50 protein-coding genes are annotated in these 57,671 nt (G+C 55.3%); 31 read left to right on the forward strand and 19 right to left on the reverse strand.

Going from position 1 to position 57,671, the window contains the following annotated elements; all coding sequences use genetic code 11:
- The coding region (locus ACR0BI_RS21105) for a heterodisulfide reductase-related iron-sulfur binding cluster (protein WP_480888643.1) at positions 1-585 on the forward strand (585 nt) is incomplete at its 5' end.
- 55 nt (positions 586-640) lie between these two features.
- Here ACR0BI_RS21105 and ACR0BI_RS21110 read toward each other — a convergent pair.
- The 3 genes from ACR0BI_RS21110 to ACR0BI_RS21120 form a co-directional block, all read right to left on the reverse strand.
- Entirely contained in the window at positions 641-1,354 is a 714-nt protein-coding gene (locus ACR0BI_RS21110) for a cytochrome b561 domain-containing protein (protein WP_480562956.1), read from the reverse strand.
- A gap of 20 nt (positions 1,355-1,374) precedes the next feature.
- On the reverse strand, positions 1,375-1,911 hold the full coding sequence (locus ACR0BI_RS21115) for a YbhB/YbcL family Raf kinase inhibitor-like protein (RefSeq protein ID WP_480562957.1): 537 nt from the start codon (positions 1,909-1,911) through the stop codon (positions 1,375-1,377).
- Between the two features lie 315 nt (positions 1,912-2,226).
- On the reverse strand, positions 2,227-3,024 hold the full coding sequence (locus ACR0BI_RS21120; protein WP_480562958.1) for a helix-turn-helix transcriptional regulator: 798 nt from the start codon (positions 3,022-3,024) through the stop codon (positions 2,227-2,229).
- A gap of 185 nt (positions 3,025-3,209) precedes the next feature.
- Here ACR0BI_RS21120 and ACR0BI_RS21125 point away from each other — a divergent pair, with 185 nt between their 5' ends.
- From ACR0BI_RS21125 to ACR0BI_RS21145, 5 genes are all read left to right on the forward strand, one after another.
- Complete coding sequence (locus ACR0BI_RS21125; RefSeq protein ID WP_480562959.1) at positions 3,210-4,751, forward strand: sugar ABC transporter ATP-binding protein; 1,542 nt, start codon at positions 3,210-3,212, stop codon at positions 4,749-4,751.
- Complete coding sequence (locus ACR0BI_RS21130) at positions 4,738-5,811, forward strand: ABC transporter permease (RefSeq protein WP_480562960.1); 1,074 nt, start codon at positions 4,738-4,740, stop codon at positions 5,809-5,811. The genes ACR0BI_RS21125 and ACR0BI_RS21130 overlap by 14 nt, the downstream gene beginning before the upstream one ends.
- A gap of 29 nt (positions 5,812-5,840) precedes the next feature.
- The gene (locus tag ACR0BI_RS21135; RefSeq protein WP_480562961.1) at positions 5,841-6,950 is read left to right on the forward strand and encodes an ABC transporter substrate-binding protein; all 1,110 of its coding nucleotides are present in this window, start codon (positions 5,841-5,843) and stop codon (positions 6,948-6,950) included.
- Between the two features lie 187 nt (positions 6,951-7,137).
- Complete coding sequence (locus ACR0BI_RS21140; RefSeq protein WP_480562962.1) at positions 7,138-7,467, forward strand: NIPSNAP family protein; 330 nt, start codon at positions 7,138-7,140, stop codon at positions 7,465-7,467.
- Complete coding sequence (locus ACR0BI_RS21145; RefSeq protein WP_480562963.1) at positions 7,464-8,024, forward strand: DsbA family protein; 561 nt, start codon at positions 7,464-7,466, stop codon at positions 8,022-8,024. The genes ACR0BI_RS21140 and ACR0BI_RS21145 overlap by 4 nt, the downstream gene beginning before the upstream one ends.
- A 41-nt stretch (positions 8,025-8,065) precedes the next feature.
- Here the strand turns inward: ACR0BI_RS21145 and ACR0BI_RS21150 are convergent, their stop codons facing one another.
- Positions 8,066-9,184, reverse strand: a complete 1,119-nt coding sequence (locus ACR0BI_RS21150) for an alkene reductase (RefSeq protein WP_480562964.1) — start codon at positions 9,182-9,184, stop codon at positions 8,066-8,068.
- A gap of 130 nt (positions 9,185-9,314) precedes the next feature.
- Between ACR0BI_RS21150 and ACR0BI_RS21155 the strand changes: the two genes are divergently transcribed.
- The gene (locus tag ACR0BI_RS21155) at positions 9,315-10,274 is read left to right on the forward strand and encodes a LysR family transcriptional regulator (protein ID WP_480562965.1); all 960 of its coding nucleotides are present in this window, start codon (positions 9,315-9,317) and stop codon (positions 10,272-10,274) included.
- On the opposite strand, the gene ACR0BI_RS21160 is transcribed toward ACR0BI_RS21155, so the two are convergent.
- From ACR0BI_RS21160 to ACR0BI_RS21225, 14 genes are all read right to left on the reverse strand, one after another.
- Positions 10,275-11,354: an ABC transporter ATP-binding protein gene (locus tag ACR0BI_RS21160; RefSeq protein WP_480562966.1), complete on the reverse strand. Its 1,080-nt coding sequence runs from the start codon at positions 11,352-11,354 to the stop codon at positions 10,275-10,277.
- Complete coding sequence (locus ACR0BI_RS21165; RefSeq protein ID WP_480562967.1) at positions 11,351-12,463, reverse strand: ABC transporter ATP-binding protein; 1,113 nt, start codon at positions 12,461-12,463, stop codon at positions 11,351-11,353. Before ACR0BI_RS21165 ends, ACR0BI_RS21160 begins: the two co-directional genes overlap by 4 nt.
- 4 nt (positions 12,464-12,467) lie before the next feature.
- Positions 12,468-13,334 (reverse strand): carbohydrate ABC transporter permease, encoded by an 867-nt coding sequence (locus ACR0BI_RS21170; RefSeq protein WP_480562968.1) that lies wholly within the window; start codon positions 13,332-13,334, stop codon positions 12,468-12,470.
- 2 nt (positions 13,335-13,336) lie between these two features.
- Positions 13,337-14,299: a carbohydrate ABC transporter permease gene (locus ACR0BI_RS21175; protein WP_480562969.1), complete on the reverse strand. Its 963-nt coding sequence runs from the start codon at positions 14,297-14,299 to the stop codon at positions 13,337-13,339.
- A 16-nt stretch (positions 14,300-14,315) separates the two neighbouring features.
- Positions 14,316-15,851: a substrate-binding domain-containing protein gene (locus tag ACR0BI_RS21180; RefSeq protein ID WP_480562970.1), complete on the reverse strand. Its 1,536-nt coding sequence runs from the start codon at positions 15,849-15,851 to the stop codon at positions 14,316-14,318.
- A 105-nt stretch (positions 15,852-15,956) separates the two neighbouring features.
- Positions 15,957-16,757 (reverse strand): glycine betaine ABC transporter substrate-binding protein, encoded by an 801-nt coding sequence (locus ACR0BI_RS21185; protein WP_480562971.1) that lies wholly within the window; start codon positions 16,755-16,757, stop codon positions 15,957-15,959.
- Positions 16,758-16,773: 16 nt separating this feature from the next.
- Positions 16,774-17,274 (reverse strand): RidA family protein, encoded by a 501-nt coding sequence (locus ACR0BI_RS21190; RefSeq protein WP_480879148.1) that lies wholly within the window; start codon positions 17,272-17,274, stop codon positions 16,774-16,776.
- Between the two features lie 136 nt (positions 17,275-17,410).
- Positions 17,411-18,280 carry a polysaccharide deacetylase family protein gene (locus tag ACR0BI_RS21195; protein ID WP_480562973.1) on the reverse strand — a complete coding sequence of 290 codons (870 nt, stop codon included), beginning with the start codon at positions 18,278-18,280 and terminating at the stop codon, positions 17,411-17,413.
- A 337-nt stretch (positions 18,281-18,617) separates the two neighbouring features.
- The gene (locus ACR0BI_RS21200) at positions 18,618-19,979 is read right to left on the reverse strand and encodes an ISNCY family transposase (protein WP_480562974.1); all 1,362 of its coding nucleotides are present in this window, start codon (positions 19,977-19,979) and stop codon (positions 18,618-18,620) included.
- A gap of 194 nt (positions 19,980-20,173) precedes the next feature.
- Positions 20,174-21,016, reverse strand: coding sequence for a hypothetical protein (locus ACR0BI_RS21205; protein ID WP_480562975.1), 843 nt, complete (start codon positions 21,014-21,016; stop codon positions 20,174-20,176).
- A gap of 79 nt (positions 21,017-21,095) precedes the next feature.
- Positions 21,096-22,433: a competence protein CoiA family protein gene (locus ACR0BI_RS21210; protein ID WP_480562976.1), complete on the reverse strand. Its 1,338-nt coding sequence runs from the start codon at positions 22,431-22,433 to the stop codon at positions 21,096-21,098.
- A gap of 159 nt (positions 22,434-22,592) precedes the next feature.
- A complete protein-coding gene (locus tag ACR0BI_RS21215) occupies positions 22,593-23,924 on the reverse strand; it encodes a hypothetical protein (protein ID WP_480562977.1) in 1,332 nt (443 codons plus the stop codon).
- A 386-nt stretch (positions 23,925-24,310) separates the two neighbouring features.
- The gene (locus ACR0BI_RS21220; protein ID WP_480562978.1) at positions 24,311-27,931 is read right to left on the reverse strand and encodes a DEAD/DEAH box helicase; all 3,621 of its coding nucleotides are present in this window, start codon (positions 27,929-27,931) and stop codon (positions 24,311-24,313) included.
- Positions 27,924-28,871, reverse strand: coding sequence for a hypothetical protein (locus ACR0BI_RS21225; protein WP_480562979.1), 948 nt, complete (start codon positions 28,869-28,871; stop codon positions 27,924-27,926). Before ACR0BI_RS21225 ends, ACR0BI_RS21220 begins: the two co-directional genes overlap by 8 nt.
- Positions 28,872-29,262: 391 nt before the next feature.
- Between ACR0BI_RS21225 and ACR0BI_RS21230 the strand changes: the two genes are divergently transcribed.
- From ACR0BI_RS21230 to ACR0BI_RS21255, 6 genes are all read left to right on the forward strand, one after another.
- Positions 29,263-29,859 (forward strand): DUF6088 family protein, encoded by a 597-nt coding sequence (locus tag ACR0BI_RS21230; protein ID WP_480562980.1) that lies wholly within the window; start codon positions 29,263-29,265, stop codon positions 29,857-29,859.
- A gap of 2 nt (positions 29,860-29,861) precedes the next feature.
- A complete protein-coding gene (locus ACR0BI_RS21235; RefSeq protein ID WP_480562981.1) occupies positions 29,862-30,869 on the forward strand; it encodes a nucleotidyl transferase AbiEii/AbiGii toxin family protein in 1,008 nt (335 codons plus the stop codon).
- 83 nt (positions 30,870-30,952) lie between these two features.
- Positions 30,953-31,864, forward strand: a complete 912-nt coding sequence (locus ACR0BI_RS21240; protein ID WP_480562982.1) for a hypothetical protein — start codon at positions 30,953-30,955, stop codon at positions 31,862-31,864.
- A 232-nt stretch (positions 31,865-32,096) separates the two neighbouring features.
- Complete coding sequence (locus ACR0BI_RS21245) at positions 32,097-33,254, forward strand: hypothetical protein (RefSeq protein WP_480562983.1); 1,158 nt, start codon at positions 32,097-32,099, stop codon at positions 33,252-33,254.
- Positions 33,255-33,862: 608 nt separating this feature from the next.
- Positions 33,863-34,231, forward strand: a complete 369-nt coding sequence (locus ACR0BI_RS21250; protein WP_480562984.1) for a hypothetical protein — start codon at positions 33,863-33,865, stop codon at positions 34,229-34,231.
- A gap of 122 nt (positions 34,232-34,353) precedes the next feature.
- Positions 34,354-36,219, forward strand: a complete 1,866-nt coding sequence (locus ACR0BI_RS21255; RefSeq protein WP_480562985.1) for a ParB/RepB/Spo0J family partition protein — start codon at positions 34,354-34,356, stop codon at positions 36,217-36,219.
- A gap of 201 nt (positions 36,220-36,420) precedes the next feature.
- On the opposite strand, the gene ACR0BI_RS21260 is transcribed toward ACR0BI_RS21255, so the two are convergent.
- Entirely contained in the window at positions 36,421-37,056 is a 636-nt protein-coding gene (locus ACR0BI_RS21260) for a hypothetical protein (protein WP_480879179.1), read from the reverse strand.
- 466 nt (positions 37,057-37,522) lie between these two features.
- Between ACR0BI_RS21260 and ACR0BI_RS21265 the strand changes: the two genes are divergently transcribed.
- The 18 genes from ACR0BI_RS21265 to ACR0BI_RS21350 all read left to right on the forward strand — a co-directional run bounded on the left by ACR0BI_RS21265 (position 37,523) and on the right by ACR0BI_RS21350 (position 57,266).
- Positions 37,523-37,861: a DUF736 family protein gene (locus ACR0BI_RS21265; RefSeq protein ID WP_480562987.1), complete on the forward strand. Its 339-nt coding sequence runs from the start codon at positions 37,523-37,525 to the stop codon at positions 37,859-37,861.
- 510 nt (positions 37,862-38,371) lie between these two features.
- Positions 38,372-39,589, forward strand: coding sequence for a plasmid partitioning protein RepA (repA, locus tag ACR0BI_RS21270; RefSeq protein ID WP_480562988.1), 1,218 nt, complete (start codon positions 38,372-38,374; stop codon positions 39,587-39,589).
- A gap of 73 nt (positions 39,590-39,662) precedes the next feature.
- On the forward strand, positions 39,663-40,658 hold the full coding sequence (repB, locus tag ACR0BI_RS21275) for a plasmid partitioning protein RepB (protein WP_480562989.1): 996 nt from the start codon (positions 39,663-39,665) through the stop codon (positions 40,656-40,658).
- Between the two features lie 165 nt (positions 40,659-40,823).
- The gene (gene repC / locus ACR0BI_RS21280) at positions 40,824-42,107 is read left to right on the forward strand and encodes a plasmid replication protein RepC (protein ID WP_480562990.1); all 1,284 of its coding nucleotides are present in this window, start codon (positions 40,824-40,826) and stop codon (positions 42,105-42,107) included.
- 134 nt (positions 42,108-42,241) lie between these two features.
- Positions 42,242-43,333, forward strand: coding sequence for a MarR family transcriptional regulator (locus ACR0BI_RS21285; RefSeq protein ID WP_480562991.1), 1,092 nt, complete (start codon positions 42,242-42,244; stop codon positions 43,331-43,333).
- Positions 43,330-44,217, forward strand: coding sequence for a hypothetical protein (locus tag ACR0BI_RS21290; protein ID WP_480562992.1), 888 nt, complete (start codon positions 43,330-43,332; stop codon positions 44,215-44,217). The genes ACR0BI_RS21285 and ACR0BI_RS21290 overlap by 4 nt, the downstream gene beginning before the upstream one ends.
- A gap of 215 nt (positions 44,218-44,432) precedes the next feature.
- Entirely contained in the window at positions 44,433-45,329 is an 897-nt protein-coding gene (locus tag ACR0BI_RS21295; RefSeq protein ID WP_480562993.1) for an ArdC family protein, read from the forward strand.
- A gap of 74 nt (positions 45,330-45,403) precedes the next feature.
- Complete coding sequence (locus tag ACR0BI_RS21300; RefSeq protein ID WP_480562994.1) at positions 45,404-47,455, forward strand: DnaJ domain-containing protein; 2,052 nt, start codon at positions 45,404-45,406, stop codon at positions 47,453-47,455.
- 344 nt (positions 47,456-47,799) lie between these two features.
- Complete coding sequence (locus ACR0BI_RS21305) at positions 47,800-48,000, forward strand: hypothetical protein (protein ID WP_480562995.1); 201 nt, start codon at positions 47,800-47,802, stop codon at positions 47,998-48,000.
- A 70-nt stretch (positions 48,001-48,070) separates the two neighbouring features.
- Entirely contained in the window at positions 48,071-48,430 is a 360-nt protein-coding gene (locus ACR0BI_RS21310; RefSeq protein ID WP_480562996.1) for a DUF2958 domain-containing protein, read from the forward strand.
- Entirely contained in the window at positions 48,427-48,654 is a 228-nt protein-coding gene (locus ACR0BI_RS21315; RefSeq protein WP_480562997.1) for a hypothetical protein, read from the forward strand. Before ACR0BI_RS21310 ends, ACR0BI_RS21315 begins: the two co-directional genes overlap by 4 nt.
- A gap of 348 nt (positions 48,655-49,002) precedes the next feature.
- On the forward strand, positions 49,003-49,623 hold the full coding sequence (locus tag ACR0BI_RS21320; protein WP_480562998.1) for a helix-turn-helix domain-containing protein: 621 nt from the start codon (positions 49,003-49,005) through the stop codon (positions 49,621-49,623).
- The gene (locus tag ACR0BI_RS21325) at positions 49,616-51,544 is read left to right on the forward strand and encodes a relaxase/mobilization nuclease domain-containing protein (protein WP_480562999.1); all 1,929 of its coding nucleotides are present in this window, start codon (positions 49,616-49,618) and stop codon (positions 51,542-51,544) included. The genes ACR0BI_RS21320 and ACR0BI_RS21325 overlap by 8 nt, the downstream gene beginning before the upstream one ends.
- A 16-nt stretch (positions 51,545-51,560) precedes the next feature.
- Positions 51,561-53,474: a type IV secretory system conjugative DNA transfer family protein gene (locus ACR0BI_RS21330; protein ID WP_480563000.1), complete on the forward strand. Its 1,914-nt coding sequence runs from the start codon at positions 51,561-51,563 to the stop codon at positions 53,472-53,474.
- Positions 53,475-54,176: 702 nt separating this feature from the next.
- Complete coding sequence (locus ACR0BI_RS21335) at positions 54,177-54,704, forward strand: roadblock/LC7 domain-containing protein (protein WP_214652764.1); 528 nt, start codon at positions 54,177-54,179, stop codon at positions 54,702-54,704.
- Positions 54,705-54,815: 111 nt separating this feature from the next.
- The gene (locus ACR0BI_RS21340) at positions 54,816-55,493 is read left to right on the forward strand and encodes a response regulator (protein ID WP_170766201.1); all 678 of its coding nucleotides are present in this window, start codon (positions 54,816-54,818) and stop codon (positions 55,491-55,493) included.
- Positions 55,480-56,850, forward strand: a complete 1,371-nt coding sequence (locus ACR0BI_RS21345) for a sensor histidine kinase (RefSeq protein WP_480563001.1) — start codon at positions 55,480-55,482, stop codon at positions 56,848-56,850. Before ACR0BI_RS21340 ends, ACR0BI_RS21345 begins: the two co-directional genes overlap by 14 nt.
- 92 nt (positions 56,851-56,942) lie before the next feature.
- Complete coding sequence (locus ACR0BI_RS21350) at positions 56,943-57,266, forward strand: hypothetical protein (protein WP_170766197.1); 324 nt, start codon at positions 56,943-56,945, stop codon at positions 57,264-57,266.
- Positions 57,267-57,671: the final 405 nt, after the last annotated feature.

The following is a 57,671-nucleotide window of genomic DNA, read 5'->3' on the forward strand; positions in this document are numbered from 1 at the left end:
GACTATCTTGTGGGTGGCAAGCCTCTGCATGTCCGAGGGATGCTGGAGCGGTTCAGGCAGATGGCGCAACAGGCCGCACACGATCTCGCAGAACTGTCCAAAGCGGGGTTTGCTCTTGTCGGTGTCGATGCTGCAACCACCTTGATGTATCGCCATGAATACCAGGCAACGTTGCCCGATTGCCCCGATCTGGGTGTCAAATTGCTCAGCGAATGGCTGGATGTGCAAGAACTGGCTGAGTTTGATAGCGATATGTCTTACACGATGATCCAGCATTGCACTGAGCGTTCGTTGGAGCCGCAAACCTCTGCGCAATGGCGGCGGATTTTTGAACGTTCAGGTCTTCCCGTCACTATTGTCAAAGCAGGGTGCTGTGGAATGTCAGGTTTGTTTGGTCATGAGGTACGCCATCAGAAGATGTCGCGTGGCCTCTATGATCAGAACTGGCGGACGTTGGTCGAAGCCGAAGCAGAGGGACGCCTTGTTGCGACAGGGTATTCCTGCCGCTCACAGGTGAAACGCTTGTCGGAAGTGCAGGTGCTCCACCCGGCCCAGGTTTTGTTGAGCCACCTAAGAAGTCGGTGATGTTTGTCTGATGAAAAACATCGGGTGCAAAGCTGATGCATCCGATGCCATACATTCAAAGCTCTTCACGTTCCTTGTTGTAAGGATGTGCCGGGTCGTTCCCAAAAACCGAGCGATAGGTGTCATACCGTTTCCCAAAGTGCTCCCGCAAAACTGAAAGTCCAAGCAGCAGGATGCTGACCAGCACAAGAACCCCGGTCAGGATGGGCATCGGGTATTGCATCAAACCAGAGCCTACAGCAGCTGCCGCACAAAGCATGGTAAAGAACCCCGCGGTTTTGTGATAAGATTCCATACGGCGGCGGCGCGACGTCATGCTGAAATGATCCCCTTCCCAAGTTTTGGGGTCCTCTGGGTCAGCGATCTCGTAGTACCGTCCTCCGTGGGACCCGCGAAAAAACGCCGAAACCCCCTGCAAGACCCCAAGTCCGATCGTTGCCAAGCCAAAGATTGAATGCAGTGATCCTGAAAACCCCTGGCTAACCACTAGCGCGACCAACATGCCTGCCAGAGACAGAAGAATTGCAAGGTTCAGCCCCCATTGATGTACGTGAAACCAGATCCATTCCGGGCGCCATATGGTCCGGTATGCGGTAATCCCTGTTTTGGTGGGACGCGGTTTGAAATAGCGCAGAGAGATGATACCGATTGGAACAAGAATGAACCAGATCGTTACCATAAGGATCGCATGGTAGTTCCAGTGAATTTCGATCGTGCGCCCCAAGAATTCAAGGTAAACCTCTTCGGGGATATGGTGCTCGACTTTCATGTTTCCTCCCAGAGAGTGGTTTATTCCTCGCGGGGGCCCGCAAGTACAGTGAAGCTGGCCTTAGCCAAAGTGTGTTGATGGATAAAGAAGCCCGTTAAGGCCGCAGTCGCATTTGGGGGAACGTCCAAGGCCTCGGTATCGAGCGCATGAATAAAGAATGTATATCGATGCTGTCGGCCGACAGGAGGGCAAGGGCCAAAGTAGCCTGGCTCCCCAAAATCCGTATTCGCCTCCTTTGCTCCATCTGGCAGCGGTCCATGCGCAAGCCTGGTTATGTGTCTTGGAATATCGTAGACAACCCAATGCCAAAATCCGCTCCCGGTTGGGGCGTCCTGATCATAAAAAGTGAGAGCGAAGCTCTTTGTATCGGCCGGTACATTTTCCCAGTCCAATCTTGGACGTTCGTTGTCACCACTGCATCCAAAGCCATTTAGATACTGTGCCACAGAAATATTGGTGTTCTCTTCAAGTGTTGTGCTGTTTAGTCGAAATGGGCGATGCTCCGACATAATTCTCTCCCGAATTTGGCTGATGGCTTCCAGCTGTGTCCGCGACATCAGTACAATCTCCACTGTTTCGGCTGACTTTTTGCGGTCTAAGTGGGAGAGTTGGCTGAGTCCTAAAACCACCTATATACAGAGATACTGCCCAAATCGGACAAAGTGGACATGCGGATTTCGGCCAAAGACCGCAGAATTTCGGTCAATAATTGCAAAGAGTTAAGGTGTATTTTGAAGGCAGATTAGTTAGGAGAACCGAGTTTTCGAGTGAGCGTTGGTAATTTGGTAGTGACGCAGCTAGCGGCGTGACTATTTTCATTTCCAGAGCGCTTGCATACAAAACTCTCTACAGCTGCGCGGGCAAAAAGCAGGCTAATGAGCGACAATTCTTTCTGCACTTGGCCGGACAGACTTGGCGAACGCCGAGGGTGTTTTCCCAACGTAGTCCAGAAATGCGTTCGAAAACGCCGAACTGCTCGAGAACCCAACCTCAAAAGCTGTCTCCGTGACAGACTTCTTTTCCTTCCTAAGTAACTCCATGGCCTTGTTCATACGAAGTTCGCGAATGAATTCACGCCAGCTTTGACCAAGTTCAGTCTGCATGTGGCGCCGAAGGGTACGTTCCGACATACCGACATGATCTGCGACTTCTGGCAATGAGATTCCAGGTCCACGCAGGCGCGCAAAATCAATGACGCGCTGAATGGCCGAGTTCTCGGCATATGGCGTCCACATGATCCGTTCATGTCGAAACCAGCCAGGAACCATATCGCCCAATGTGACAAAAAAAGCCTTGCTCTTTCGACGGCTTCGCTCTGCTTCGGAGCTCCATTTTAATGAATACTGTGCCATATGCGCGGCAATCTCAGGTATCTGTCCGACCCAGCAACCATCATGGCTCCAGGACACTTCATTATTGCAGAATTTTATCACCAATCCGGAAGACGGCATGCGGATGCGAATGCGAAACATTCTGCCCGCTGGTATGAATACCATGTAGTCAGCAGGGATCACCCATTCGCCGTTGTGGCCATAGAGTTCCACTTCCCCTGTCGTACAAAGGACCAATTGGCCAGCAGGTTCTTCTTGTGAAGAGAACGACATACGGTCGGCTTTAAACGCAACCGAATGGCTGTTTTTGGCGTCGGATATTGCAAACGGTTCGTCCATTGGTTTTTCACCGGCTCTCTATGTCTCGCTCAGCGTGTGGGGGCGAAGCTTCTGTATGATTTCGGCGTGGCCGATTTGATGTCAATATTGTCCGAATATCGAATGCAGGACAAGTCCGAATTCATCAATAATCGACAGATCGTTGAATTCAGGACATCCTGAGCGACGGTAATGGGAGGAAAATTATGGACAAAGAACGCGCGAAACGCGCGAACGTCCCCGTCTTGTCAATCGAGGGATTGAGCAAGCGTTTTGGAGGAACCAAGGCCGTATCAGACGTGAGCTTTGCCGTTTCGAAGGGGGAAATTGTTGCGCTTTTGGGAGAGAACGGGGCTGGCAAGTCAACGCTCATCAAGATGTTGGCGGGGGTCTATTCTGCGGACAGCGGGCGGTTTTTCTTTGAAGGTCGCGAGTTCGACCCGCGTGAGCCAAATCCTGGCGTGGCATTCATTCACCAAGATCTGGGTCTCATTGAATGGATGACGGTCGCCGAAAACATTGGTCTCATGCAAGGCTCGTTCGCACGGCGGTTTGGTTTGATCAATTGGACAGCGACGCGGGAACAGGCCCGTAAGGCGCTCGCGACGGTGACAGACGCGATCGATCCCGACATGCGCGTTCAAGAGCTGACCCGAACCGAAAAGTCTCTTGTTGCCATAGCCCGTGCGCTGGCCAGAAATGCCAAGCTGCTGGTTTTGGATGAGCCAACCGCCAGTTTGCCTCAGTCGGATGTCGAGATGCTGCACGAAGTTTTGTGCCGTCTTCGGGAGACTGGTGTTGCCATGATTTACGTTTCTCATCGCTTGGATGAGGTGTTTGCGATCGGTGATCGCGCGGTGGTTCTGCGTGATGGCTTTCTTGTGGGTGATGAGCCAATCGGGAAGCTGGATGGAGACAGCCTGATCCAAATGATCATTGGCCGCGCACTTGAGGAAGTATTCATACATCCTCCGGCGTTGGAAAGTCGTCCAGTCGCGCTGCGACTGCAGGAAATGTGTACCGAGGATGTCGGGCCTGTCAGCTTTAGTTTGCGCCGCGGTGAAGTTCTTGGACTCGTGGGGCTTCGGGGGGCAGGCCAGGATGCCGTGGGGCATGCGCTATTCGGGCGCAGTAAAACAACTAGCGGCCATGTTGAGCTTGAAAATGGAACGCCACTCAGGACCCGACATCCCGAGCAGTCGATCCGGCAGGGAATCTGTATGGTCGCCGGAGACCGCAACGCGGAGTCAGTCGCGCAAGGTCTGACCATCCAGGAAAACCTGTTCATCAATCCCGCGTTGACCGGGAGGAAGGCGTTCTCTTTCAGGTCACCCGCCGACGAGGCAAAAGAAGCGCGCGCTATCGGTGATAAGTTCGACATTCGACCCAACGACCCGTCTGCACCGATCGAAACCTTGTCAGGTGGAAACCAGCAAAAGGTTGTGATGGCCAGGTGGATGAATGTCGGTGGTTCAGTGCTGATCCTGGAGGATCCCACCGCGGGTGTGGATGTCGGTTCCAAGGCGGATATCTACGCGCTTCTCGCCAAGGCTCTGGAGGACGGGCTCGCTGTATTGCTCATCTCCACTGACTTCGAAGAAGTCGCTGCACTTAGCCATCGTGCCTGCGTTTTTCACGACGGTCAGATTGTCGCGGAAATTTCGCAGGACCAGCTCTCAATCACATCACTATTGAACGCCGCCTCCCTGGACCCGGCGAGCAAGGAGACCAGCCATGCAATCGCTTGAATCCAACGCACTCGAACCCACAAAGGCGCAATTGAAGGGCCTATCGGCGCCAGCAAAAGTCATGCGGTTCTTGCCAGTCTATGGCCTGCCGATTTTGACACTTGTCTTGATCCTACTGTTCTCAATCCTGCTGCCGCAAACTTTTCCGACATACTTGAATCTTCGCGCGATTCTGGGGGAAAAATCCGTAATCGCACTACTGTCTCTGGCTGCCATGATCCCGATGATGACGGGGCGGATCGACCTTACGGTCGGATACGGCATTGTCATCTGGCACGTGCTCGCGATCAGCTTGCAGACGGTCTACGGCTTGGATTGGACCCTTGCCGTTGTGATTGTCCTGCTGGGAGGTTGCGCTTTGGGTCTTCTTAACGGGCTATTGGTTGAAGTCGCCCGGATTGATAGCTTTATCGCGACACTTGGAACCGGCACAATTATTTACGCTCTCGCGCTTTGGCATACAGGAGGGCGGCAGGTCATTGGCGCGTTGCCTGAGGCCTTTACGGGGATCTACGCCCACACCATTTTTGGCCTCCCGGTCGCAGCATTCTACGTCCTGGCTATCGCGATTGTACTGTGGATAGTGTCCGAATATCTGCCGATCGGGCGTAACCTTTATGCGATCGGAGCAAATTCCCGCGCCGCAGAATTGAACGGGATTCGCACTCGACGCTATGTAATTGGGGCATTTATTGCCTCTGGCCTCATCGGAGCTATTGCCGGCGTTGTTCTCGCAGCGAAGTTGCGTATCGGCCAAGCCAGCGTAGGGCTCGAATTCCTTCTACCCGCACTTGTAGGCGCTTTCTTGGGCTCCACCACGATCAAGCCAGGTCGGGTGAATGTCTGGGGGACGATAGTGGGGGTCATTATCCTGGCTGTCGGCATTTCCGGCATTCAACAACTAGGCGGCGCATTCTTTGTCGAGCCTCTGTTCAACGGAACAACTCTACTGATCGCAATTGGTATCGCTGGCTATGCGCAGAGAAAACGTAGCTCCGTTCGCCATGCGCGCGCCCCGGATAATACATCTGAAGCAAAAAATCAGACACAAGAAACCTGAAATCTGACTGTTCAATGAGGAGGAGAACCATGAACAATACACTGAGGAAGACGGCATTTGCCGCCATGCTGGCCGGCACCGCACTAGGGGGGCAAGTGGCATTGGCCGATGCGGTCAGCGATGCAAAGGCCTACGTCGAGGCGGCGTCTGCACCAAACGCGCCGTGGACCGGGCCAACCACTGGACCCGAGGCTCAGCAAGGAAAGACCGTTGTTTATGTTTCTGCGGATCAGCGGAACGGCGGCGCATTGGGGGTCAGTGAAGGTGTAAAGGAAGCCATCTCAGCAATTGGGTGGGACCTGCGTATCATTGATGGTCAAGGATCGGTTTCGGGGCGGTCCGCTGCAATGCAACAAGCTATCGCGCTACAACCCGACGGCATCATTCTGGGCACCATCGATGCAAATGAACAAGCCGAAGCCATTCGCCAGGCTCATGAAGCTGGCATTGTAATCGTTGGCTGGCATTCGACAGCTTCCACTGGCCCATCGGACAAACACCCGATTTTCACAAATATCACGACGGATCCTCTCGAGATCTCGCGAGCAGCAGCCTCGCTTGCGGTCGCCGACAGCAATGGTACGGCGAGTGTCGTGATATTCACCGACAGCGTTTATGAAATCGCTATTGCTAAATCGGATGCCATTGCGGAGGTGATCAGCGCTTGCGAAGGATGCAAGATCCTGTCGGTCGAGGATACCCCTCTGGCCGAAGCCAGTACGCGGATGCCGCCTCTGACGAATGCGCTCCTGCAACGCTATGGCGATGACTGGACTTATTCTCTGACGATCAATGATCTGCCGTTTGACTTCATGGCACCTGCCTTGATTTCGGCCGGCAAGGAACAAGGTGGTTTCCCCCGCAATATCTCGGCAGGTGATGGGTCAGAGGCTGCGTTTCAGCGGATTCAGCAAGACTTCTACCAATATGCCACGGTTGCTGAACCCCTTAACCTGCATGGGTGGCAAGCAGTTGATGAAATGAACAGGGCGCTTGCGGGAGAGGAACACTCCGGTTTCGTGGTCCCAGTTCACCTATTCACCCCTGAGAACGTCATGGAAGATGGCGGTGCTGATCTGTCCTACGACCCCGGCAATGGTTATCGCGACATCTATCGCGGGATTTGGGGTGTGAATTGAAGCGCTGCCGACAACAGACAAAAGGGCATGCTCGTATGACTTCGGGCCTGCCACTGGATCAACCGCTTTAGGGCGAGATCCAGTTACTGCCGGAAGTGACTACTCCCCTCACTTCCGGCAGATCTCACTTCGAGATGCCAGTTATCGCGGTGCTTCCACCCATGTAATCCTCTGGAAGGTAATAACAATGCTATTTGATCTCAGGACTTATCGAACGCGTCCAGGAACTTTGCGCCAGCAATTGGATCTCTATGCCGAGATTGGATTTAACGCCCAGAAAAAACACTTGGGCAATCCTGTTTTTTATGGCGTGGTGGAAAGCGGAGACGTGAATTCCTACGTTCATCTTTGGCAGTATGAAAATGCAGCTGATCGCGAGGAACGTCGTAAGGCGCTCTACGGGGATACCGATTGGCTGGCCTATCGCGAGGCCGGAGCAAAACTCGGTTACCAGACCGAACAGCACAACACGCTTCTCAAACCTGCTGCATTCTGGATCCCGGAGGGGGAGAGATGACCCGAGTTTCTTCCAAAGCTCAATCATTGAACTGGGGTCAGAGTGGTCCGCTCTTCGAAGTGTTTTTAGAGCCGACTTGCCCTTTTTCAGCAATTGCTTTTGGCAAGCTTCCGGCGCTGCGGAGGGAGCTTGGAGATGACGGCTTTGTTCTAAAAATTTGGCTGCAATCGCAACCATGGCACTTGTTCTCAGGCATTATTTGCCGCGCCATCCTAGCGGCATCATCTGGGCCTGGTGGTAATGCGGCAGCCTGGACCGTCATGGAGTCCATCTATGCGCGGCGCGAGGACTTCGAGTTCCACAACCATTGTTCGGGGCCGAACTTGGAAGTGACGCCCTCTGCTCTTTTAGATCGGATTGAAGCCGAGAGTGGCATTTCAGTGAAAGAACTTTTTGCCCGGCATGATTTGGATCAGGATCTCAAGCAACACGTGAAATATGCACGTCAGAACGGCATTCACGCCTCGCCGACATTTATGGTCAACGGCCTGATTTATCCGGACCTCGGAAGTCGCGACCCACTTGAAGACTGGATAACAGCTATCACCCGGGCATGATCGGATTGGCGGCTACTGTGACCGCCAATCCGGGCGACGTGTTACTCCCCAGCCGTTTCCAGAAGAGCTCCAGAGGCTGGATAGTCCGAATAACCCGCTTCGGTTCCGCCAAAAAGAGTTGCGGGGTCGAAATCCGCCAAGGGCAGGCTTTCAGCAAACCGGCGGGGTAGGTCGGGGTTGGCGATGAACGGGCGGCCATAGGCTACGATGTCGGCCAGCCCATCGCCGATAATCTTGTCTCCGCGATCCTGAGTGTACTTTCCGGCAACAATAATTGCCCCAGAATAGGCTTTGCGCAGGTCGTGGCGGAATTGCTCTGGCACGATGGGGGCATCATCCCAGTCGGCTTCCGACAGGTGAACATAGGCAATCCCGATGTCATTCAGGGCGCTAGCAGCCTTCAGGATTACCTCAATGATCTCATCGTCGGCCATGTTTCGTTGAGTGATATAGGGTGACAGTCGGATACCGGTCTTGTCGGCGCCAACCTCATCGGCGACGGCTTTGGTGACGTCGCGCAGGAAACGGATGCGGTTTTCCTGAGATCCGCCATAGTCATCGGTGCGTTGGTTCGACGACCGCCGCAGAAATTCGTCGATCAGATATCCATTTGCGCCATGGATTTCGACGCCGTCAAAACCGGCGGCAATGGCATTTGCAGCACCCTGTCGGAAATCCTGAACAATGTCCTTGATTTCAGGTTGGGTCAGGGCGCGCGGAACAGGGCAATCAACCATGCCGCCTTCCCCGGTTTCAGCGTCAACGATCCAGACCTGCGCATCGGGGGACAGGGCGGAAGGTGCGACCGGCTTGCCATCTTCGTGGAAGCTTTCATGGCTCATGCGGCCGACATGCCAAAGCTGCAAGAAGATGTGCCCTCCGGCATTGTGAACCGCATTAGTAACTAGCTTCCAGCCCTCGATCTGGTCTTCTGTAAAGATGCCAGGCGTGAAGGAGTAGCCTTGTCCTTGGCTGGAAATCTGTGTGGCTTCGGAAATGATCAACCCGGCGCCGGCACGTTGTGCATAGTACTCCGCCATCATCTCGTTGGGAATATCGCCGGGTTGAGTCGTGCGGGCGCGGGTCATTGGAGCGACGGCGATCCGGTTGGGGATGTTGAGCCTACCGAGGGTCAGTGGTTTGAACAGGTTGTCGCTCATGTTGGGGTCCTTTCGACTTATATACCGTTCAGGCGATCGTTTGTTCGCCTGTTCGATTGGACCTTCGCTCTTTTAAAAAACTTTGTTAATAATGCTCTGAGTACAAAACCTTTTAGGAATTTCAAATAATATGATCGAGAAGGTATCTGACCTGAAACTGTTCAAACGGATCGTCGAACTGGGTTCACTCAGCGCTGCGGCGGGCGACATAGGGATTTCGCCAGGTTCAGCCTCGTTGCGTCTGGCTGCAATGGAGCGATCTGTAGGAGCAACACTGTTTCGCCGGACCACTCGTCAGATGCATCTTACGCCTGCCGGAGAGGAGTTTTTGGAAGTTTCGTCGAATATTTTGAATGATCTGGCGGCCTTTGACGAGCAAATCTCACGCGAAAAACGCGAGTTGTCCGGTGTGATTAAAATCACTGCGCCGGTCGATCTTGGCAGGAACTATATTGCCTCGTCTCTGGATCGGTTCGTGGAGGCAAATCCGGGAATTTCGGTCGACCTCGTTTGTACTGATCGTGTGACGGATCTAACCGAGCGTGGGATCGATATCGCTGTGCGGTACGGAGCGTTGATGGACAGCAGCCTGCGTATTCGTCGGGTTTCATCGAACAAGCGTATCCCAGTTGCATCACACGATTATGTCGAGAGAAAAGGGATGCCGAACCACCCAAAAGACCTTGTCGGACATGATTGCATGCTATTGTCATCTCTTGGCGACAAAAACGATTCATGGACCTTCGTAGAAAATGCCAAGGCACTTACAGTGCGGGTATCAGGCTCGCGGGCGACAAATGATGGTGAAGTGCTGCGCAGATGGGCACTAGATGGAAAGGGCGTTGCCTTGAAATCTGCTTGGGACGTCGCGGAAGATATCAACTATGGTCGCCTAGTGCCTTTGCTAATCAACTACTGTCCACCCAATGTCGATCTGCAGCTTGTTTTTCCGCCGCTGGCGCGCCAGCCGACGAAAGTACGCCGACTGGCTGACCATATCATCAGGGAACTGAAGATCCTCGACAAATGCCTCGAAACCATCAGTTTGAAGCCGCATTACTTAGCTGAGGAAAACCTTCTAGAAACGTGATTAATCCAGACGCAGACCATCAGTTGAAAAAAGGTGAAAGCGGCTCGGGTCCAGATTAACTGCAACGCTTGAGAGCGCATCCAGATCGTCCTCGGTTTCAACCGAAGCAGCGAATGCAAACCCATTCATGTCCAGCATTAGCGTGGTTCTGTTGCCGAGCGGTTCCATATCGACGACGCGGGCGATTCCAGCCGTGTTATGGTTTTTTTCAGCGTTGGAAATCCCTATATCTTCCGGCCGAATACCCAGTAAAACACTGCTGATATGGGGTGCAACGCTGATCTCCGGCAATGAAAAAATAAGATCCGCCAGCCGAATTTCTGCGCCGCCGGCGAAGGGTTGGATTTGAGCAGATAACAGGTTGATCGGTGGGTTGCCGACGAACTGAGCGATCTCCGTGGTCTTGGGCGTGGTGTAAAGCTCAGCTGCGGTTCCGGACTGAACGATCTTTCCGGACATCACCACATTGACGTTGTCCCCCAGCGCCAGTGCCTCAGTATAGTCAGGTGTTGCGAAAATAATGCTGTGACCGGTTGCTGACAGCAATCGCTTCAATTCAGACCTCAACTGGCTACGCAACACGGCATCGAGGCTCGAAAGCGGCTCGTCCAGAAGGTATATTCCAGCCGGTTTTGCTAAAGCGCGTCCAATTGCAATGCGCTGCTTTTCACCGCCACTGAAGGAAGCGGGCTTGCGATCAAGAATGTGACTGACATGGAGAACCTCGGACAGTTCTTTCACTTTTGCGTCGATCTCCCGCGCTTCCATACCCTGAATGCGCAGAGGATGGGCGATGTTCTCATAGGCGGTGAGATTGGGGTAAAGGGCGAGGCTTTCAAACACCATAGAGACAGCTCTCTGGTTGGGTTGCAGTCCGGTTACGTCCTCGCCATTGATTATGATCCGTCCATTGTCCGGCGTCTCCAGCCCGGCAACGAGCCGCTGTAATGTCGTCTTGCCAGCACCGGTGGGGCCAAGGAGCACCACGAGACCTCCCTTTGGAACAGTCAGCGATACATCATCGAGGGCCGTGGTCTTTCCAAACCGTTTTGTGAGATTTCGGATTTCGAGAGCATTCATGCTGCATTCTCCTTGGCGGTGAGCGAAGCAAAAACCTGAACACCGGTTTCCGCGTCAAACAGGCTTATCATGCCGGGATGGAAATTCAGGCAGCACCTGTCTCCGATCCGATGGCTGACATCGCGGGTTGAGCGGAGCTTGATTTCGTGGGCGCCCAGAAGCAGCGTAACAATTGTATCGGCACCCAACTGCTCGATCAGTAGGATTTCGCCGCTCAGATCAGAGGTGCCATCTGGCAGAAGGTCTATGGATTCCGGTCGCACACCAAGTGTCACCTTGCGTCCGGTTTGCAATGGCAGGTCCGGTGAGGTCTTTCCAGCAGCAACAGAGGCGCAGCCGATGTCCACGCTCAAGCCGGAATTGCTTGCCTGGATCGTCCCAGGCAGGAAATTCATTGGAGGATCCCCAAGGAAACCGCCGACAAAGGTCTCTTTTGGGAAATGATAAACCTCGTGTGTGGAGCCATAATGGACAAGCTTTCCGCGATCCATGACTGCAATCCGGTGTGCCAGCGAAAGAGCCTCTATCTGATCGTGAGTCACATAGATCACCGTTTGGCCGGTCTGCTTCTGAATCCGCCGAAGTTCCTGGCGCATTTCATTGCGCATCGCGGCTTCGAGGTTGGATAGTGGTTCGTCCAGAAGCAGGATCGAAGGGTTGGTTACCAGCGTCCGGCCCAAGGCCACCCGCTGCAACTGGGATCCGCCCATGCCCGCCGTCGGGCTGTCCAGGTAATGAGTCAACCCCATCAGGTCGGCCGTCTTTTCGACCTCGGCGGCGATATCACGTTTGGCCAAGCGCCGGACTTTCAACCCGAAAGCCAGATTCTCCCGAACGGTCATATTGCCGAACACGGCATAGTCCTGGAAGACCAGCCCGATTTCGCGTTTGCCCGGCGGAACACCAAGCATTGAACGCCCATCAATGCGGATGTCTCCGCCGCTTGGTTCCGTGAGGCCAACGATCATATTGAGCGTTGTGGACTTTCCGCAGCCGGAAGGACCAAGCAAAGCAACAGTTTCCCCTTGCTCAATTGACAGGTTCAAATCTTCGACAGCCGTGAAGGCACCATAGGTTTTGCGCAGGTTTTCAATTTGAAGTTTTGTCATTGGATCACCTCTTCACTGCGCCAAAGGTCAAACCGCGTACCAAGTGGGTCTGAATGAAATAACCAATCGCCACCAGCGGCAGCACGGCGACAACGGCGAGAGCAGCTTGCACGCCGTAAAGCTGCCCCGCAGTAGCGGCGAAGTACTTGGACAACTGGACTGGAATTGTCACCACGTCCTTGGCGGTTAGGACGAGACCGAACAGGAATTCGCTCCAGTTCAGAATGAAGATGAACAACGAGGTGGAAATCAGCCCCCCTCGAATCAGCGGGATGGTGAACCGGAAGTGTGCCTGCACGCGGCTGAGTCCGTCCAGCATTGCGGCTTCTTCGATCTCCTGCGGCAAATCGTCGATGAAGCTTTTGATCATCCAAACTGAAAAGGGCAGCGTGAAGGCGGCATAGCACAGGATCAAACCGAGATAAGTGTCGATCAGGCCAATCGAATTGAACATCACCAGGAACGGAATGGCGATTGCAATGGGGGGAAACATGCGGCCGCTGAGGATCATTAGCGGTGTCGAAGTGCCGCCAAAACGATAACGCGAAATCGCCAGGGATGCGGCAAGCCCGACCGAGATCGACAAAGCGGTGGCACAAGTGCTGATGATGATCGAGCCAATGATGGCGCGCCACCCGGTCTCGCTAACCGATGTGGCAGCTGTGTCAGCAGCCCCGGTTTGCGAAACGAACACCGCATTGAAGTTTTCCAGCGTTGGCTGCCCCGAAATCCAAACGGGAGGAATAGCCACCCACTCGGTCGAAGGCTTGAAGGCCGTCGATACGATCCAGAAGATTGGAAAGACCGCAAAAAACAGGGCCAGGGCTAGGGCGCCCCAGGCCCACCATGTCATTTTTTTACTGACGAACATTGTTACTCCTCCCTCAGGATTTGCCGTGTGACCGGGCGGAGCATCAGATTGACTCCGATGACCGTAAGCACCAGCACGATGAATGCAGCCGCAGCGGCGTAGGCGAGCCTGAAATCCTGAAACGCGAGTTTGTAAAGGTATTGGCTGACCATCTCAGTGGCGGTTCCAGGCCCGCCTCGCGTCATCAGGAAAATCTCGTCAAAGATCTTAAGGATTTCCATCGACCGAATGACAAATGCGATGATGATGACCGGCAGTAGATTTGGCAGCACCACGGACCAAAAGATGCGGAGCGGTCCAGCTCCAAGCATGACTGCAGCCCGGATCGGGTTCTGCGGGACGGCATTCAGGCCAGACAGAAGTACGAGGAAAAACAATGGGGTCCAGTGCCAAACCTCGGCGACCACGATAGATGCAAATGCCGTGGCATCGTGCCGGAACCATTCGATCTGCGGGAGTCCGCTTTGAAAGGTGATCCAGCCGATGATTTGGTTGATTGGCCCGTTGGTCTGGAACAGCATGAACCATGTGTACCCAACCACAACCGGCATAATCATCATAGGGCTGAGCAACAGCGAAAACAGAAGTTTCCGCGCTGGAATTGCCTTGAGGAACAGAATTGCCAATCCGAGTCCAAGCATGAACTCAAGCGACAGGCAGATCACCGCAAAGAGCAATGTGCGCCCTAAAGCCTGTAGGAAGCGTGGTTCATAAACGAGTAGTTCTTCGTAGTTGAAGTAGCCAATGAACTCGGCCTCCCAAAGCGACCCGAAGGTTGGCTGCCAATTCGTTAGACTGATCCAAAGCTCCAGAAAGAATGGAAACACCATCATGCCCATCAACAAGAGCTGCGACGGAATGATCAGGAGAAGCGGCAGGGTTTTGGGATCATTGGGATTTCGTTTGAACAGGCCTTGAGGGCGAGGTGCCATATCTGGCACCTCCTGAGTGGTAGTCTCGGTCATTTGATCTACCTTCGTTTCAGGTCCAGGAACCGACGCCGTGGCGTGCTTTGATTTTCTCCGGGAAGGTACGGGCGAGGGAGTGCCAGGATTGAATTTGGCGATCCTTGCCCATGCGCCTGGTGATGCGCGCCATTTCTTTTGCGGCATCATTCATGGCGTCCTCGGCTGTTTTCTTGCCTAGCACGGCTTCGACGCAATTTCTGTCCAGGGCTTCGGAGTACTCGAAGGTTCCGCGGATCACGAAATCCGGGATCACATCCCCGATCTGATCCCAAGCGGCATCCAGCCAAGCCTGAGTATACTTCTCCTTCATCGCCGCACCGGGCGATTTGAAGTGGTTGGTCCGCGTTGGGTCGAAATAGCCACCATTCATGGGAATGGCACGGTCCGACACATCCGGCGCCGTATGCCACTGCGCAAAGAGATAGGCCAATTCCGGAATCGCAGAGTGCTCGTTCACGACATAGAGCCAGCCAAACGCGTTGACCGATGCGCGGATCAATTCCCCATCTACCATAGTACCCGGTACAGGCGCGGACAGAAGGTTGCCGGCTACGGCCTCTGATATGGCGGGGTCGTTGTTGTAACGGAAAAACGAAGGCCAGCTGAAGGTGCTGAAAACATTGCCTATACCGTATTGATTGTAGTTTTCAGACCAGCCATTGGTGAAGGCCTCTTTTGGCAAATAGGGTTCGCTTGCGATCAGTTCTTCAAGGGCGGCAATACCCTCTGGGCTGTTGCAAAGCGGCTTCATGTCTTTGTCGAAGTAGAGCATACCCTTTGAGCAGAAGCGCTGCATCCATTGCCATTTGGTATAGAACGGTGCGCGGTATTCCAGCGACCCGTATTGGCCTTCCTCTGGGCGTGTGAAGAATTCGATCAACTGATCATATTCATCCCAGGTGTTAGGTGCTGTAAGGTCGCGGCCGTATTTTTCCTTGAAGGCAGTCTGTTCGGCGGGATCCTCCATCCAGTCTTTGCGCATATAAAGTGCCCAGTTGTCGGCATCTGCATAGAGCGCACGATAGCCACCGCCGTATTTGCATCCGAACTCGGAGAATGGATAGGGAATGCGGTAAGTGCCGTGGTCCAGTTCTGGCTGGTATTTGTCGACGAAGGCCCCAAGTTCTTTGGCCAAGCCAGCCTCCGTGAAATCCGGCAAGGCAAAGACCGGTCCGATGATTAAGTCGTACTGCCCGGTTTTTGCCACTGCTTCCTGCATGGCTTTGGAATAGAGCTCGGTGTTGGGGACCTCGATCAGTTCAACTGAAAGCCCGGTCAGAGACTTCCATTCATCCAGAAATGGTGTCAGGTTCCCTCCGGAGCCGCCCGGAATGAGGATGGATATGCTTTTCTTGGCCGCTCCTTCAGCCAAACTGGCTGCTCCCTCTACCGCCCGGTTGGCGATGTGATAGATCGCTTCAGTATCCGCGAAGGCAGCGTTGTTATGCAAGATTCCCGGCATTGCGGCCCCTGTCAGTGCCGCCGCCGAGCCTTTCAAGAAACTGCGACGTTTCAACTGTTTACTGGACTCATTGTTGGTTTTGCCCATCTGGCGTTCCTCCCTATTGGTGAAAGAAACGCTACGAGTTTAATTATTCAAATTAATCATTCAATATTGTAAAAGATTGTTGAGAAAATCTAAATTATTGGCGTGTCATTCAACTTGAAGCCAAGAGTTGCACTGTTCAAGATTGGCTCGAATCCACGAGACTGCGGCTTCGCGCGGAGTTTTCCCATCGCGGCAGATTTCACGATCCAGTTGCGACACCGTGCCGTTTCCAAGCTGAATGTTGTCCAATAGCGCTCTACCTTGATGATTGAGCTTGTGCGCAGCACCCCGCCGCAGCACCAATGTCGCTTCATCCTGGCCGCCAAGTAGACCCAGCGGATCTGATAGTTCGCGTAGATTGGTCTGGCTGTGAAGCCATTGAGGGTGCCACAAGGGGACAACTGTAAGGTCCCCAGCTTCTTCTAAGTTCAAAAAAGTAGAAGTGCAGTCGTCTAGTGATCCGTTCTCAAAGTGAAACCCTTGCTCATCCAATTGATAATCGCGAACCATTTGCCGCGAAAACCTGCTGATGCCTGCTCCGGGTCCAATGCCCTGAATGCGCTTGTGAAAAAGTGCGGCAACCTGTGGGTCGGCCAGATCAGCAACTGAGCGAATGCCCTGTGGAGCTCGGTCTGAAATGCCCCAGATACAGTAGGGGTGGTAGATGACGGAGAGTTTCAGCAGATCGTCCGTGTAAGGCTCGATGTATGCTCCATGGCTGGCAGGAAGCCAGGCGGACACGACGAGATCCACCTCGCCCGCTTTTTGCATGGCGTACATGTCTTCATGAGGGGCCTCTTTCACTTCCACTTCATGGCCCGTTTTGGCGAGCAACTCACAAATCACCGCAGCAGTTGCTTTGTGAAAACTTAAGTCGATCTGTCCAACAATCAGAGGAGTGCACACCTGTCTGAATCTCCGCTCAATCTGTAACTTCAGCCCAAAGCACCACAAGCGTCGCGCAGTTCAGGCACATTGCTGGGTCAGAATAGATCATGCGCGTGTGGCGACCTTTTGTACCAAAGACTTCGTTGATCAGATCAGAGGCACCGTTCAGGGCGGCTGGCTGTTCGGTGAAATCCGGTGTGGTGTGGGCGCTTCCTTCCACACGCACGATCCGCGTGATGCGGCTTAGCTCTCCGACTGCTGATTTCAAGAGGGCAATCCCGTTTAGGGCAGAGAGGCGGAACGCCGCGTACCCATCTTGCAGGCTTAACTCAGCACCCATCTTGCCTGTGTACTTCAAGTCGCCGTCAATCCAGGGCAATTGCCCAGATGTATAGATGATGTTGTCGATCCGAATCCAAGGTTCATATGCGCCGACGGCATTCGGAACCGGTGGCAATGTGAGACCCATTTCAGCCAAGCGCAGTTCCGGGGTTAAGTTATCGCATGCTCTAGGCGTTGTTTCAGCGGGCACCATTAGATCCTCTCAACCTATTATGATGATGGGACCGACAAAGGCGCCACTTGGACAACTAGCCGGTACGAAAACTGGTTTGTTTGGACCTGAAGATTGGGATGTGTACCCTCCCATTCTTTGACTCCAATATTGTAAGTCAGAAGCTCCGCGGGGGATTAGTCGGAACATTCTCCCCCTTAAGTACGAACCTTGCGATTTCGTCTTTACGCAGAAAAACCACACCTTCGTGCTGTTTGGCGTAGGTCAAAAACCTATCCAGCGAAGCGACGACACCGGGTGCGCCGCCAATCCGGTCGTGAGTGCTGATGGACATCATGCGGCGACGGGTCGCCCCCTCTGCATAGAGTACGTCAAATTCGTCTCTCAACTCCTGTTCAAACCCAGTTGCGGTCATCCCTTGGGAGGAGAAACGCCCAATATCGTTGCAACGCAATGTGTAGGGAACGATCACGAATGGTTTGTCGCGAACCATGGTGATAGCCGGCTCGTCTCTTGACAGGTCGTCCGTATGATAGAGGAATCCCAAGTCCCGAAGGATGTCGAACGTCGCTCGGGTCTGACGCATCCAAAATGCGTTGAACCCCACGGGGCGTTGACCTGTTACGCGTTCAACCACTTCGATATTTTTCTCATAAGATGCTCGTTCCTCGTCCGGTGTCATCCCGAATTGTGGGGTCCAATTGTATCCATGCGCGGCTGCTTCATGGCCTCTGGTAACCAATTCTCTGGCTAGGTCCGGACGACGCTCAACTGCTTGGCCAACCATGTGAGACGTTACTTTGACGTTGTGGCGGTCCCAAAGGTCGAGAAGCCGAGGAATGCCTTCGTTCATCCCGTATTCATACCAAGTGGGTGTGATGGTATCGACAAGCCCGGCGTCCATCGGGGGGAAAGGCCCTTCGGCATCGGCTCCCTGGGCTCCAGCCTCAAACTGCATCGAAATCGAGATCACAAGGCGCGCGTCGTTTGGCCAAAACTTGGGATTGATACTTTGTGTGCTAGTCATTTGTGTCTGACCTCATGCGAGATAGTTTCATAGTCTCGCGGACAATAACGAAGACAGATGCTTGGACTATTTCGAAGATGCGAACTCATTTGTTGAGGATTTCAACCAATTGAGGGAATTTGCAAAAAAATGGTGTAGCCCTCCTACAAGTCTTTTGAAGATCCACGATTCTAAATCGGAGGATTTCCAGAGAGTTAGGGAGTCTGTCGCAACCCAGTTTAGAACGTGCCCCCGGGTACAACAGATGTTGCAACCAAGTAGAAATGTCACCCGGCCTGCAAAGTAGAAATGTCCCGGTTGCCGCGGAACGGTAGTGCAGCCTGACAGGGTGGAGACCTCAAAAATCGGAGCCCTGGCTGGCTGCACGCTTCTCTTTTGCCGCTTTCGCAAGCCTTGAGTTCCAGCCGTTGTTGCGCCGACCTGTTGGGCTATAGCGTGTGGCCTGAGTGCCGACGCGGCGCTTCTTCGGTGGTGCTTTATTCTGCTCTTGCTTGATGTGCTCCAGCACTGCACTCAGCCGCTTGTTCCCGATGATCGCCGCGTGGCTCACACGTTGATCTTTGTCGTAAGCAGAGTAGGGCAGTGGAACACCCTTTGACCGGAATTCCAGCGTACCGTCCTGGAATTCATAGCTGTCCACATATTTGCCAACGAGGCCACGGGTGAGGTTGTTCTCTTCAAGCGTTATCCGCTTGCGGTCGTAACGCAGCACCAGGTTCCGGTCGACGTAGCGCTCATCGCGCCAGCACAGGATGTCCCGCAGACGGCTGGGCTCGACATTCAGGACCCGGTGCAGATTGTCCGGACGTCGCGGCGATTTGGCAAACCTGGCATTATAGCGTTGCCTAAACTCCGCAAGGAAGATGTTTGCGGCTTCCATGTCCGAGATGCCAGAGAGACGCAGTTCCTTCACCAGCCGATCTTGTAGCGTGCGATTTGCGCGTTCTACACGGCCTTTGGCTTGGGAACTGTTTGCGCACAGGATCTCAATGTTCAACTCGTTCAAAGCCCGCCCGAACTGGGTCATGCCATGGCCCGACTTTGCACCTTGCTGCGCCACCCGAAACACGGTGTGCTTGTCGGAATAGAAAGCTACAGGGCGGCCGTGCTCGGCCAGGTAGCCTTCAAGCGCTTCGAAATAGCTGAAGGTGCTTTCCGACTTCACGAACCGCAGTTGCATCAACGTGCTGGTCGCATCGTCGATGAAGACCAGCAGCGTACAGGGCGGGGCGCGATCTTCGAACCAGCGGTGATCGGAGCCGTCGATCTGGATGAGCTCGCCGAAGCATTCCCGGCGCAAGCGCGGCTGATGGAACGTCCTGCGCTGTTTGCGAGATAGCCAGATTCCATCTGCCTGCATCCATTTGCGCAACGTCTCACGCGACACTTTCAAATCATGATGTTCCAACAACATCTCAGCCGCCAGTGTCGGGCCAAAATCAGCGTATCGTTCTTTGACAAGTGCCAGCGCAAACTCACGAACGGCCGGATCAATACGATTGTTGGATCTGCGATTGCGTGATTTGTGACGGAGCGCAGCCGGGCCATCAGTCTGGAAAACCTTGAGCAAACGATGAACTTGTCTGCGGCTCAAGTTCAGAACATTTGCGGCGGAAACCACCGTCATGCGGCCTTGGGAAACCTGGCTCAGCACTTCAATACGATTAAGCTCGCGCTCGCTCATGACAACCAATCCCACCGTCACACTCCAATCCTGCCTGCTCGACAGGGAAGTGTGACACTTCTACTTTGCTAATGTGGGACATTTTAACTTTGCTGCTTCAACAGATGAACTGATAAGCTTTATTATGTTAAATAAAGTGGTACTCAGTTATGGCAAAACCTTAAAAACAACGAAATGTGATTCGAAACTTACGAAATGCAAACCAACGGTCACTGAGACGTGGAATTTGACAGCTTTTCTGTGTAGTAGTCACATTGTTTTCCGAACATATCGAAAACCGCTATGATTGGATCGGCCTCGATTAAGCCAAACGCTTCAACAAGGTGCGAGGAGTTCCAGTTATGGTACGTTATACCGTCTAGAACGTCAGCTGAAATCCTGGACACCTCACCGCTTGCGCGATGAATTTCATAGAAATCCGTAGCGTAGAGGATTTTTTTGTTAAGCCGCTTTTCTATATCCACTTCAACAAATGGCGACACAACTTGGTACTCGAATGTGCTCCAATCGTCTAAGAAATTTGTGATTTCTACGATCCGGTCGACATCGCGGGCAAAGCCGCGCATAACGCCTCCACTTTCATAATCATAAAGCAGCCTGCGCCTTTCTCTCTCTAGCGCATCCACTAGGATAGAATGGAGATGGTTTGGGGAAACGTCGAGTTGTCCAATCAAAAGGTCTATATTCGCGCCATTAAGGTATTGGTGTGCTAGGCCATTCGTGAATTCTAAGACACGTTTGCCGATGGAAGCTCCTGACTTCTGCCCAACTTCGTTGGCGATCTGCCGCCAGGATAGCCCATGAACATAGTGTTGTTTGAAGGCGTCTACTGCGGAGATGCGTTTTTTGTTACGTTCTCTGTTTGCCTGCTTCGCGGCGATAAATTCCCTAAACACATGCTCAGGGTTAGCATTGTCGGAAACTTCCGCCTCAACCGAAATACTTACTGTGACTTTTTCGATGAGGCACATCCCATCGACTTCGACGAGTCTATAGGTCGATTCACTTTTTGCTGCGACGAAGGGGAACGACTGATCCAGTATTTTTCGCATTCCAACTCCAAATCGAATACATTGTGAGGGTTTTGGAAGAGAGCAGGAAAACAAACCGAGGTAAAGGAACGATCTGTGTTCACGCGTCGAAAGCCCGAAAACCGGCGGCCACACAGCTCATAGTATCGCAATCTACGAGCGCCCATGACGGCAGAGCGTCCAAGTAAAGCAATTCATCTCTCAACAAGGGATCCAGAGCCTCAGGCAATAGTTTTCGCAGCAACCGCCATTCAGGAGAAGACTCGTCCTTTTGCTCCGCAGTCGCGCGACGTAAATGCTGGCCAACTGCTGTGTCTAGCAGAGAATGCATCGCCGTGTTTCTTATAAGATGCTCTAGGAGATTAGCGTATTGTGAAATGACGCCGCCACGTCCACTAGGGCCCTCATTAAGTTGGCTATTTAGCATTGCCACTAGGTTTTGGCGGGTCTTTAGGTAGTTTTCTTCGCGGCCGTTTGCATGAGCGACGATTGAGAAAGCCGCCGCAACTAGAACGCTCGCGTCCCGGTCCAATCCGTTCAAAGGCGAGTACCGTTCCCAGTCATTCAGCGCGAGAAACCAAGGTCGGCGCAGCTGCTCAATGTCCCGAAGACGTGGCCCCACCAATTGGTCTTTGAAATAGGGCAGCTTGGACCGCGGAAAACTCAACTCATCGAACCGAACTAGCTCGGGACCAGACAGGTCAGCGCCCTCTGATATGTGGCAGCTCAAGACAAATGTGCCTTGCTCTCGCGATGCTTCAATGGCCGGAACATCCACTACAAATGCGTTTCCGCGATGTCTGCGAATGACGTCCCTAAAGCTCTGTGGCAGTGATGAGGCGGTATCCAACCCGAACAGCACCCAAATTAGCGGGATACCCTCTCTTTCGTAGTGTTTGCATCTTGCAGAAACCTCAGTCTGAAATGTTCCTGACATCTGAAACTCTACAGCAAACGGGCCAAAGCCCTCCCATTCAACATATATGTCCGGAAACCGTCCGTGCTGGCTGCCGGTCGGCGCCAGGTATTCCGCGATCGTGTGGCTAATGTACCGAGAGTCCAGCTGAACAAGCTCCGCAATCTGTTCACACATAAGCCGATGCAACCGAGATTCTTGTCTACCTTGGTACTGAGAGGCTCTGACCTTATCGGGATCTAAGTTTTTGCCATTGTACCAGGGGCAATTGGGATCGCTGTCACTGTAGTGTTGGAACAACGGTTGGGGAACGCCGCCGCGCCGCGCACTACGAATATAAACACTGCTGTTGCACGCCATACAACGAGCCGACAGTCCCTCGGCGCCACCACGAGCATCGGTTATCCTGTCTCGCAACATCCCCCAGCGATCTTCAGTCATAGCCAAAAGATCCGAAGCGGTCACGATACCAATGCCATCGATGATTGCCGCCTCAACTATTCGTTTTGGTTTACCTGCCATGAGGCCGCCCGCCCGCTCCTTTTACTCATTTGTCCAACTCGACTCAGTGTTGTGCCCCGCGGTATGGCGCGGAGCAATCTCTTGCAAGTTGGCTTCATACACCGGTGGCATGACCAAGCGAACCGCATTAAATACCAGGAGCGGTCCTGCCGAACCCAACTAGGTGATGCTGTCCATGATTGCTCTTACTTCATCCAAATGATGGGAAGCCCGCCTTGCATCCCGAAAAATCAAAGCCTCAACTGCCTGCTTGGGCCTTTCCGTTTCGACAGAGTAACCTTCGTTTTTCGCCCAACCATGCAGTCCAGCCGCAAACCGCTGTTCCGTTTCTTCGTCCAGCGACAAGAGCATTGGGTCTGACCCCGGTTCCATTTTTAGGATACGCCACCCCTTCACTATCCCGCCTCTCCAACCAGGTTGAGCCCGGGCGTTTCTTGCGCGCTTAGGCTCTGATGTGAGATGAACATGCAAATAAACCTCTGGATCATCCACGTCGATGAGCGTGAGCGCGAGATCCAATGCCTCGCCAAGCTTCCCGTACTCACTGACACGCCTCTTCCACATAAAGTCGCCGCCATGGGACCAATCACTTCGAGTGTTTGGCCTGAACAAATCTCTCCCGTCCAGTAACTCTGGGATCGGGAAATCTGTAGCCGACCATACATTCATTCTTGGCTGTGAGATCCGGAATTGGATTGGATCGGCCGAGGGAAATGCCTCGAGTTCAAGTCCTGGTAAGCTGGATGACGCTAATCTCAGGCACGTGTCTATATCTTCGAGGCCGGGTACCTCATTCGGATCGAATAGCAGACGCAGGCCTTGCGACTCGACATCTACGCCCGCGCGGCGATATCCACTACCGGGGAGAGCTGCGGCCCCATAGAACGGGCCAACCAAAATGCAAAGATGACTACAATCAGATTGCGCATAAGTGGGATACAGGTTGGTCCATTGCAGGTTCTGAACCGCTTGAAGAACCAGATGTCCAACGCTAGCAGACATCTCCCAAGCATGGGCGGTCTCAACTACAATTTTCCCGTCTTTTACCAAAACAAATCGCGTGAAGGTAGAAATGTCACAGCTTCCATTTCCATCCCATGCGCTTAGCACGAGACCCACGATTGGATGCCCTCTGTGTGTCATCCCGAAAAGAGGTTTAACATCTTCGGACAACTCAAAGATGCTGGAACCGTTGTCCATTGCATCAATAGGGAACATCCGAGCCGGAAGTGTTCGCGCCTCCCGTCCGGGCCTTGGTATCAACGCCATGTTATTCTGTCGTTCCGCCGGCTGAACTTCGCGCTGTTGCGATTTCAATGCACCCCAATTCGCGCCCGGACGAATGGCCTGAGCGAGGTCGTTCAGTAGAGATAGTTTGGAGGGCTTATTGGGTTCCGGCCAACGCTTCAGTATTCTGTCGATCCCCTTGGACAGGGCCTCGAGCGTTGTAGTGACGGGGTGTTTATGTGAACTATCACGGTCGTACGTCATTGGTCTCTTTCCTGGTGCGCTTCGCAAGGATTCAGTGTTAGCCGTGAGCCCTTTGGCGAATCCAGCATGCGCAAGTCAGAGAGCAATCATTGGATCGGAACAGCCTGCATCACCAAGATCCAGTGGGCTCGGATCAGGTGAATTTGGGTTGGCTCCCGCCTGCTACGCCGACCTGTCAAAAACAGCGCGCCCGCCCCAGTCATTTAGCTAGGTTTAGGCTACTGCATTCCGTCGATGCTTACAACGCAACAAATAGTCTTGCTCATCATGATGCGCATGTGCGCTAAAAAGTTATTGTAAAGCGGTGCGCGAGTAGCACCAACTCTAACGAAGCTTTAGGAACAGTCGAGCGGCTTGGGATTTTCTGAGTTCGCAGGCGAACTGTCTCAGCTAGTACCAGAGAAGGTTTGGCGTACAATCGGCTCATCCTGATCTGTGCGTAGTTGGAAATCATCACGGTATATCAAACCCTGGAACGGCGAATTCTCGGCGTCGGAGCGTGCCAAAGCGAAGCCTGCGGCGTCAAACCAATGGATGACGCCATCTGAAACCACTGGAATGACTGCGTATTGCCCGCGACGGCCATCAGTTCCACTGAGTGTCGCATTCGATGTTCTGCGGCGAACTCTACGCACCGCCCCTGCCGCCCGCGAATTTTTCCACTCAAGGAACAACTGGGGATCGATCAAGTCATCAGCTGCGATGTCTTGCCGCTGTCCTTCAAGCCACGAATTGAATTCTGGCCTGAGTTGCTCTCCAGCTTCACGCGTTCCTACCAAACCCTCGGCCAAGGCGAATGCTACGAACGGATCCAAGGTTCCCCATCTGAGGAGCTCCCTTGCCCAGAAACCAAACCATGGCAGTTCAGTGGTTTCACGCCAGGCGTCCAATGACGGTACTACGATCGCACCGTCAACTCCATCTGACCAGGCGCGTGCTACAACTGCACCCAACCCCACGCCTAATCGGAATTCTAGGTTGTCGCTTACGAAACGCTGCCACGAACGAAGAGCTTGCGGTTCGGGAGCTTCGTGACCAGCGGCATGCATCCACCACGACAATACATTCCCCCAATTTTCCAAGATCGCTTGGTCCGTCTCGGTAAAACGAACCCTAAATCCAAAGCCTCTGTCATCCGCCAAGAGCTCACCGAGTTCGCGAAACACGTTCAATCGTTCAGCGTCATCCGCAGTGCCGTAATCTGTTGTCTCTCTCAACCGTTCCAGAATGCCTGGTACTACCGCCTCGAACCGCCGTCCGACATGGGGTGTAAAGCCATATTGATAGAGTCGACTGCGTTCCTCACGCTCAGGGTAAATCTCTTCTAAAACAGCTCTACCCCTGCGGATAAATGCTGCCTCCATCCACTCTTCTTGCGCGGCAGCATAAACGGTGAATGTTCTGCTCCATAGGGCGGCAAGCGCTTCTTCTGCCGCAGCACCCTGAAGCCCGGCGTCATCGACGCGTTGCAGCTCCTCAAGTGCACTCAAAAGTACGCCATCTAACTCATCTATGCTATCCGCGAGACGTGCCAATTCATCTTCCGATGTTCTCCCTGCATTGGGGCTGACATCAGGAGGAAGGACCTCTTCAAGCCAAGCGAGAAAATTCTCACCATCGATGTCCAAAAGCTCACGGGCTCTCTCAGCAATGCCGTCGAGTAAAAGTGCGAGTGGACTATCAATGTCAAATTGTTCAAGCCCCTCTGCCAACAAGGATTGCCTGAGCAAACGCCAGTCTTCTTCCATTGCCGCGATTTGCCTGCGCTGTGTTCGAAGAGCACTTCGCGCTGTAGTAGAGGGGCGCGCTGGTATTGGCACGAGTGTAATGCCCTCAAGCCCGTTTCCTGCACCAGGGCGCCCGGCTCGGCCAGCCAAGTTACGAAATTCGGCGCTAGAAATCCGGTTTTCGACTTGCCGTTCTTCGGCAGTGTTGAACGAACGTCTCATCAAGGATGGAACAAAAATAATGTCAAAGGGAAGATTAACGCCTTCAGTCAGGGTCGCTGTCGCAACAGTTACCGGACAAATACCACGATCTATTAGGTCAACCATCAATCGGCGAATACGCTGCGGCATTTGGCCATGGTTCGACGCGATACCTCGGTCCAACAAGGCCACCTCGTAGGATTCCTCTCCGCAATAATCTACGCAAGCTGCGCGAGCGTCCTCATACCTTTGCCTGTCACCGTCATCGTCAGGAAGGGCGAAACCTGGCACTTCCGCCCAAGATGCGAGTTGAAGCGCATCTTTGTACCAGCCCATTGTTCGCTCGGGTTGCTGCGCCAGTGAGATGAGAATGCGGCGCCCACCGGACGCAAGATGTAATGCGGTCCAAAGAACGCTTATCTGATTGAAGCGATTGACACTGTTCCGCATGGCCGCAGGGAGTTGCGGCATCGGCGGTGTGCGTAGATTAATATATACGGGATCGTCGCGCCCTCGGACAAACAACGGTTTGCCATTCAATATTTCTAGGAGCATTCGCCCAGCACCGCCGGGATTGGTTTCGAAAGAACCAATGATCTGACGTGTGCTTCGATAGTCTGATCCTACAGGCTCGGCGTTTTCCCCGCCTTCTATCCACCGAGCAACTGGCCCGGCGGCTCCACCGGCAACTGCCGTCAAAGCAACACGAGCAATGTTTGGCGCGCGCGCAAGCAGCTTTGAGACGAAAGCTTCTAGCCGCAATGTGCGAGACGAGTGCTCGGCGAAATCATCTTGCGTACGCTCATTATCTTCGGGGACGACCTGGTGTGCTTCATCCACGATCAAAAGACGTAAACGTCGCAGCAATAGTGGACCGAGGTAGCGCATGAGGGCGTCAGCCTTTTCCACTGTGGCGATGAGTACCGTGGGCTCTTCAGCATCAAGCCAATAGTCGGTGACGCCCCAGTCAGTCCCGCCGTAGAGGCCCGTGACAATCACATCATTGGAAAGCTCACTCGATAGCTTGGCTTCGACCTCGCTTGCGAGCGCACGAGACGGCACGAGATAGAGAGCAAGAGGACCATCTTCTTCGGCGCGGAGCATCAGCTCCTTCACCAACGCAAGATTGGCAACTAGGGTCTTGCCAGACCCCGTTGGTGTGCACAAAGCAAAGGAGTCCTCTTCAAGAAGACGGCCAAGACCTTGTCTTTGAGAAGCCCAAAGGATTCCTCGCCCTTGTCTGAACTGCCCACGAGCAAAGCGCTCCAAACGGGGAGCGCGTTCTTCATTTAGTTGACTGAGAAGCCTGATCGGTGCGTAGATACTAGCCTCGGCAAATCCAACCGCAACCTGATGAAGCAAGGTCAAAAAGAGCGAAATCTCATCTGAAAAAGTTCGATTCAACAACTTTTCCAGAGCAGCAAGTTTGCGGGTCGCAAGAGCTAAACGCTCCTCTTCACCACGGCGGAGCGAGTCCGAAATGAGCCCCAAGACACGGACAAGTTCGACCGTCACGAACCACCCGACGTTATCGTCACCTCCTTCCTGTATGAGACGCTGCTGAGCAGCACGGTCTGTGATTACCAAGTTTGCTCGCCAGAAGTCAGAGACAGAACGGATTACACCATCGAAATCAGCCCGCAGGAACTGCGCATACAAGCGTTCACCGGGCTTGGCTTCATCTACTTGCGCCAAGAGCGCAGAAGCCATGGCTGGACTACCGCCAAGCTGATAGGCGGCAGCGGCCAAGAGCTCCAGGGAAACAGTCGTGGAAAGGTCATCGTGCGCGCGTGATAGCCATTCGAGTATCTCACCACTGCGCCTGTAGCATAGACGCGCTTCTGACGAGTCTCGCCCGTCAACGCCTTGAAGTATCGAAGCCGCATTCAGCAGGCGCCTGGCATCGGTATACTGCTCCCGCGTTTCTGCTTCGCCCCATTGAATGGTGGGAACGTTCCAGCCTGTCTGCAATCCGCGAACAAATGCGCGTGCTTGGGAAGCTGTGAGTTCGTTCTCTGAAGCAACTTGCCGCCTGAGCGCTTCAGCGATCTCTTTGCGTTCTGGATCAAGATCAGGCATCTTCGCCGTCCTCCCAAAGGCTCGCGTAAATCGTGTCTATCAAGTCTTCGCCACCTTGAAGAACTACTTCTACGATCTGTAGATCATTGCCAGCGGTGTACTCATCGGGAACAGCTTCCCAAGGGAGAAGGCATTCGCCTTTTTCTCGCTTGGCGCGGCCATTTCCGGCAAACACGATCAAATCCGTCTTCGGTATTGGCGCAGGGTCTTTCACAACCAATGCGCGCTCTAAGCAGAGTATAGCTGAATCAAAGCCGTCTGGGTCATACTCGCGAAGGAGCTCAAGCAGTTGTCGAGCGCCGCTAGGCGGGCTTGGCTCCTTGTTTAGGTCTCGCCACACACCCTTTCCGGATCGAACCGCGGAGCCCTTGGCCTTCTTGCCTAGCATGACGTCGTCGACTTGGGCTTGGGTTAGAGTCAGGCGCCACTTGGCTTCTCCAGAAATAATCCGGACAACCTCACCGTCATCGTTCAAAGACACTCCGATAAAATCAGTTCCAAGGCGACCAATCGTCTGGCGGGTTTGGGTGGGGTCGCGAGCCAGGGTGAAAAGATAGTTCGCGGCATCATCATGGTAACGGAAGAGAAACATCGGCACGTTCCAACTGTGGGCGCCGATATACTCGTAGCTTTCGGTGAACAGTCCTGCGAGAACCTCGCCAAACAACCCGCGTCTTGTCGTCCTCGGTAGAGATCCGGGGTATGTCACGCCGGGCGTATCCCCGTCTGCGTCGGGGTGTAAGTCTATTCCAATAAATGAATGAAACCTGTTTCGGGCATCCAGATGTGCGGATTCAAAATAATCCTTTAGTGCCTCCGCCAATGTTCCATCATCTGCCTCAATTTGTTCAAGAAGCGTGTGCCCAAGTCCGCCATTGACGGTTGCATATTCCTCAAACTTCTCTTCCAGATCATTTTTCGGCGGCGCACAAGTATGCATTGAGTTCTTTCTTTCAGAATTTTTATCTTATTTCACAATCGTTTGCGCAAATATAATAGAATGCTGGCGACATCGAAGTTGCCATTTGGTGCCTCAGAAGTTTAGGAGTTTTGTTTTGTTCGGTTGGCGATCAAACTTATCCTCTTTCCATTCATCTATAAGTAGCAGATTCGTTCAACGCCGAGCCAATTGCAATCTACTCTTTCGCCTTACAACCTCCAAGAATTCCGGTTGCAAGTCTTCTGATAGAACGTGGAGAATGCTTGTTTTCGAGTTTTGATGTCAGTTGGTGCGCAGTAGCAGTGAACAGCCTCCCCCAGCTTTTCGAGGTGCATTCTCTAACATTGACTTTCAGAAAAACATGCCATATTTTCTGACAAGGAGATAAGTCATGATCGCGTCGAGGATCAAACAACGCATCATCGGAAAAGGCCGCGGCGCAATCTTTGCACCCTCGGATTTTCTGGACATCGGGTCCCGCGCCAGCGTGGATCAGGCGTTGTCGCGTCTGGCAGATCAGGGTGTGATCCGACGCCTGACACGTGGGCTATACGACTATCCCAAGAAAAGCCCGCGCTTTGGCTATCTGTCGCCGTCCGCGGACGATGTCGCGCAGGCTGTGGCTCGAAAGGACAACCAGGTCCTGCAGCCCTCCCCTGCCATGGCCGCCAACCAGTTGGGACTCTCAACCCAGGTGCCGTCCAAACCGACCTACATGACTGATGGCCCAACACGGGTCAAAACAATCGGTCGGCAGGTGATTCAGTTCCGCAATGCCTCCTCCAAGACGCTGGTTGGTGCCGGCCAGAAAACCGGTGCCGTGTTTCAGGCGCTGCGTTATGTCGGCAAGGACCGGGTCGATGATCAGGTGATTGGCAAGTTGGCACGCTTACTTGATGACAAGGATCGGGCTATGCTTTCCAAGCAAAGCAAGCATGTGCCGGCCTGGATGCATCCTGTCGTGCAGCAGATCGTTGCACACGCCTGAGCATGGATCAGTTTGCCAACGACACCCCTGAACAACGAGACGAGGCCTTCCAGGAGACCGCGGCGCAGCTCGGGATGTCCAAGGCCATCATTGAGAAAGACTTCTGGGTCTGCTGGTCCTTGAAGCAACTCTTCGCTCTGCCCTCCTTTGGCGATCACATGATCTTCAAAGGAGGGACATCTCTTTCCAAAGCCTATGACGTGATCCATCGCTTCTCGGAAGATGTGGATCTATCCCTAGATCGGGCACAACTTGGTTTCGAAGGCGACCGCGATCCCGAAAACCCAGATTTATCCGGAAAGAAACAGAAACAACTGTTGCAAGAGTTGCAGGATGCGGCCGAGGCAGAAGTCTCTGGACCGCTTTTGGCTGAGATTCAGGTCGCTTTCGATGCCAGTCTGGATCAGGGCTTCTCCCTGACAGTTGACCCAGGTGATGCACAAACCCTGCTCTTCGCCTATCCATCCTTGTCGGACGGTGCCGGCGGTTACGTCAAACCCATTGTGCGCTTTGAGTTCGGGGCGCGAGGCGTGCACCTGCCAGCCGAGGTTCGCGAGATATCGCCATATGTTCATCAGGCTTTTCCTGATTTGCTGGGATCTGGCGGGGTAGATGTTAAAGTGCTGGGTGTTGAGCGGACCTTCTGGGAAAAGGCTACGATCCTGCACATGCTCTTCCATCAGGATCCCACCAAACCCCTCGCGGATCGGATGTCACGCCACTACTACGACATGGCTCAGCTCATCGGCCACGAGGCCAAGGGGCGCGCTATCGGCAGCCTTGATTTGCTGGAACAGGTCGCGCATCACAAATCGGTTTTCTTCAAGGCCGCTTGGGCCAACTACGAAGACGCCAAACCAGGGTCTCTGAGATTGATGCCGAATGCGGAACTTACCGCCGCCTTGCGACGGGATTATTCTGGCATGCGGGAGATGATCATCGGGGACGCGCCGGGCTTCGATGACATCCTGGGTGCCATTGAAGCTTTTGAGGGTGAAATCAACAGCTGACCCATCGGTCTGAATGCTTGTTTGGGAAACACCGCTCTGACAATGCTAAACCAACCTGAGAAAACCCAATCGGAAGGCGAAAAATGGGCAGAGCCAAAGCACTCATGATGGAAATGGAAGAGGCCCAGTGGGAAGAAACTGACGTCTCCTTTTTCTGTCCCAGTTGCGAGAGCGATGTTGATGGCTTCACAGAGCTACCAGTCGTGTACCAGGAGTCGGAAGGTCACCATTTGCCGATCAGTGTTACGTGTTCAGTTTGTAATGCAGGGTTTGAGGGATGGGCCAAAACCGATTGGGATACCTGCGAGATTGAGCTTGATGGTCACCCAGAAATCGAAATCAGCGCAAGCCCTGTGCAAGGTACGTCCTATGACTATGAGGACGAATACGACCAAGACTATTTCGAATGGCTGGAACAGCAAGAGCGGTTCTCACGGCCAGTTTATCACGCGTTCTATACTACGATCGGGGAAGTAAAGTCGTTGGCGTCGGATCTATCCAATGATCCACGTTCCCAAATGCTGGCGCGAATGCTGCTTGCTCAGAGCATCACGGCGCTGGAGGTCTTTCTTGCAGATTCTCTCATTCTCACCGTTGGCGGCAATACAGATGCGCAGGCAAAATTGCTACGTTCGAAGGATCTCGGAATTGGCAGCACGCAATTCAAACTTGCCGACGCGATCGGTGTGGAAGACTTTGCCAAGGAAAGGCTCCTGCAGCATCTGCACGCCGTTTCATATCACAATCTGAAAAAGGTCTCGAACCTTTTTCGGGTAGGTTTGGGTGTCGATATTTTGCCCAAAGGAGAGAAACTCGATCAGCTGCATGACGCGATCAAGATTCGCCATGATTGCGTCCATCGCAACGGTATCGATCGGGAAAGTGGTGAACTTCATGACATTGGCCAGGCCTATATCATGAGTCTGTGCGAGATGCTGTTGAGCATGGCCAAATCCATAGACGAAAAGGTGGATGACTTCGAAAGTCCGTTTTAGGTTCAGCGATTTCGAATTCTCGGACGTTGGCACAACCGCTGCGCCAAGGGTGCATTGTCGACTTGACGATCTTGGTGATATCCGGCACGTTGCACTCGGCCTCCAGTGCATGCCAGTGTGCCCGCCACGCAAAGCTATGCAGCACTTCATTCTTAAATGAACAACCCAGACCAATTTCGGGATCTGGTTAGTAGCGGGCACCTAGTCGGATCCTTATTTTGGGAACTGAACAATGACTACCAAAACTAAAATCGATCAACTGAAATTACTGGCAAAACGCTATGCGCATGCCACACGCTCAAACCAACATGAGGCACTTGATGCGATTGCCTCTGAGCTGGGCTTTCCACATTGGAAGGCGCTCTCGGTCAAGGCCAAACAAGGCTGGATGCCGAGCGAGGAAGAGCTTGCCAAGGCTGATACCTTTGTTCGTGAATTCTTCCCCTCACTCGGAGGTGAGCCGCAATTCATTGAGCAAAGCCTATCGCGGCCAGTCGACGAGCCGATCAAAGCAGGCGAGATTGACGGGCATGCCTACAAGCTCTTTGAGTTCTCCGGTGACATTCGCATGGAGGGTGATGGCTGGCGCATCCTCATAGGCGAGGCTGATTTCTCGCAGCCTAAGGTAGAGATCGAGACAACACACAAAGAGACCAGCCCAGCCGCTAATCCTGGCTTTGTCGAAAAAGCGCTCGTTATTGCGGAAGCCCAGGCTGTGAAAACTCGTGCAGCCATAGCGTCTGATTGGCCTCGGCGTTCGACCAAGCCAAATGCCAAAGGCGAAGTCGTTCACCCGCTACACGGTGACCGGGCCGCGGAATGGTTTTGCCTTCATTGCGATGGCAAAATCACGGGCGCACAAGTCGCTGCAAATCTTTGGCACTGCCCGATTTGTGGTGCGTCTCCTCTGAATATCTTCACTTCGCCGTGGTGGTTGGAAGGCGGCGATGAGGAGCCTAAAGCTGTTGAATGTGTTGATGGTCGGCAGCGGCCCGAGCCCAGGATCGACGTGGTGGATTCCAGGCCAACTCTGAGGCTGGATGAGGAGAGTATTTCCTTGCTTCTACGGATCGCGCTTCTTGAAGATGCCACCAACCCAGGAGAGCGGCTCGGTGCTTTGCTGGCTGAGATCAGTGTCGATGATGAGAACGATGCCTGGATCACCTTTGACGAAGATCTTTGGCCTGAAGACAAGGACCCGGATGCGGCCATAGCGGTTGCCGACAGACTTGGCATCGAGCTCGAGCTTGCGATGACCTGTATGACGTTTCCGTTCACTTGGCCGGGTTTGGGACATGTTACTGCCAGCACAAGCGAGTATCTCGGGCTTCTTCTGGACGCATACGAAGAACATGGGGGCATTGTTCGCAACAATGATGATCACGAGTGATTGAGCGCTACTTGGCTCCACCGGCTTTGTCGGTGGAGTCTTCTTTGAAGTCCGCGGGCATCTTTGAGGATTCGTGGAACTTGCCAAATGAACTGGTTGGCACGCCAGCGCTCTGGCGCTGACCAGACTCTTGGCTGCGCCCGGAGCCGCGTTGCCCGCGTCTCCGCCAATCGGTAGCGATCCTTCGTGCATGTCTCATATGAGATCGCGGGTGAAACCGCGATCGCTTGAACCAGAAGTCAGCCGGGTCTCCGCTCTGCTCTAACCCGGCTGGCAGGTTTCCGTTCTTAGATTCCGCCTGCCATCCGGCCGGCGCCCCGAACAGGGGCTCTGGTGACGCGTACCGCGCCAGCCTCCTCGGAGAAATCCGGTTCCTCCCACGCGGGTGCGCGGGTCCCTCCCGATTTCACCGCTCCGGCCCCCTGTGTCGGGTCACCGTCCGGTCGCAGGAGGGGCTATCGCCCTCCCCTGCTCTGCCCAGCCGAAAAGCACGGGGGCTTTTCGGGCTGACAGATCAGTCGAGGCCTCCGCCATTGGCGGAAGCGGACAGGACCGAGAGGTCACATGAACAAGATGCCGCGCCGCTCTAACCACGAAAGGAGCAGGCCATGGGCCTAGATCAATACGCATATGTCAAAACCCCCAAAAGCGGCGATGAAGGCGAAAGCCCCAAATTCGTCTGGCGCAAACATTCCAAGCTGCAGACCTTCATGGAGGCGCTCTATGAGGACCGCACCGGGCTTTCTGCCTCCGATCTGAATTGCGGCGAGTTGAAACTGGAACCCGCCGACATCGACACGCTGGAACAAGCCGTGAAGGGAAGCACACTGCCCCATTGCGAGGGCGGGTTTTTCTATGGCCATCAGTTCCAAGACGAGGTGGCAGCTGAGTCCCGCGACTACGATCTCGAGTTCTGCGCATGGGCGCGGACCGAAATCCAAGCGGGATCGACTGTGATCTATTCCTGCTGGTGGTGACGCCATCGGGGCCGGAGCCTCACACGTTCCGGCCCCCCTCCCCTACCCCATCAACAAAACCAGCCGCCGAGGCCTGTAACGCGCCCCGAGCGGGCCTGATTTCCATCCGAAAGGACAACCCAATGACCAAGCAACAGATCATCCAAGCCGACACTACCAGTGCCGTGATCCTGCAAATTCCCTTGGAGGTGCTCTACATATCCGATCTGAATCCGCGCAAAGCGGTCTCCGAGGCCCATATTGAAAGTTTGGCCTCCAGCATTGAGCGCTTCGGCCTCATCCATAATCTCGCTGGCCTCATGGACGAGGACGGCAAGGTCGGCATTGTCGCGGGCGGGTGCCGCCTCCGGGCCATCCAAATGATCGCGGAGCGGTCCAAGACCCACCCCTTCACCACGGTTCCGGTCAAGCTGGCTGCCCATGCCGCAGAGGCCGAGGATTGGGCCAGTGCAGAGAATGCCGCCCGCGAGGATATGACCCCAGCCGACGAAATCCGTGCCTTCGGTCGCATGAAATCGCGCGGGGCCACCGTGCCGGAAGTCGCCCTCGCCTTCGCGGTCACCGAGGCTCGTGTCTACCAGCGACTGGCGCTTGCAGGCCTGCCCGAGCCAGTTCTGGACGCACTGGCCGCAGGTGAGATCAGTCTCGGCACCGCCAAGGCCTTCACCCTCTCCGATGATGAAGCGCTCACCCTGAGCCTTCTGGATCAGGCCAAAGGGCAGGCTGTCTCCGAGAGTGCGATCAAGAACGCGCTGCACCCCGATGCCATCAAGGCCACAGACCGCCGTGCCAAGTTTGTTGGGATCGACGCCTATGAGGCCGAAGGCGGGGCGGTCACACGCGATCTTTTCTCCGACGAGGTTTTCCTCGCCTCCCCTGCCCTTCTGGATCGGCTCTTCACCGAGAAGATGGACGCAGCCCGGGCCCATCTGGTCGAGGCGCAAGGCTGGGCATGGGCCGAGGCCCGGCCCGAGGCCTGGCTCAACTGCTACGAGCTGGATCAGATGAAGCTGGCCCGCCTCTACCCAATCGAGGGCGATCTGAGCAATGAAGAAGCCGAGGAATACGACGAACTGGCAGACCTCTCCAATGGCGGGGTTCTTGACGAGGACGGTGAAGCGCGGCTCACGGTATTGCAAGCTATTCTCGATGGCGACTATTCCGAGGATCAAAAAGCCCATACGGGCTGCATCATCCTCGTGAACGGCTCGGGCAAGCTCGAGGTCACAGCCGGTCTGGTCCGCTCCGAGGACAAGAAGGCCGCTATTGAGGCCGGTGTTCTGCAAGCACCGCAGGTCACCAAGTCTGACACCCCGAAATCCCCCTACTCGCAAAAGCTCGTTGCCGACATGCAGGCGATCCGGCTGGCCTCGGTTCAAGCGGCGCTTCTGGCCAAGCCGGAACTTGTTCTGGACCTTTTGGGTTTTGGCCTGTCCGAAGCATCGGGCAGCTTCGAGAACGTGTTTGGTATTCGGCTCGACCGCCCGACCAATGCCCCAAGTGTAGAGGATGGCTTTGCCCGAGAGCCGCGACTCGATCACGGGATCGATGCCAGCGAATACTGGCAGAAAGGCACCCGTGTCGAAGACCTCTCCGAGGCCTTCGCCGCCTTCCGCGAGGACGGAAAGAAAGCCCGCAATGCCACGGTCACCGAAGCCATCGCGCGCACCCTGCCCTATCGGGCTGGTGGTGCGGAGTTCTTTGGCCTGATCGCTGACGAGGCCGGAGCCGATCTCCGCAAGCACTGGACGCCCACGGCGGAGAATTTCTTCTCACGGGTCTCAGCCGGTCATCTGGTCGATCTGCTTTGCGAGTTCTTTGACTGCGATGCTCGTGACGAACGTGTCGCCGCTTTCGCCAAGCTCAAGAAGGCCGAAAAAGCCGAGAAGATGGAAAAGCTCGTGAACGATCCCACCACCCAGAAACTCATGGGCCTGACGCCCGATCAGAAAGTCAAACTCGACAAATGGGTGCCCGACTGCACTTGACGGCTCCTTCGTGGGGAGACCCAACTGGCGCCCCTTCGGCGGGGCTTTTTTTTGTTCAGTGTTTTTCTATGGGCAGGGCCTGGAAAATTGTCCGGCGGCGGGGCAGAAGGACAAGCCCTCTGCCCCGCCGCCGGACCGGCGCTATCCGCGCGGGAGCACCGCTAGGGCGGTGCAGTCCTGCATGGGAGGTCTTCTGGCGAATTACACCTTCGGTCTGGGAAAGACATAGAACTGCTGGTTCATCAATGTCGCTGCCCCTCTGAGGTCCCTCAGACATGGCTGGTCTGGTGCCATATCCAGCAAGAAGGTGACACCAAGAAGAGTGACTTCGTACATGGGATACGGCCGTCCTTGCTTTGTTATCGGCGCCGAGACCCTGTTCGTTGCTGCAATGACAGCACTGGTGTCCATAGCCGCATTGAGAAACGGGGCTTCTGGCTCGGATTTCACGAAAGACCTTACATGATCGTATCTGTCTGCTGCTGCGCTTTCGGTGCCGAAATGGAAGGCTATCAGATTGAGGCCGATCTTGTAGAGAGACGGGAGGAATAGAGGATCATTCCCAAACTGTTGGGTGAAGCCGCTCCTGCCCGTCTCTGGTTCAATCCAAAGATCCTCGATACCGTTGGAGCGACGTGCTGGTTGGAGGCGTTTTCCCCGTGCTTCAATCACCCCTGGACCACCGTTGATGTAAATGTGCGGACCATCTTTACGGCGTTCGCTCGCAATCGCGCTCCAGCTGTCAATTGTCGGAGGGCGTTTCCCCTTGCGACGAACCCCCAGCATGACGCTGATGATCTCAAACTGCTTAACCAAAGCGTGGTCGACCTTTCCCAAGGCGTTGTTGCAGTGTGCGCAGGCCACGTTGTCCAGCAACAGTTCGGGTGGGCACCCGATCGCGTCCGGGATCGCGTGCTCCTTAGATGGAGACGAGTGTTCGGTTTTGCACCAGATGCATATCATGCTTCCTTGTACTGTGCAGGCGCTCGCGGTGCCAGGCAAGTCGTCTATGGCAAAGTGGCGTTCCGACCTTGGCCTTTAGCGGATGATAAAGCTGGCGTGTCTCCGCGTTGCAGCGCTGCCTCTGCGGTCCTTCATTTGGTGTTGCATTACATGCTGGTCGCAGGGTCCGCCCCGAACACAAAGGCCGGGTGCCAGAATTGTCCCCTGCCCTGCCGGGCATTCCTCGCGCAACAAAATTCAGGCCCCCTGCCCTTCTCCGCTCCGCTTCGCCTTCGGTGTGTTCAGGTCGTTGACCCCTGCCCTCTGACCATCATTGCAACATCAGAGAAGGAACACAGCTATGACGACCAACTGCATCAAATTCGAAACCACCGATATCGAGACCGCCAAGGGCGTCGGTTCGATTTCTACCCTGACCTTCGACATCGACATCACCGTCGAACCGATCGCCAGCGACAACCCCTTGGCTCCCACGCATCGCGTCCTTGGTCGCTCGCCACGTGGCCGCCTGGTCGAATGCGGTGGAATCTGGAAGAAGCAGAACCGCGACACGGGTGCAGACTACTTCACCCTTTCCATTCGTGATTTTACCTTCAATGCCAATCTCGGAAAAGCGGCAAACCAAGATGATGCCGCAATGCAAGCTGTCATCCCCTGGGGGCCGAAGGACGCCGCCTAGTCACGAGTGCTGGCCGGAGTACCCGGCCAGCATTTCCCCACAAGAGAATCGGGGGTATCGATTCTCCCCAGATCGATCACTCCAGCGATTTGAACGCGTTGGCGTGCCCCTTCATCTCGATGCAGCAGTTGAGGAACCACTTCCACGTACAGTCACTTACTGGTTACTCCCCGCGTTCGGTTGGATTGACGCTAGAATAAGTCGCGCAAAAGCCTCACCAGAAAGTTTGACAGCCGTGCAATCCAAGAAAACAAATATAAATCAGTATGATAGCAGAATTTGCACGTTCAGCGGGGTTTCAGTGGACCCCGAAAATCTCTACTCATATCGCAAGATATTGTAGTCGAAGCGACATCGCCCGCGTAGTGTTGTGGGACGCACAAGGCTGTATTCCTTTGCGACACTCGATTTGCTCTGCCGAGAAAATCGTTGTGGACAATCCGTTTCCGGGTTAAGTCACAGTTTAACGAGAGAAATCGCACAAAAAGCGATATTAGGCGAGGCGGCGGCATGGAAGCAGAACCATTCCATAGCGGAGACGGGGTCATTCCCTTTGATGAGATCATCCTTCAACAAGGAGAATTGATCTCTGACAGGCTCAATATATTGCGTCAGGAACAGTATCCACCTGATGCTCAAAAGGGGTTGCGCCAGTTCTCACTCGCTGAGGTCGCCTACTATCTCGGTGTCACGCAATCGACCATCAAGAAGCTCCACCTCGAGGGAAAAGGCCCTGAACCCGAAACTTCATCTTCGGGACGTCGGTCCTATTCCGCAGAGCAGATGCTAGAGCTGCGCGCCTATCTCGATGAGCACGGTCGCCCAGGCAAGCGCCGCTACCTGCCGCATCGGACAGAAGGCGAAGATCTTCACGTCATCTCGGTTGTGAATTTTAAGGGCGGCAGCGGCAAGACCACAACAGCATCGCATCTGGCGCAGCATCTCGCATTGAAGGGCCACAGAGTTCTTGCGATCGATCTTGACCCTCAAGCGTCCCTGACAGCGCTACACGGCATTCAGCCTGAGTTAGACTCTGTTTCTTCGCTCTACGAGACGCTTCGCTATGACGAAGAACGGCAGCCTATTAGCACGGTCATTCGTTCAACGAATTTCCCGAACCTCGATATTGTTCCGGCGAGCCTCGACTTGCAGGAGTACGAGTATGACACCCCCGTCGCGCTCACGAGTCGTGACCCGTCAGAGGGTCGAGCATTTTTCACACGGATCTCTAAGGCTCTGGAGGAGGTGGAGGATCAATACGATATTGTCGTCATCGACTGCCCCCCGCAGCTTGGATATTTGACTCTAACTGCTCTAACAGCGTCTACTTCGGTTCTGGTGACAGTCCATCCTCAGATGCTGGATGTCATGTCGATGAGCCAGTTTCTCTTAATGCTTGGCGGCATCCTTCGGACGATCCGGGAAGCCGGTGCCGAGATGAAGCTGAAATGGTTCCGGTATCTCGTAACGCGCTTCGAGCCAACCGATGGTCCGCAAAAGCAGATGGTTGGCTTCCTGCAGGCAATGTTCCCCAACCAGATGCTTGAGGCGCAAATGGTGAAGTCCACCGCGATTTCGGATGCAGGGATCACAAAGCAGACGCTTTACGAGGTCGAACGGGCGCAATTCGTTCGGGCGACCTATGATCGTGCTATTGCATCCCTGAATGCCGTGAACGACGAGATCGCAGGTCTTGTTCATCAAGCATGGGGGCGCGACTTGCCATGATTTTGACAGCCGTGCAGATCGGTTTTGACAGCCGTGCAACTGCGATTTTCCGGATAGGTTTGGGGAGGGCGACATGGCTAGAAAAGACCTGCTGAAATCCGTAATGGGCGACGCAAGCCAGACCAAGCCCGGCTCGGAACGTTCAAGCTACGCGATGCGCGGTGCCTCTAAATCCATGAAGGTCTCAATCGATAGTCTTGCCGAGAACTCCAAGCGGTTGCTGGAGGGTGAAACTATCGTCGAGATCGACACTGGTCTTATCGATGCGTCATTCGTCAATGACCGGCTGAGCGGCGATGACGAAGCATTCGAAGATCTTAAACGCTCTATCTCGACCAGTGGGCAGGACACGCCCGTGCTGTTGCGCCCACACCCGGATATGACAGGCCGCTACATGGTGGTCTTCGGTCATCGTCGTGTGCGCGCTGCGCGCGCCTTGGGGCGTGCGGTTCGGGCTGTGGTCAAGGAGATGGATGATGTCGCACACGTCCTCGCCCAAGGCCAGGAGAACACCGCCCGCGCTGACTTGTCCTTCATAGAGAAGGCGCTCTTTGCCAAGAACCTGCGTGATCTTGGTCAGGAGAAGGACGTCATCCAACAAGCGCTCACGATCGACGGAACGCTCCTGTCGCGAATGCTTTCGGTCGCGGCCACTGTGCCGAGCCACGTGATCGAGGCGATTGGCCCCGCAAAGCAGATCGGGCGCGACCGTTGGGAAGATTTCAAAAAGCTGATGGCGGAAAACACCAATCTCAAGGTTGCCGACCGTATCCTCAGAATGGATGGTTTTGATCAGCTCGATAGCGACACGAAGTTCGAGGTTTTGCACAGCAAGGTGGCGGAAGCGGGCAGGGCGCCCAAGCGCCGAAAGTCCAAGGCCGCGCCGGCAAAGCGCACCTGGACGGCTGGAGAGGGCCGAATCAAGGGCGTGATCGGACGCACTGGCCGGGCCTACAACATCTCGCTGACATCCAAGGATTCCGCGGCGTTCGGAGAGTTTCTCTCGGAGAACCTCGATGAACTCTACGCGGAGTTTCTCAGAAAAACTGAGGAGACATCGAAATCATGACCTGAGGCAAAAGAAAAGCCCCCAAGCCGATCCGGCCCGAGAGCTTATCCGATTAGATTAGACACCTACTGGATACCGCTCCCGCGAATCACTGTCAATCAAAGAACGTCGTTTTGGCGAACGGGATTCCTTTGCCTCCATAAACCACGGAGGTGAAATACAGGCATGACACAGAGCGGTTGGCGCAAGCCGACACCGGGACTTGGTATTGCAGAGCAATATGCCCAAGCCGGTGAATGGGTAGCTGTACCCAAATCACGGACGTTTGTTGCTGTGAAGCGCATAGGCGCTCACATTGGCCTAAAGGCTGGCGATATGCTTCTTCTCGATACGCTTGGGGCCTTCACACAGGCCCAGGACTGGGAAGAGGGGCAGCGCCCGATCGTTTGGGCATCAAACGCTTATCTGATGGAGCAGACGGGCTTCTCACTTTCGGCACTCAAGCGCCATGCGCGGCGTCTGGCCGAGATTGGCGTGATCTCCTTTAAGGACAGCCCCAATGGCAAGCGGTGGGGCCATAGGGACGCTGACGGGCGCATTATCGAGGCCTACGGGTTCGATCTGTCGCCACTGTCGGCCCGTGTAGAGGAGTTTGAGCAGCTACACATTGAATTGCAGGCCGAACGTGAGCTCTGCCAACGCCTGAAGCGCCAGATCACGGTTGCGCGCCGGATGATCCGCGCCCGGATCGAAGCGGCCTTCAGCGGCGCGCTGAGAGGGCCCTGGGAGCATCTTTCAGGGTTGTTCGAGAATCTCCTGGAGCGCCTTCCGCGTCGGAACACGGGTTCTGAGACGCTATCGCGGCTCTTGGCATGGTTCGGAGAGCTTCAGGAGCGCGTCGAGGCGGCTTATCTCAAGGCAGTTCGGGCGGATGAGGTTGTGGAAAACACCGCTGAAACCACCGAACAAATCAGTGAGCAGACTCAAGAAATGGACCCCAGGGAGGTCATTACTGAACCTCATATACTAACTACAACTCAACTTAATCCTGTAACCTGTAATCGCTCAGAAACTGAGCTAGCGGCGGGCGTGGTGCCCAATGCGCCACCCGAAGAGCAGGTGGATAGGGAGTTGGAAGATTGGGTTGCGGAAACGCGCAAGAAACGCGGAGCGGCGCTTGATTTGCCCACAGTGATGCAGGCCTGTCCGGAATTCGCGTCCTGGGCGCGCAATATGGGCGGATATCTGAAGGATTGGGGCGATCTGCACCGGGTTGCCGGGCGGCTGAGACCGATGATCGGCGTTTCCGAGCATGCCTGGAACCTCGCGCAGGACAGACTTGGGCCTCAAATCGCCACGGCAGCACTGGTTCTGACCTTCGACAAGCATTGCGCCGGTGAAGTGGCATCCCCGGGCGGATACCTGCGTGGCATTGTCCAGAAAGCCGGGGCAGGGGAGTTGCATCTCGAACGCAGCTTCTACGGCAGGCTCAGTGGGCAAGCTGCATGACTGGGGCGTCACCTAGCTTGCTGAAGGTGTGCTCAAATGGTCGGGATGTTGTTGTGCGTAAGTTTGCTGAACAGTGAATATTGACTTTTTAGTGAATATGAGAGAGAAACAGCTAAATCTGCTGAACAGTGAATATGGAAGAAATCGCGAATATAGATCCAGACCTGATGGAAAGCCTGAGCGACAGCTTTGAGGCGGTTCCTAACGCTCACTTGGGCGAAATCTCCTGGGAAGCGAGGATTGGTGAGCGTTTGCGCCCGGATGCAATTCTTGACGCTGTCGTGGCAGGTCGTGAAATCGCCTTCGTGGTGGAAACCCGAGGCGATGTGTTTCCGCGAGACGCGCGAGAGATTGTTTGGCAGCTCAAACGATACTTGCGGGAGTTGGATAGTTCCAACCGGCGGTATGTTCCGATGATCCTCGCACGTTCCGTTTCGGAAGGGGCTCGGGACTTTCTTCAGGAAGAGCAGGTCGCCTATCACGACTTGAGCGGATCGCTCTTTGTCAGTGTCGATGAGACGTTTGTGCTGATCGAGAGGCCGAAACCCAAGCGTGCCAAGCGGCGGGCCATGAACGTGTTCAAAGGAACCCGTGCACAGGTCTTGCACGCCTTGTTCGATCGTCCAGGCGAATGGGTGAGTGGCACGGAGATTGCCGAATATGCCGGTGTGTCTGCGGCAACCGTTTCCGAGACCTTCAAGGATCTTGAGCGCCGCGATTGGCTGGATGTGAGAGGGGAGGGGCCTGCGAAACGGCGCAGGTTGATCCGGCCAGATGTCCTCTTGGATGTCTGGCGTGACAGCATTCTGGCAAGCCGTGCGTCGAAACGAAGCCGGTACTACGTTCCGCGGATGAAACCCGAAGAAATGGTGAGGCAAATCAAGCGTGAAGCGCCATACGGAAATATAGACTTGGAACTCACAGGTCAGTTTGCAGCCCAATCTTACGCGCCATTCCTTTCTAGCGTTTCAGATTTGGCTGTGCGTGTTCGCGGTAAAACCGGTCGCGAGTTACTCCTTTCAATACTTGGTGCGCGAGAGGTCTCCGAAGGTGCAAACCTCGTGGTCATCGACGCAGGGTCGAAAAAGCTGCGACGTGGAAAACGTGACGAAAACGAACGTTTGCTTGCCTCGCCTCTGCAAGTCTATCTCGACCTGCTGGAAGATCATGGCCGTTCAAAGGAAATGGCAGAGCATCTGCGGTCGCAAAAACTGGTGTGGCAATGAAGAAACCGACGGCTATTCAAGGCTACAACCAAACTGTCACCGAGGCCTGTGAGCGCGTTCTGGTCACGCTGATCCGCCATTTGGGGCCGTGGCGCGACTCCATCTTCCTCGTCGGCGGTCTGACGCCACGCTACCTCATCAAGGAACGCCCACCAGCAGTGCCTGCACACGCGGGAACCGGTGACGTTGATGTCGTCGTCGACATGAAACTGCTCGCTGATACCGAGGCCTACCGGACGCTAGAGGACAATATCAGGGCCATCGGGTTCAAACGGTCTGAAAACAATGACGGCAAAAAGCTCTCATGGCGCTGGCAACAGGAGTTGGTCGACGGCACGGTTCTGATTTTGGAATTCCTGGCGGACGCCGGAGATGAGAGGGGCGGTGCGCTTCAAGAGTTGCCCTCGGAAGGTGCGGTTTCAGCAATTCACATTCCGCATTCGGCGATGGTGCTGGATCACTATGAAACCGTGGATATCACGGCCGAACTGCTGGACGACGGTGGCGTCACCACTGAAACCATCCGGCATGCCGACATTATCAGTTTCACCTGCCTCAAGGCGTTTGCTTTCGATCACCGTGCCGAACCCAAGGATGCGCACGACCTTTGCTATTGCCTTGAGCACTACAAAGGCGGAACGGAGGCTTTGCGTTCTGCATTCGAAGCCGCACTGGCTGGTAAGCACGCAGAAACCGTCAAGGTGGCGATAGCCATCCTCGCCCGGCGCTTCTGCGATGGCGACGGTTTCGAGGGCTATCAGAAGGATGGTCCTGTCGCCGCAGCGCGATTTGAGGGCGCAGAGGACTGGATTCCTGACAACCGGATCTTGCGGCAACGTGACTTGAGCGCCGTTGTTCAGGATGCAATCGAGCCATTCATCTAATCTTGGTCCGGTGGGGTAGGGGGTTTACCGCTCTGAACTCCACCGTCTCATCCCCGTGCGAGCAAGGGGATCGCGGGTCTGGCGGACGCCGCCGCCCGCGCAATGGTCTGCCCGCTCCATTAGCTGACGCTCCCGTGTTGACCATGCACGGCCGGCTTGTTGCGTCCGCCATTTCCTCCCGCGTCCCGCACGGGGACGAGACAATGGAGGATCACATGGCAAAGCCCGACATCTACACCCGCATCACCGAGAAGATCATTGCCGATCTCGAAGCTGGCACCCGACCTTGGCACAAGCCCTGGAGCGCCGAACACCTCGCCGGTCGCATCACCCGGCCCCTGCGCCACAACGGCATCGCCTATCGCGGCCTCAACATCATCCTGCTCTGGGCCGCGTCCGTCGCCCATGGCTACGCCGCACCCACGTGGATGACTTATCGTCAGGCACTCGAGCTCGGCGGGCAGGTCCGCAAAGGGTCCAAGGGTCAACTCGTCATCTACGCCGATAAGCTCCGCAAGACGGAGACCGATGATGCGGGCCAGGACCGCGAGGTCGAGATCCCCTTCATGAAGGGCTACACCGTCTTCAACGTCGATCAGATCGAGGGACTGCCCGAGCCGTACTACGCCGTGGCCGAACCGATGCCCGAGACCGCCGAGCGTGATGCCAATGCTGACGCGTTCTTTGCAGCTACCGAGGCCGATATTCGCCATGGCGGCAATCAAGCCTTCTATGCGGTTGATCCCGATTATGTGCAGATGCCGCCGTTCGAGACCTTTGAATCCCCCGAGGCGTATTATTCAACCCTCGGCCACGAGGTTTGCCATTGGACTCGCCACCCCAAGCGCCTTGGTCGCAGCTTCGGTCGCAAACGCTGGGGCGATGAAGGTTATGCACAAGAAGAACTCGTCGCTGAGCTTGGAGCCGCGTTTCTGGCCGCTGACCTTGGTCTGTCGCCGGAACCGCGTGACGAGCACGCGTCCTACATTGCGCATTGGCTCGAAGGTCTTCGCAACGACAAACGGTTCATCTTCCAAGCTGCCGCGCATGCGCAGAAGGCCGTTGATTACCTGCATGGGCTGCAGCCAAATACGGAAGAGGTCGCTGTTTAGGCGGCTTTCTCAGGGATTGCGCTTCCATGGTTTTGCGATGACGATAGTTCAGAAGTTTATTTCAAGGACGAATTATGGTTGGCATTTTCAAATGGCTGTTTGGGCGATCCACTGCGGGCGATATTCAGCAAGCTGAGCCTGCGCGGGAGCAGCCGCGCAAACAGGCTCGTCCCGAACCAGGGCCGGGAATTTTCCGGATCGCAGACCCCTCGCTACCTGATAGTTCCTATTTCACCCAACTCGAAAGGCTGACATCGTCTGTTTCGGCCAAGGATTATCCTGCGGCGGCTGCCGCCGCGCGTGCGAGCCTGCCCTTGCTGCGAACTTGGTTGGAAGATCCGCGTAGCGACGGGCAACGCCTCGACATACGGATACCAGCGCTCTCTCAGGGCGGCACGATGATGGCCATCACTGGCGACCAGGACGGTTTGTCCGCGCTAAGTGCACTGGTTCAGGAATTCGATTTCCTCGAAGCCTATCGGGTCGAGGCCGAAGAACACTTCGTCGACCTCGACCTCTTCAACCGGATTCGGGATGCCATCCGTGCAAAGCCGGGCGTTCTGCAAAATCGTTTAAAAGCTGAGCTCGGCATTGATGATGGCCGCAGGGCCAGCCGACTGGTCTCCTATCTGGAAAAGTCGGGAGAGGTACGGCGCGCGAAGAGCGGCAAGACCTATGAGCTGTACTTGGCCGGTTTCGAAATATCTGTGGTCGCCGCAGAGACGATTTACACCGAGCCTGACAAACCCGGATCGCATCGGAAAGATGCTCGTGCGACGCGTCCCCGTGAGTTGGACCCAAAGCGAATGAACATCGTGCCCCTCCCGCCGTCTCCAAATGCATGGGAGCAACCGGTTGAACTCCCCACAACGAAGGAAGCCTTTGCGGACCCGCAGGGTGCCTGGGCCGAGATCGTGATTGAGCCCATCGCCAAAGACGATCGGCCCGATCCCGCTTTCCGTAAGCACTACAGCACGCGCCGTGGTGCGCTCTCATTCGACGATCTTGCGAAATCGGACGCGAGCCTGGGCGCTCCTGGTGCGGTGATGTTCAGCGATTCACAAGGTCGATCCGGAACGCCGATTCCCCTGCACCGCGACCCTTATCACATTGCGGTCCACCCAGAAGGTAAGGGGTTTGCCCTGCGCTCGAAGAGCAATGTGCTGACGATCTATGACGGAGGTCTACAGGTCGAATTCGAAACCGACCTTGCGCGTGCACCGGAGGTTTCGGCGAACCGAGATCGCCTGGGTTTGGTAGAGAGCGAGGCGCATCGCGCGTTGCGCTGCATTGCGCTGACGCCTGACCGGGACCGGTATCTGTTCACGCATGTTGATGAGGCCTGGTGTATCGATAGGAAAGGCGAACGTCTTTGGGGCCTGCGAATGCCAGCAAAAGAGCCCACTCGCATCCGGATAGGTGGTGCCAGCTTTGGCTCGGCGGCCGAAATCGACGACGCGCTCGAAGTGATGGGACTTCAGATGCCGGTTACGCCTGACGAAATCCGCCAGCGATACCGGAAATTGGTGCGAGAGTTGCATCCTGATCTCAGTCCCGGAAACGAGGAGCGGATGAAGGCCGTGAACGTCGCTTCCGAACGGTTGACCGGTCTGGACCCGGAACAATTCGACGGCAGCGGGGCAGGGGATGACGGTTTTGAGATCGTGATCAGTTTCGGCGCTGCAGCCCAGGCGGATTGGATTTATGCCGCTGCCTTTTCGGGAACCGGAGAAACTACGCTTCTCGGTTCATACGCTGGCCGCGTTGTTCGCGTGGACCAGGACGGCACGCCAACCACGATCTATGATGTCGGCTCTGTGCCGGTTCGTATCATCGAAACCGAGGCCTTCCTCTATGTGATGACCTCGACGCGTCTCTATGTGCTCGATGGCGATCAACTGGTGGCACTTGAGGACTGTTCGGCCAAATGCGACTTGCTAGTCGGCGGTGGAATGGTCCTTTTGGTCGAGAGCAAGGGGGTTCGTGTCTTCGCCGAAGATGGCCGAGCACTTGGCATTGCACTGACAAAGGCACCCATCCGGCGTGCTTATGTTGATGATGGCGATTTGGTCATCGAGACCCGCACGCAACGTGGGCGTTTCCGTGGTGTTCGCACCGCAGACTGAGGCAGTCGACACTTCAGGCCACAAGCGATCATCCGTCTATCTATTCAGGTAGGGGGTATATCAACGACCAATCCGACGGTGCTTGAATTCAGGGTCTAGGCATCTCTGGCCGTCGGGAATGACGTGATACTTACAATAGGTTCAAACCGGCTCCCTCTCGTTTTCTTTCTGATGCAATCTCCGTGACCTGGCCCGTCTGCCGGGCACGGCCCTCAGCCACCCCCTTCAAGCAGAACTTTCCCCTGTGCGCTTCGCGCCCATTCCTCGCGCGTCAAAGTTCAGCCTGACAGCCGGTCCGGGCAGTCACGGTCTCCCGTTTGCATCGAAAACGAAGGAGAACCGATATGACCAAGTACTACACCGTCACCACCCCCGACACCGGCAAGGATGGCAAGACCCGCTTCCACAAGGTGGGCGTTGCCTTTCCGCAGAACGAAGGCGCCAAGTCCTTCATGACCATCCAGCTCTTCGCAAACCCGGTGAATGGCGAACTCGTTCTCTTCGAGCCGAAAGCCGACAACGACGACGGCCAGGTCACCGAGTGACCCGAGCGGGGAGGGGCCACGCGTCCCTCCCGCCAAACCTCACCGACATTTCATATGAAGGACAGACACAATGGAACTTCTGCCCCAATCCATCCTCGACCAGCTGGCCGCCAATGGCCGCGCCAACCAAGAGCGCATTGAAGCCGGTGAAGACATCATCGACTTCGCGCCGGTGGTCAAGCTCTTCACGCCTGACGGGGGTGCCACCTGGCTCCTCAGCGAAACGGACCCGGAAGATCCCGACATCGCCTTCGGGCTTTGCGACCTCAGCCTTGGTTACCCCGAACTTGGCTCAGTTCGGCTCAGCGTCCTAAAGGCGCTTCGTGGCCGCCTGGGCCTGCCGATCGAGCGCGACCTCCATTTCAAAGCTAACGCGCCACTCAGCACTTATACCGAACGCGCCCGCGAAGCCGGAGGGATCGTCACATGAGCAGCAACATCCGTCCGGAACACATCAGCGCCTTCGAGGCGCTGACTTCGGGAGAGCACGACAACTTCGCGCTGTTCTCCTGCTTCCTCGATGGCGAACCAGCCGTGGCAATCGTCGCCGTGACGCCGCCTAATAGCGACGAGGGCGAGTATCAAATCACGCCGCTTTTTGTTGGTGTCACCGCGAACATGGTTCTGACGGATCATGAAGGTACTACCGCCTGACGGTCGCGCGTCGCATAGCATCCAGAAGAAGAGGTCGCCCATTTCCGGGTGGCCTTTTTCAGTTTCGTTCATGATCCCACGCGAACAGGGCTGAACGAAATTTTGGCGGCGTCCTGGCGAAATTGAAGGCCTCATTGTTCCCCGACTGGTGTCGGTTTGAAGTGCATTGAATAGTTGGGCCTCTCTGCACTCTGTTGATGGAGGTGCCAGAAACGGCGGTCAAAAAGATACATCATGCAATACATCATATTGCGCAATATGATGTATTGAAGTATAAGCGAAGGAGAAAAGGAAGACGTTGGCAGGATATGCCCAATGTTTGCACATTTTGTCCGAGGGGTCTGACCCGTGCCGAGGCCAGCGAAAAACCTGAAGCTTGAGCAGCGCATCGAAGTGGCGCGGCGCTTTGCAGCGGGCGAGAGCGCGAAGGACCTGGCGGCGGCATTTGGCATCTCTCCACGCCATGTGAACAGGCTGGCGAAAGAGGAGGCGGGGGAGGGGATCGCGGTGCGCGATCCGAGCGAGACAGTGGCGTTCCGGGCCAGTCGATCCGAGCTGGAAGCGTTCGACGCGGAGTGGCACGAACGGGGCTATGCCAACCGCTCTCAGGCGCTGAATGCAGTGCTACGCGGACGGTGTGGATTCCTCGATGTGCCGCGTGATCTGGTCTCGGAATACTGCGCCGCGTGGCGTCAGGCGAAGGATGTGAGCGACGCTGGACTGGTGCTCGCCAAGGCGGTGCATCGCGGTCGGTTGGAGGTCTCGGAGGCGGATCGCGCGGTGCTGATCGAACTCCTTGATCTGGCGCAGTCCATGAGCCGTGAGATGGGCCGGATGAAAGATGCGGCGCAGGCGCTGCGTCATCAGGAGTGGCCACAAAAGGAGAAAGGGCAGGGGGCGGAGAGCGAAGTTCTGGAGGACAGCCCGCGCGTGATCGAGGATGGGTTGAGGCTGGTGCGCAATGGCTGATCCGCTCGCCCTCTACGCTTCGGTCATGGGTCGGCTCTGGGAGGATGTGCGCATCCGGGGCCAGGCCGCGGCGCGGATCGATGCGCGGCTGGCGGGGCGTCGGCAAGGGCGGAGTTTCGCGCGCGTCGGGTCCATGTCAGCGCGTAACGCGCTGAAGGCGGCCTCGGGTCAGAGCCGGGCGGCAGTGTTCAAACGGATCCGGGCGGGGGGCTGTAAGACGCGTGCTTCGCTCCGAGCGCAGATCTCCTACATCAATGACAAGGCCGTCTACACCTACTCGACGATGACCAACGCGCTGACCGATGCGGCGGTGCTTTCTGAGGAGCAGAAAGAGGACATCATCGAGGATTGGGCCGGTACCTGGCGCGGCTCGACCAAGCTCGGGTTCACCTCGCACATGCTGCTGTCCTTCCCGACCGACGTGACGGTCGACCAGGTCCGCGATATCGCGATGGACTGGACGGAGCATTTCTTCGAGAGCGGCAAATACGGCGACCAGTGGGACTATGTCCTCGCGGTCCATGACGACCGGGCGCACAGGCATGCCCACATCATTCTGAACAATCGCGGCGTCGAAAACGGCACCTGGTTCTCCTGCTGGGCCGAGGGCGTGATGTCGCCGCAGCTCTTGCGCGAGAAGCAGGCCGAGATCGCGGAAGGCTACGGCGTGACGCTCGACGCCACCACCCGGCTCGAGCGGGGTATCTTCGAGAAACCCGCCGGGATTGAGGAAATCTACCGCGCCAAGGGAGAGGCCCGCCTGCCGCGCGAGATTGTCATGACCGCGCAAGAGTCAGCCATCGCGCAGGCTCAGTTGGTGGACTTCGCCAAGGACTACAAGAACCTCGCCGACCTGCTGGACAGGATGGACCAGAGCCACATGGCCCGCGCCGTGCGCGGGATGGCGGACGGGCTTGGCTCTGGCACGCCGTGGAACTTCACCGAAGGAGAGATAGACATGAAGGACATCAAGACCGTCGGTGATGCGATCGACTATTCCGAGCGCACGATCGAGGCGCTCAGGCTCAAGGCCGAAGAACTGGACCCGGCCGAGCGCGCCGCCTTCGAGACCAAGGCCGCGCCGATCATCGCGGACCTTTCGCAGATGGTGCCGGACCCGGAACTGCGCGCGCGGTTTGGCAAGCAGCTCGAAGAACCCTATCCGCCGGGGGCGGGCAGCGAGGTGCTGATCGCCGCGCTGCAGTCCGGCAATGACGATGGGCTGCCCGATGTGCTCGCGCGCGCCGAGGAGGTGGGCATGGACAGCGAGGAACTGGTGGCGCGGATCACGGCGGGCGGCACGCGGAACTACGGCATGGCACAGGATTGGGTCGAGCGCGACATGAACGCGGTGCTGGCGAAAGACGGTTTCAGCGTTGAGACCGCGAGTGATGACCATCTCGATGCCGCGCTGGAAAAGGTCGACGGCGTGATGGACGCGCTGATGGAACGCGCCAAAGAGATGGGCGTCGAGATCGGCCGAACCCTCGCGGACGAGGAGGAGGCAACGCTACCGCTCATCGACGAAGACGACCGGACGCCCAATCCCTACCTGCAGGAACTCGCCGACATGCTGCGAGACGGTAAGCTCAGCGAGGAACAGGAAGAGACGATCGAGCGGACCCTGCAGTCCGAGCTCTTCAAGGAGTTGGGTGAGGAGGGCTTGGCCGAGCTTCGCCGCGGCAATTTCGAGGTACTTGAAGCGGCCCTGCCGAGCAAGCTCGACCAGATCACCGTCACGCAGGAGTTCCTGGAGATGACCTTCGAGGAGACCGGCGATCAGGTCTTCACCGACCGGGCCGCCGGGTTGCAGCAGGACAAGGCGACCGAGGTCGCGCGGTTGCGCGGCCAGCAGGAGGCGCAGGAAATGGGGCGTGATCTTGGCCGCGACCGTAGTCTCGATGACGAGATGGAATTCTAAAGGGGAGATGACCACCATGACCAAGACACTTCCCCTCTGGGCCGCGCTCCTCTTCGGCGTGATCTGCGGCGCCGTTATCGGCACCATCGTCGCCGCCTTCTACCTGACCCTGGCCCTGAAAACCGGGTTTCAGAGCTTCGACATGTTGGCGCTCTGGAAAGCGAGCGCCGGCACCCGCGCAGCACATCCCGAGGCTTTCAAGGTCGGGTTTGGCGCCGTCGGCTTCGGGGCCATCGGCCTCGGCGCCTTGGCGCTGGCCTGGACCTGGAAGAAGGAGCGGGACGATTACGGATCGGCCCATTGGCAGACGAAGGCGGAGTTGAAGAAGAACGACATGCTGCAGGCCCCCGGCAAAGGCTTTGTCTGCGGCAAACTCGGTGCGCCGACCTCGAAGGCCGAGTTCATCTCCTCGACGACCATCCCGCATGTGATGATGGTGGCCCCGACCCGCGCCGGTAAGGGTGTCGGCTTCGTGATCCCGAACCTGCTGAGTTTCGCGGGCTCGGTCGTGGTGCTCGATGTGAAGGGCGAGAACTTCGAGAAGACTGCCCGGCTACGGGCGCTGAACGGTGACGAGGTCTATCGCTTCAGCCCGTTTGATTGGGCCAATGCCACGCATCGTTACAACCCGCTGGCCCGGATCGCCAAGGCCCCGAGCTTTGCGCAGCGCTTCACCGAGGTCTCGATCCTCGCCGACCTCTTCCTCGACAAGGACAACAAGACGCTCGATACCTTTTCGGAGGCGGGCAAGTCGATCTTTGTCGCGGCGTGCCTGCTGGCGATCCAGCGCGGCACCCCAAACCTTGGCGAGGTGAACAAGATCGTCGCGGGCGGCGAATACAAGAACGCCCAGTACAAGTCCTATGCGGACGAGGCTGAGGAAGACATCCTGCGCGAACTCTGGACCAATGCGGCTTCTGCCTCGTCGCGGCTGCTGACCTCGAACATCCAGGCACTGATGACTGCCGGTCTCAAGCAATGGGACAACCCGGCCGTGCGCTCGGCCACCGAGGCGAGCGACTTCGATTTCTCGACATTCCGGACGACCCCGCAGTCGCTCTACATCGCGGTGTCCGAGGATCACATCGCGACGCTGGCGCCGCTCCTGCGCCTGATGTTCGCCGATCTCATCGCGTCGATCCGTCTGAACGAGCCCGGGCCTGACGAGCCCTGGCCCATCATGATGATGATCGACGAGTTCCAGCAGATGGGGGCGATGCCCTATCTCGAACGCGCGATCCATTCGCTGGCAAGCTATGGCGGCCGCGTCGCGATGATCGCGCAGTCGCTGGCCTCGCTTGACCGGATCTACGGACCCGAGGGCCGCGAAAGCCTCGAGAACGGGGCAGGGCTCAAGCTCTACATCACACCGCGCGATCAGCGCACTGTGAAGGAGGTTTCCGCCGCCGTTGGCAGCACGACCCGCGAGGCGGTGACTAGGATGTATGGTCGCAACAAGGGTTTTCTCGGGGCAACTTCGACCTCGGCGCGGCTGGAAGAACGGCCTCTGCTTTCTGAGACCGAAGCGCGCCTGATGGACCCCGATGAGGTCATCATCCTCGCCTCTCCACAGCACCCGATCAAGGCAAGCCGGATCAAGTATTTCGACGATCCCTTCTTCAAGGACATGCTAGCTCGCCAAGAGGACAAGCCGTTCCCCTATCCGCCGAGCGTGCAGGGCGTGGGGCCATGGGGTGGCGACAGTGGTGACGCGGTCGGTGTAGGCGAGATAGTCAAACCAGCCGAACGTGCGCCTGTCCGAGACCGCTCGCAGCGCCGCGAAGCGCGCGCGATGAGCGTGATGGCGATGGAGGCTGGGCGTGGGCAGTCAGAGCCGGAAACGCTCGAGCGGGAAGCAGCGGTGCCGAAGGAATGGGAGGCGGCGCTCGACCGGCAGGAGGATTTTATTGAGGAGTTGCTGGGTGCATAAAACTGGCTGAGTTGTGAACTGCAAAATGCCGGCCTTTGCGTTCCCTGCGGCGAAGGTTGCTAGTGAGCCCAGAGAAACGAATGCTGCGCTCTGCACGAAGGTCGGTAATGCGCACACAATTGCCAATTAAGAACTGTTGTCCAGCTCGTTCTAAACCACTGCCGGCGGCTGAATACTCGCAAGGACAGTCAATGAGCCAATTGCGCCTAAGGCTTCACTTCACACCAATGCAAAAAACACATCCTTACAAATTTTTAAGCTGTCTGAAAGGTCGGTTAAAACTCCCAGTACTCTACGGACCGCTTAGTTGATTGGTAACGAGGCGAGGGTCTTATGCTGAGTTCTGTTTTATCCATTTTGGCTGGTGTTCTTTTTGAACTCGGGCATCTGTGCTTCGCATTCCTTCTGAGCCCCGAAAGTGTCTTGGCCCTTTCAGCCAACAATGCCCAATATTTGGCCCTAGCCTGCATTGCCGCACTTAATTTTTTGCATAGAGACCGCAATCACTCTCAGGACCTCGGTGCATCAGTTCGGAAAGTGACTTCAGATCCCAAGTGTCACGCCCATCGGAGCACAAGCGCCCTCCCAAGTTTGGATGACAGATTGGTGGATCAGCTATTCCTTCATGCCCAGGCAATTCGAAGCGGCAGGCATCCAGTTCGACGTTCTACCTCTATGATCACAGCAAGAATTGGATAGCGAATGTCGAAACCCAAAGGTGATGCCACCTCTGTGTTGGCCAGATTTAACGAAAGATTTGGTCTGGTTCAAAGGCACGTCATCACCATTCCAGCAGCAAACAACAGAGTTCGTCCATTCAATCAAATATCTGGTGCGGTTCAGACAAACAAATCCAAAGCCATAAAGGAGCCAAACATGTCATTGGACATTTCTAAACTAGGTGAAATCAAAGGTCTTTTGGGGGCGTGTCTCGTCGACAGTGACACAGGCCTAGTCCTAGACACAGAGGGTGGTGCAAAGTTTGATCTTGAAACAGCAGGCGCAGCGAATGTTGAAGTCGTTCGCGCCAAGCTTCAGGCAATCGAAGCGCTGAAACTTAACGATACTATCGAAGACATTCTGATCACACTTGGCAAACAGTTTCATCTGGTCCGCCCGCTGGACAAAAACCCAAACATCTTTGTGTATGTCGCGTTAGACAAGAAGACCGCCAATCTGGGTCTCGCGCGGCTTCAGGTGAAAGCTGTCGAAGAAACGTTGAGCCTCTAGTCTGCAACGATTTTCCAAATGGACTTAGCCATCTCGTTATGGCTGGGTTCACTTAACCGACTATTGGTAATTGCGATAAGCGGAACCACTGACTTATTCGGAGGTCTTGAAATGAAAATACTCGTCGCAGAAGACGACAAAAAGACTGCCGACTTTGTCAATTCTGGACTAAGGTCAAACGGTTTTAGTGTTGAGTGGTACGAAGATGGTCGGGATGCCCTGTCATATTGTTTGTACAATGAATGTGATGCCATCATCCTAGACCGAATGTTGCCAGGAATGGATGGTCTTTCCGTTCTCAAGGCCCTAAGGGCTGCACAGAAACAAACCCCAGTTCTGTTTCTCACGTCTTTAGGAGATGTTCAGGATAGAGTTGAGGGCTTGACCGAAGGTGCAGATGACTACTTGGTCAAGCCTTTTCATTTTTCAGAACTTCTGGCCCGTTTGAACAGCATTGTCAGGCGACAACCCTCCGGCGTCTCGACGACTAAGCTTCAAGTCCATGATCTGTCAATGGATCTGCTCGGCCGGGTGGTGAAGCGGCAGGATGTTACAATTGACTTGTTGCCCCGTGAATTTGCGCTGCTGGAAGTTTTGATGCGAAACACAGGGCGAGTGGTGACACGCACCATGCTTTTGGAGCAAGTCTGGGATTACAACTTCGATCCAAATTCGACTGTGATCGAGACGTATATCAGCCGTCTGAGGTCGAAGATCGACAAACCCTTTGAGACGCCGCTTCTGCACACGTCTCGAAACGTTGGATACAGCCTTCATGGGCCGCGCTAGCATTCTCTCAGGCGCTCCCTTCCAGACAGCTTGTTTCGCAGCATTGATCGTATGGATCATTACTGCTGTCTTCGGATACGCTGCATATCTGGCGCTGGAAGACCGGCTCCGTTCTGACCTTGAGCAACAAATCCTCGACGAAGAGCTCCTGCTTCATGAGATATTGTTGGACGGTGGGGCAGACGCAGTTCAGCGAGCGATTGAACACTTGAACAGTCCCAATCGAACCAGGCTTCACATTATCGCATTGTTCGACCAGCAAGGTACAGCCCTTGCTGGATCAATTGCGAAATCGCCCGACGAGATTGGTTGGCACGAGGTCGATCCGGATTTTGTTCAAATCGGTGGAGCATCCCCTGTCTATATGCTTCATACGTCTGATTACCTTGGATTTCGCACAGTCGTCGCCCGCAGCCTGACTTCACTCGATCAGGCTTTGACGACGCTTTGGGAGGGGTTGTTGCTGCTGACACTTGCGACAACTGCCGCTGTCTTGGGGCTTGGTTACTACTTCAGTTCTCAGAGCTTTCGGAAACTCGAGTGGATCGAGCGGACTCTCGATCAGGCTTTTCAAGAAAACGCCGCTATTCGTCTACCGGTCTCAGGTACAGGCGATCAATTCGATCGGATTTTCCAAATAGTTAACCGACGTCTCGACTGGATTTCGAATTTACTCAACAGCACTCAAACCACTGCAGTCACAATTGCACGCGACTTGAGAGTACCATTAACGAACGGGTTCATGTCGTTGCAGAAGGCATACAGCGAAGTTGAGTATGGGGGCGATCCGAAACCAAGCCTCAACGATTTAGAGTGCAACCTTAAGCGCATCAGAACTGTCTTCGACACAATACTCAAAGTATCTCAGATCGAGACGGGCGGGCATCAAAACAACTTTAAAACAGTCAATTTGAGTACGCTCGTTGAGAAAGTTGCAGAGGCTTTCTATCCGGTTGCGGTCGACGAGGGCAAACACATCTCGGCTGAATACAACGCCAACACGATTTTGATACGAGGTGACGAGGGCATGCTGAAACAGCTGCTCGTCAATCTTGTGCACAACTCACTTCGGTATTGCCCCTCGGGAACTTGGATCAGTATTTCCCTTACGGCCAAGTCTGAAGCTATTGAACTGGTCGTTGCGGACAACGGGCCTGGGGTTCCGGAACCTCAAATCAGCAAGATATTTGAAGCTTTTTTCCGAGCTGACAGCGCAAGAAACGAAGCTGGCAATGGACTTGGCTTATCGCTTGTGAAGGCCGTCGCGATACGGCACGGCGCAATAGTCACCGCTGAGAGCAACGAACCAGGCTTGCGGGTTTGCGTGAGCTTCGGGAAGTCCCTCATCGCCGCCTGAATACAAGTGGAAGACCTATACCGCTCTAAATTTTAACCAACTCTCGGACATCTCAAACCTGAAGGCTCAACTTTTTGAACGGAAGAACAACGATGAAGAAAGCAATATTCCTGTCGGCAGTCTTGCCTGCGGCTGCGGCGTTCGCAGACGAAACAGAATTCCGATGCACGTCGGATACAAATGGTGAAGTCATTCAAATCTTTCAGGAAGCTGATCTCTCAGAAGCGCGCCTGATAGTTGATAACACAGAGGGCATGGCCTCCGTTGCGCACGGTTTGGATGGTGTGACATTCATCCACATCAAGCCCGACGAAGTCTGGACCTTGGCGCTTCATTTTCCAACTATGACCTATGAGTTATCCACGCATGGGGCCTCATCAATCGAAGACCACGGGCATTGCACAAAGGGTGAGTGATCGACATAGAGCCCTCATTAATCAGGGACCCAGATACGAGAACCTTTCAAAAATGTAAGGTTGGTGAAAACCAATTGGAAAGAACGCGCAGCAGAAGATGTCATCGGGGTTGAAACTGAAACCAATCACTCGGCTGAGGAAGCACTCGTAGCCCTCCTATAGGGTGTCACCGGTACCGTGAAAACATGGGCCACTCACTCGTAAGCAAGCGTCCCTCAGCCAAAGCAGCGCTCCTTTCTACCCCCCTCGGAAAGGGGCGCTGCAAATTCGCCCTAACTTACGGTCTACTCGTTGCTGTATTGGGCGGAAACGCTCAGCTAACAAGATACGCGTAAAACTCAGTGCATCGGCCTTTTTGCACTTCGCCGAGCCTAAATTACCAGTGGTGCGACAATCTCATGCAAT

The organism is Ruegeria sp. E5, from assembly GCF_056534105.1.

Bases quoted from the DNA above. Each gene is read 5' to 3' on its own strand.
- ACR0BI_RS21165 (WP_480562967.1), bottom strand. From the start codon at position 12,463: ATGACAAAACTTCAAATTGAAAACCTGCGCAAAACCTATGGTGCCTTC.
- ACR0BI_RS21335 (WP_214652764.1), top strand. From the start codon at position 54,177: ATGTCGAAACCCAAAGGTGATGCCACCTCTGTGTTGGCCAGATTTAAC.
- ACR0BI_RS21115 (WP_480562957.1), bottom strand. From the start codon at position 1,911: ATGTCGCGGACACAGCTGGAAGCCATCAGCCAAATTCGGGAGAGAATT.
- ACR0BI_RS21175 (WP_480562969.1), bottom strand. From the start codon at position 14,299: ATGACCGAGACTACCACTCAGGAGGTGCCAGATATGGCACCTCGCCCT.
- repC (WP_480562990.1), top strand. From the start codon at position 40,824: ATGACACAGAGCGGTTGGCGCAAGCCGACACCGGGACTTGGTATTGCA.
- ACR0BI_RS21205 (WP_480562975.1), bottom strand. From the start codon at position 21,016: ATGCGAAAAATACTGGATCAGTCGTTCCCCTTCGTCGCAGCAAAAAGT.
- ACR0BI_RS21125 (WP_480562959.1), top strand. From the start codon at position 3,210: ATGGACAAAGAACGCGCGAAACGCGCGAACGTCCCCGTCTTGTCAATC.
- ACR0BI_RS21315 (WP_480562997.1), top strand. From the start codon at position 48,427: ATGAGCAGCAACATCCGTCCGGAACACATCAGCGCCTTCGAGGCGCTG.
- ACR0BI_RS21170 (WP_480562968.1), bottom strand. From the start codon at position 13,334: ATGTTCGTCAGTAAAAAAATGACATGGTGGGCCTGGGGCGCCCTAGCC.
- ACR0BI_RS21325 (WP_480562999.1), top strand. From the start codon at position 49,616: ATGGCTGATCCGCTCGCCCTCTACGCTTCGGTCATGGGTCGGCTCTGG.
- ACR0BI_RS21155 (WP_480562965.1), top strand. From the start codon at position 9,315: ATGATCGAGAAGGTATCTGACCTGAAACTGTTCAAACGGATCGTCGAA.
- ACR0BI_RS21340 (WP_170766201.1), top strand. From the start codon at position 54,816: ATGAAAATACTCGTCGCAGAAGACGACAAAAAGACTGCCGACTTTGTC.
- ACR0BI_RS21290 (WP_480562992.1), top strand. From the start codon at position 43,330: ATGAAGAAACCGACGGCTATTCAAGGCTACAACCAAACTGTCACCGAG.
- ACR0BI_RS21265 (WP_480562987.1), top strand. From the start codon at position 37,523: ATGACGACCAACTGCATCAAATTCGAAACCACCGATATCGAGACCGCC.
- ACR0BI_RS21310 (WP_480562996.1), top strand. From the start codon at position 48,071: ATGGAACTTCTGCCCCAATCCATCCTCGACCAGCTGGCCGCCAATGGC.
- ACR0BI_RS21250 (WP_480562984.1), top strand. From the start codon at position 33,863: ATGGGCCTAGATCAATACGCATATGTCAAAACCCCCAAAAGCGGCGAT.
- ACR0BI_RS21220 (WP_480562978.1), bottom strand. From the start codon at position 27,931: ATGCCTGATCTTGATCCAGAACGCAAAGAGATCGCTGAAGCGCTCAGG.
- ACR0BI_RS21225 (WP_480562979.1), bottom strand. From the start codon at position 28,871: ATGCATACTTGTGCGCCGCCGAAAAATGATCTGGAAGAGAAGTTTGAG.
- ACR0BI_RS21130 (WP_480562960.1), top strand. From the start codon at position 4,738: ATGCAATCGCTTGAATCCAACGCACTCGAACCCACAAAGGCGCAATTG.
- ACR0BI_RS21245 (WP_480562983.1), top strand. From the start codon at position 32,097: ATGACTACCAAAACTAAAATCGATCAACTGAAATTACTGGCAAAACGC.
- ACR0BI_RS21110 (WP_480562956.1), bottom strand. From the start codon at position 1,354: ATGAAAGTCGAGCACCATATCCCCGAAGAGGTTTACCTTGAATTCTTG.
- ACR0BI_RS21215 (WP_480562977.1), bottom strand. From the start codon at position 23,924: ATGACGTACGACCGTGATAGTTCACATAAACACCCCGTCACTACAACG.
- ACR0BI_RS21240 (WP_480562982.1), top strand. From the start codon at position 30,953: ATGGGCAGAGCCAAAGCACTCATGATGGAAATGGAAGAGGCCCAGTGG.
- repB (WP_480562989.1), top strand. From the start codon at position 39,663: ATGGCTAGAAAAGACCTGCTGAAATCCGTAATGGGCGACGCAAGCCAG.
- ACR0BI_RS21195 (WP_480562973.1), bottom strand. From the start codon at position 18,280: ATGACTAGCACACAAAGTATCAATCCCAAGTTTTGGCCAAACGACGCG.
- ACR0BI_RS21150 (WP_480562964.1), bottom strand. From the start codon at position 9,184: ATGAGCGACAACCTGTTCAAACCACTGACCCTCGGTAGGCTCAACATC.
- ACR0BI_RS21190 (WP_480879148.1), bottom strand. From the start codon at position 17,274: ATGGTGCCCGCTGAAACAACGCCTAGAGCATGCGATAACTTAACCCCG.
- ACR0BI_RS21330 (WP_480563000.1), top strand. From the start codon at position 51,561: ATGACCAAGACACTTCCCCTCTGGGCCGCGCTCCTCTTCGGCGTGATC.
- ACR0BI_RS21210 (WP_480562976.1), bottom strand. From the start codon at position 22,433: ATGGCAGGTAAACCAAAACGAATAGTTGAGGCGGCAATCATCGATGGC.
- ACR0BI_RS21295 (WP_480562993.1), top strand. From the start codon at position 44,433: ATGGCAAAGCCCGACATCTACACCCGCATCACCGAGAAGATCATTGCC.
- ACR0BI_RS21235 (WP_480562981.1), top strand. From the start codon at position 29,862: ATGGATCAGTTTGCCAACGACACCCCTGAACAACGAGACGAGGCCTTC.
- ACR0BI_RS21160 (WP_480562966.1), bottom strand. From the start codon at position 11,354: ATGAATGCTCTCGAAATCCGAAATCTCACAAAACGGTTTGGAAAGACC.
- ACR0BI_RS21145 (WP_480562963.1), top strand. From the start codon at position 7,464: ATGACCCGAGTTTCTTCCAAAGCTCAATCATTGAACTGGGGTCAGAGT.
- ACR0BI_RS21300 (WP_480562994.1), top strand. From the start codon at position 45,404: ATGGTTGGCATTTTCAAATGGCTGTTTGGGCGATCCACTGCGGGCGAT.
- ACR0BI_RS21180 (WP_480562970.1), bottom strand. From the start codon at position 15,851: ATGGGCAAAACCAACAATGAGTCCAGTAAACAGTTGAAACGTCGCAGT.
- ACR0BI_RS21255 (WP_480562985.1), top strand. From the start codon at position 34,354: ATGACCAAGCAACAGATCATCCAAGCCGACACTACCAGTGCCGTGATC.
- ACR0BI_RS21120 (WP_480562958.1), bottom strand. From the start codon at position 3,024: ATGGACGAACCGTTTGCAATATCCGACGCCAAAAACAGCCATTCGGTT.
- ACR0BI_RS21140 (WP_480562962.1), top strand. From the start codon at position 7,138: ATGCTATTTGATCTCAGGACTTATCGAACGCGTCCAGGAACTTTGCGC.
- ACR0BI_RS21305 (WP_480562995.1), top strand. From the start codon at position 47,800: ATGACCAAGTACTACACCGTCACCACCCCCGACACCGGCAAGGATGGC.
- ACR0BI_RS21135 (WP_480562961.1), top strand. From the start codon at position 5,841: ATGAACAATACACTGAGGAAGACGGCATTTGCCGCCATGCTGGCCGGC.
- ACR0BI_RS21345 (WP_480563001.1), top strand. From the start codon at position 55,480: ATGGGCCGCGCTAGCATTCTCTCAGGCGCTCCCTTCCAGACAGCTTGT.
- repA (WP_480562988.1), top strand. From the start codon at position 38,372: ATGGAAGCAGAACCATTCCATAGCGGAGACGGGGTCATTCCCTTTGAT.
- ACR0BI_RS21285 (WP_480562991.1), top strand. From the start codon at position 42,242: ATGGAAGAAATCGCGAATATAGATCCAGACCTGATGGAAAGCCTGAGC.
- ACR0BI_RS21230 (WP_480562980.1), top strand. From the start codon at position 29,263: ATGATCGCGTCGAGGATCAAACAACGCATCATCGGAAAAGGCCGCGGC.
- ACR0BI_RS21350 (WP_170766197.1), top strand. From the start codon at position 56,943: ATGAAGAAAGCAATATTCCTGTCGGCAGTCTTGCCTGCGGCTGCGGCG.